We start from the raw sequence: 56785 nt of genomic DNA on the forward strand, positions 1-56785 counted from the left end.
GACCTGGAAGAGGTGAAAGATGAATTCGAGGACGCCTTCGCGCGTATCTGGTTCGGCGAGGCGGAGAGCGATTCCTTCAACCGGCTGTTGATCGGCACGCGCCTGAACTGGCGCGAGATCGCGCTGCTGCGCGCCTATGCCCGCTACCTGCGGCAGCTGAATTTCCCCTACAGTGTCGAGTACATCGCCGAGACCACCGCGGATCACCTGGAGATTACCGCGCAGGTGGTGGAGCTGTTCCTCACCCGCTTCTCGCCGGTATTCGACGGCGACGACGAGTGGCGCGCGCAGCGTGAGGCGGCGGTGGAAGAGACTATCCTGGCCTCGCTGGAACAGGTCGAGAACCTCGGCCAGGACCGCATCATTCGCCAGTACGTGAGGTTGATCAAGGCGACCCTGCGCACCAACTTCTTCCAGCAGCAGGCCGATGGCGGTCTGAAGCCCTACCTGTCGCTGAAGCTGCGCCCCGCGGATATTCCCGAGGTGCCGCGGCCGGTGCCCATGTACGAGATCTTTGTCTATTCGCCGCGGGTCGAGGGCGTGCACCTGCGCGGCGGCAAGGTGGCGCGCGGCGGCCTGCGCTGGTCGGACCGCCTCGAGGACTTCCGCACCGAGGTGCTGGGCCTGGTCAAAGCCCAGCAGGTGAAGAATGCCGTGATCGTGCCGGTCGGCGCCAAGGGCGGTTTTGTCGCGCGCCTGCTGCGCGCCGACATGAGCCGCGACGAGGTGCAGGCGGAGGGCATCGAGTGCTACAAGCTGTTCATCCGCGGCCTGCTCGACCTCACCGACAACCGCGGCGACGTGGCCATCGTGCGCCCGCCCTACGTGGTGGCCAAGGACGACGACGACCCCTACCTGGTAGTGGCGGCGGACAAGGGCACGGCGAGTTTTTCCGATATCGCCAACGGCATCTCCGCGGAGTATGACTTCTGGCTCGGCGACGCCTTTGCCTCCGGCGGCAGTGCCGGCTACGACCACAAGAAAATGGGCATTACCGCGCGCGGCGCCTGGGTCTCCGTGCAGCGCCACTTCCGCGAGATGGACTTCGACGTACAGAGCACGGACTTCAGCGTGGTCGGCATCGGCGATATGTCCGGCGACGTGTTCGGCAACGGCATGCTGATGTCCCCTCACATCCGCCTGCTGGCGGCGTTCAACCACCTGCATATTTTTATAGACCCGGAGCCCGATCCCATCGCCAGCTATGCCGAGCGCCAGCGACTGTTCGACCTGCCGCGCTCGAGCTGGACCGACTACGATCGCGAACTGATCTCCACCGGCGGCGGTGTGTTCGCGCGCAGCGCGAAGTCGATCACCATCACCCCGGAGATGGCGAGCCGCTTTGGCATCAGCGCGGCGCAGCTCACCCCCAACGAGCTGATCAGCCACCTGCTGCGGGCCGAGGTCGACCTGCTGTGGAACGGCGGTATCGGCACCTATGTGAAGGGCTCCGGCGAAAGCCATCTCGCGGTCGGCGACAAGACCAACGACGCCCTGCGCGTGGATGGCCGTGACCTGCGCTGCAAGGTGGTGGGGGAGGGCGGCAACCTCGGCCTCACCCAGCTCGGTCGCGTGGAGTACGCGCTGGCCGGCGGTCGCATCAATACCGACTTCATCGACAACGCCGGCGGTGTGGACTGCTCGGACCACGAGGTGAACATCAAGATCCTGCTCAACGCGGTGGTGGCGCGCGGTGATCTCACCCAGAAGCAGCGCAACCAGTTGCTCGAGGAGATGACCGACGCGGTGTCGGCGCTGGTGCTGCACAACAACTACCGCCAGGCCCAGGCGATCAGCCTGGTGGAGATGCAGGCGGAGGACCGCTTCGGCGAGTATCGCCGCTTCGTCGACCTGATGGAGCAGCACGGCCGCATCGACCGCGCGCTGGAGTTTCTGCCCAGCGACGAGGAACTCGGCGAGCGCCGCAATCACGGGCAGACCTTCACCCGGCCGGAGCTCTCCACCCTGGTGTCCTACAGCAAGGGCATCCTCAAGGAGCGGCTGATGGACTCCGACCTGGACAGCGACCCGCACCTCGCCGACCTGGTCAAGACGGCGTTTCCGGAGCGCCTGGTACGCGAGTACGGCGACGAGGTGCGCAGCCACCGCCTGCACCGCGAGATCATGGCGACCCAGCTGGCCAACGATATCGTCAACCGCATGGGTCTCAATTTCGTGGTGCGCCAGTCACGTGCCACCGGGGCCTCCCACGCCGACGTGGCGCGCGCCTACATTGCCGTGCTGGAAGCCTACAACCTGCGCGAGCTGTGGGACTGGATCGAACTGCTCGACCTCAAGGTCAGTACCGCCGTGCAGATGGACATGATGCTCAGCCTGTTGCGCCTGGTGCGCCGGGCGACACGCTGGATCCTGCGCAACCGCCGTCACGAGTTGCAGCCCACCGCGCTGGTGACGGAGTTCCGGTCCGGCCTGGCGCAACTCGCGGACGCGTTTCCGCGGATGCTGCGCGGTCGCGCCGCAGCCCAGTACGAGGAGATCCTGGCCCGCTATCTGGAGGCCGGCGTCGGCCAGGAACTGGCCCAACGGGTGGCCGGTACCCACCAGGCCTACACCGCCCTTGGCATTATCCAGGCGGCCGTCGAGCACGATGCGCAGTTGGAGGACATGGCGCGACTGTATTTCTATATCGGCGAGTACCTGGAACTGGACTGGTTCAGCACCCAGATCCTGGCCAGCGTTGTGGATAACGAGTGGCAGGCCCTGGCCAGGGATACGTACCTGGAGGACCTGGAGTGGCAACAGCGCAGTCTCGCTGTCAGTGCGTTGCGCTACCTCGAGCCGGATGGCGATATCGAGCGCTGCATCGAGAACTGGTCGGCGCAGCAGGAAGTGCTTCTGGAACGCTGGCGGGGCATGCTGGCGGAGTTACACGCCAACGATACCCCGGATTTCAGTATGTTCGCAGTGGCAAACCGGGAACTGCTCGATCTCGCACAGAGTGGCAACCGGCTCGCGGCGCTTCAGTCATAGGTGGGAATCAGAGGGTACGCAACTTGTGTACCCCGGACACGCCGGTCAGGCCATCCCACTGGTCGGCGCGTCCCTCGCGCCAGCCGCAGAGCCAGCTCTGTCGGTGGGCGGAGTTTTCATGTGGACAGAAGTCCACACTGCGGCCGGTAACGCCTGCCTGGTAGCCTTTGTCGAATGCCCGGGAGTTCATGTCGCGCTTCTGTCTTTTCATATAACAGCCTCCGTGTCGGCGAGGACACCGCGCGGGGGCCGCGGTTAGCGCGCGTCCACCGTTGCGGTGGTCGTCAGGATGGGTTGTTGCTTTTCTCTGCGTTTCAATGCGGAGTAATACAACGTGATGTGCCCAGGGGCACATAGCCCAATGAAAACAAACCACCCGGCGCTGCGCCAACAACGAATTGTTCTGAGCGCCGAATTTTTATATAACAGAATTGTTACAGAGGGGCTTTCTGGAGAAAAGCCCGTGTTTGTGTAGAGCGTCACAAATTCCCCTGCTAGGATGAGCAGCCCGGAATGAGTAAGGTGAGCATCCCGATGTTTGAACGCAATAAGAACCGGCAGGGGGCACAGCCACCGGAACCCGAGCGGAGCGCACCCAGCGCCCCGCCGGCCACCCCCGCGGCCAGCCAGAAACCGGCAACCACCACCAGCAGGAGTACCGCCATGATTGGACCCAGCATCGAGATTAAAGGCAGTGTCAGCGGGGCCGAGGACCTGCTTATCCAGGGCAGGGTCGAAGGCACGGTAGACCTGGGCGACCACGAGGTCACGGTGGGCGAGTCCGGCAAGGTCAACGCCGATATCACCGCGCGCACCGTGCGCATCGATGGCGAGGTGGCCGGGGATATCCGCGGCACCGAGAAAGTGGTGATTTCCAAGACCGGCAACGTCAAGGGCAATATCATCGCCCCGCGTATGACCCTGGAGGACGGCGCAATCTTCAAGGGCTCCATCGACATGGACCCGGGCGACGCCCCGGCCAAGGTCGCCCTGGCGCCGAAGTCGCCCGCGCCGGCCGCGGCAGCCGGCGACAAGGGCCCGGACCTCGACCTGAAGCAGGGCTGAACAGGACCTCACACCGCCTATGAGCGAGCAGCAGAGCTCCCAGCTGCTGCCCGGTCTGTTCGAAGCGATAGCCGAGGACCAGCGGGTCAACGTCCTGCATATCGGGCCCGCGCTGCCGGAAACGGTGGCGTTCTTCTCCGACGCGGGGTTTCGCTGCAAGCTGTTTTTCCTCGACCTGTTTGCCGAGCTGCCCCTGGTGTTCCAACCCGGGGACGAACTCACCGTGCAGCAGCGCATGAGCCAGTTGATGGATTTCCCGCAGGACACGCGCTTCGACCTGTGCCTGTTCTGGGACATTTTCAATTACCTCGACGAAACCGCCATCGAGGCGCTGGTGGATTGCCTGCGCCCGCAGCTCGCCATCGGTGCGCGGGCCCACGCCTTCGCCGTCCACAATACCCGCAGCCCGCAGCTGCCCCAGCGTTTCGGCATTCTCGCCGGCGACCTGCTGAACCTGCGCCCGCGTCCCGCGCCGCTGCCCGGTTATGCACCACACCCGCAGGCGCGCCTGCAGGCCCTGCTGCAGGGACTGACCATCAAGCGCTCGGTGCTGCTGGCGCAGAGCCGCCTGGAGCTGTTGCTGCACGCGGCGGCCTAGCCTGTCGGGCGCAATGGGCTTATCGTTGACGGTTGACGAACGAGGAGCCCACTCCCCATGAGAACCGAGCTGCAGCAATACGTGCGCGTTTACCCCAATGCGCTGGACCGGGAATTCTGCGAGAACATGATCGCCGCTTTCGAGGGGCACCCGGAGCGGCTGCAAACCAACGGCAAGAGCGAGTCCTCGGGCCTGGCGCAGAGCAGTTGGGTGGAACTGGACGTGGGCAAGCACCTGCCGCAGCCGGTGGCCAAGCACTTTATCGACAACGCGCTGCGCCACAAGCGCCTGTATGAACGCGAATGCCAGATCGAGCCGCCGCTGCCGGAGACCGGCCGCTACGCCCAGCTGATCATGAAACGCTATGCCGCCGCCGGGGGGGACGGCTTCCAGCCGCACTACGACTCACTCGGGCCGGTGAGCAACCGCTTCCTGGTTTTCCTGTGGTATCTCAACGACGTGGAACGCGGTGGAGAGACCGACTTCATGGACCTCGGCGTCAAGGTGCCGCCGCGCCAGGGCACCATGGTGATCTTCCCGCCCTACTGGATGTACCGCCATCGCGGCTGCGTCCCCGAGTCGGGCGACAAGTACATTCTCAGCACTTATGCGCTGTGGTGAAGGGTACGGTGGTGAAAGGTATTGTGGTGAGGCCCTGAGTTGAGGGTGCCCGCTCAGTCGCCGCTGGCGGCCGCCTCGCCGGAGCGGTAGAGCTGCATGCCGCGCGCCTGGTAGTTGGCCAGCGCATTGGGGTGATCCAGGGTGCAGGTGTGCACCCACACCCGTTGCGGTGCATCCCAGCCCCAGGCCGCCTCGATGGCGCTGGTCAGCAGCGCTCCGCCATACCCCTGGCCGATGAATGCAGGGGCCAGGCCGAAATACTTGATCTCAACCTCGTCGCCCTCGCGCTCCAGGTCGAAGTAGCCCGCCGGGGAGCCGTCCACCCAGGCCACCCAGGTGCGCAGGTTTTCGGCTTCCACGTAGGCGCGCCACTGGGCATCGCTCCAGCTGAGTTTGTCGCGCCAGGCCCAGGGACCGCCGATGTGTTCATAGAGAAAGCGATTGAAGGCGAACTGGGGGACGCGGGCCTCGGCCAGGCTGAGGCCGGCGGGGAGCGGCTTGCCGCGCAACTGGCCCGGGGAGGTCATCTCCAGGTAGTAGACCGTGACCCCCGCCATTGTCAGTCCTGCCAGATCACCCGCTTGCCGGCGGCGTACCAGCTGTCCAGGAACGGCTCGTAGGTGGATTCGATCACGTCCCGCTTAATCTTCAGGGTGGGGGTGAGGAAGCCGTTTTCCGGGGTCCAGGGTTCGCGCGCCAGGGCGACGAACTTCAGGTGCTCAAACTCCTCGATGCGCGCGTTGACCCGCTCGACAAGTTCCGCCAGTTCAGTTTCCACCTCGCGGCGCAGGGCGGGGTCGTCGTAGCGCGCCTGGGCGCTGTCGGTGAGCTGGATCATCGCAAAACAGGCGGGCCGGCCGGCGCCGCAGACACAGCTGAGCTCGACGAAGTGGTGGGCGTTGAGCAGGTTCTCGATGGGTGCCGGGGCGATGTACTTGCCCTTGCTGGTCTTGAACAGTTCCTTGACCCGGCCGGTGATGCGCAGCAGGCCGTCCTCGTCATAGGTGCCGCGATCGCCGGTCTTGAAGAAGCCGTCCTCGGTCATCACCTCGGCGGTCAGGTCCGGCGACTTGTAGTAGCCCATCATCAGACCCGGCGACTTGAGTTCGATCTCGCCGCTTTCCGAGATGCGCGAGATCACCCCGGTCAACGGCTTGCCCACGTAGCCGGGTTTGCGGCTACCGGGCAGGGACAGGTGCGAGTAGGCGAAATCCTCGGTCATGCCGTAGCCTTCCATGATGGCCAGGCCCAGCTTGTCGTACCAGCGGATGAGGTCCGGCGGCAGCGGGGCGGAGCCGGACAGCGCAACCCGCACCTCGCCCAGGCCGAGCCCGTCCAGCACTTTCTTGCTGATCATGCGCCCGATCAGCGGGATCTTGAGCAGGCGCGCGAGCTTCTTCTCCGGGAATTTCTGGAACACCCCGGACTGGAACTTCTGCCACAGGCGCGGGACGCTGAGGAACAGGGTGGGGCGGGCGCGCAGCATGTCGCGCATGAAACTGTCCAGGCTGTCGGCGAAGAAGATATGCACGCCCTGGTAGATCGAGCCGGCTTCCACTACCGCGCGTTCGAAGACGTGGGCCAGCGGCAGGTAGGACAGCACCCGGTCGCCCTCGGTGATGCCGAACAGGTCGCCCTGCAGGTAGGCCGGGGCGGAGATGGAATCGAAGGAGTGCATCACGCCCTTGGGCCGGCCGGTGCTGCCGGAGGTGTAGCAGATCAGGGCGCGGCGATCGCCCGGCCACACCGGGTCGTCGGTGATCGGCTCGACGCTGGCGATGACCTCGTCCCAGGGCTGGTAGTCGTCTTCCGGCGCCAGCGAGAAGCCGATTTTGGGCATGTCCGCGGGTACTCCGGGGCGCATCAGCTCCCAGTCGTCGAGCTTGCCGACGAACAGCAGCCGCGCCTCGGAGTGCTCCAGGATGTAGCTGACGGTGTCCGCGGTGAGGGTCGGGTACAGCGCCACGGTACAGTGCCCCGCCAGCCAGATGGCGAGCTCGGTGATCACGAAATGGGCGCAGTTCTTGGACACCATCGCGATGTTGCTGTTGTCCGGCAGGTCGAGGGAGCGCAGGTAGGCCGCCATGCGGCGGGCCTCGTCCATGGTGCGGGCCCAGTCGTACTCGACCACAGTGTCACCCACCGGCTGGGTCATGAACGGGAGGTGCGGCTTGTGCTTCTCCCGTTCGATGGCTGCCTGCAGGACCAGTTTCTCGACCTTATAGCTCATGTTATTGAATCCCTGGCGATGTCAGTAACTTTAATAGCGTATTCCCGCGCGGCGGACAAATTCACCCTGTACCGAGTTGTTGTTCCAGGCCGCGGGCGGCGGCGCGCATGTGCTCGCGCAGTGTTTCATCATCGACGTTCCTGAGCAGCGGGTGCCGTACGCCGCAGCCGATTGCCGTGAGCAGCATGCCCAGGGCGACCTTCGCGCCGTCGCTGTAGTCACCGTCGAGCATGATCGCGTTGAGGCGACGGAACATCTGGTGGAGCGTCTCGTCCTCTTCCAGCAGCCGCACGATCACCGGGTCGCGCTGGATAAAGGCGGCGATGCGCCGGTGGCTCGCCGCCAGGTCGATCAGGTCCTCGATCATCACCGCGCGCGCCCCCGCCGCTGTGGGCTGGGCATCCGCGTGGTCGATGATGCTGGATATAGTATCGAATATCAGCTGGCCGGTGGCCTGCAGGATGTCGTCCTTGGCGGGGAACTGGTGGTAGATGGCGGCTTTGGTCACGCCGACGGCTTCGGCGATCATCTGCAGGGAAGTGCCGGCGACACCGTGATCGCAGAACAGGTCCAGAGCGGCGTTGAGTATTCGGGTCTTGGTCGGGCTCAGGAATACGCTGCTGGGCAAATCTGAGGTCACGGGGGTACAAGTCTCCGGTCAAAGAGCGGGCAGGTTATGCGATGGGTTTTGGGATGTCTATAACTAAAGCGTCCACTTACAGGTGCACGACCACCCGGCGCTCGCCGCGGTAGTGGCGGTGTTCCCACAGGAAGATTCCCTGCCAGGTGCCCAGCAGCAACTCGCCGTGTTCAAAGGGGATACTCAACTGGCAGGCGGTGAGGGCGGCCTTGATATGCGCGGGCATGTCGTCGGCCCCTTCCAGCGTGTGGGTGTACAGGGGGTCGTTCTCCGGCACCAGCCGGTTCAGCCAGTGCTCCAGGTCGCGGCGCGCGCTGGGGTCGTAGTTTTCCTGCACCAGCAGGCTGGCCGAGGTATGGCGGATGAACAGGGTGCACAGCCCCTCGTCCCTGCCGCTGGCCGCGACCACGCCCTGCACCGCGGGTGTGAAGGCGTGCAGTCCCTGGCCATCGACGCGGATATTCAGATGTTCGATCAACGCTTGCCCCCCTCCCGGCCAGTGTACCGGATTCCGGAGGGCGTGTGGCGCAGGCGCGGGATTGGCGGGGAAGCGGTGGGATGAGCAACCGGGATGTCTCCCCCGCCGTGGCGGGGGACGAAAAAAATCTAGCAGGCGTTGAGGCGCAGGAAGGGATTGGCGGCGCGGAAGCGCCAGTCGGTGAAGCGCACCGGGGCATCCAGCACCCCGACGCAGATGCAGTCGCGGTCGCGGGTGGCGGTGGGTGTGTGCTGGTTGTGCCCGTCGCGCATCAGGAAGTCGCCGGCCTCGTAGTGGCCCGACTCATCCGAGAAACTGCCCTCGAGGACCAGGGTCAGCTCCGTGCCGCGATGGGTGTGGCGCGGAATCCGGCCACCGGCGCGGATGTGATAGAGGGCGAACTCGTTGTCCTGGTCGCCGGTGCGCAGGTGGCAGATGCGTACCTGCGAGCCGATCTTGCGCCAGTCCAGGTCCTGGTAATCGCGCTGCATGAGGCGCTGCACCAGCGGCGGGCAGCCCTCTGCGGCAGCCGTCGCGCGGTAGCTCAGCGGCTCCGGCTCGTGGTCGAGGCGCGCCATCACCGCGTCCATGAGGTTCTCGCTCACGGCCTGCGGGGGCAGCCGGTCGAACAGGCCGGCGCCGAGATCGCGCAACTGGCGGTGGGCGCGGCGGCACTGCTCGCAGTAATTCAGGTGCAGGGTGACACACACAGAAGGTGCCAGGTCGAGAGCGCCGGCGGCGTGCTCGTTGAGCAGGCGAGTGTCGGGATGATGGCTAACCATGGTGTTACTTTTCAACCATTAATTGCAGTTTGTTCATGGCCAGGCGCACACGCGACTTGACCGTACCCAGCGGAAGATCCAGTTCTTCCGCCACCTCACTATGGGATTTGCCCTCCATGTACACCTTGGCCAGAATCTGCGCCTGTTCGTGCGGCAGTTCGCCGAGCAGGCCGCGCACACGGCTGGCGTCGCGGTTGGACTGGACCGCGGCGAACAGGTCGCCGGTGTCCATGTCCGGCCAGATATCGTCGGCACTGATCGGCGTATCGAACTTTTGCAGTCGCCGGTACAGGTCGGTGCGGCAGTTTCGCGCAATCGTGTAGATCCAGGTGCTGGCCGAGGCCTTGCGGGCGTCGAAGGCCGAAGCCTTCTGCCAGACCTTGATCATGACTTCCTGTACCAGTTCCTCCGAGTGGGATGCCGCCAGCGGCGAACCGCCCAGGGCGAAAGCCTTCACCAGAGGGGCAAAGTGCGTGAACAGGCGTGCAAACGCCGCCCTGTCCCGCGCCCGGCCGATGAGTTCCAGGCACTGGCTCCACTCGTCGTCGCGCTTGCCGCCGGGATTGTCCGCCGCAGTGCCGCTCACTGTCCTGATTGCTCCTTTCATGCCTGCTGGTGCCACCGGAGTCTACCATTGTGTCGTGGGTACGCGGGGCATCGCCGGGTGGATCACCGCATTGCCTTGAAATGCACGCCTCGCTGGTCTATCCCTAAATAGCCCCGCACTTACTCCGGAAAATAACAGGGACGTTCCTCTGAATGGACACACTCGACGTATTCATCGGGCTGATATCGGTCTATCTCACGCTCGCCCTGGTAGTCACCGCGCTGGGCCAGGGTGCTTCCAACTGGCTCAACCTCAAGGGGCGCAATGCCCGCGCGATTGTCGTCGCCCTGCTCGGGCGTCCTTTACAGCTCAAGCTGTTCCAGCACCCGGATATCGTCAAGTTGTCCAAGTCGCCGGGGGTGTTCCGGCGCAACTTCCGCAAGTATTTCCCCGGGCTGGCAACGAAACAAGGTGAACCCGAGTGCTTCTGGAAGGTCGAGCCGCTGCGGCGTCCTTCCTATATTCCCCCGGAGGTATTCGCCGATGCCTTGCTCGACTGCCTGCAAAAAGAGTTTACCGAAACCCATATCCGCGCTGCGGTACCCACCCCCGGTGCCCTGCAGGCGGTCATCGAGGCGTATGCTGCGCTTCCCGCTCCCAGCGGGGTCGATAGCGCGGACGGGGACAGTGCGAAGACCGCGGCCAGTGCAGAGATCGAGGGCAAGGGCCGCCTCGGCCGCAGCCTGCGCCCCCTCTGGATCAAGGCCAATTTCAACGTGGAGACCTTCCGCGCAGAGTTGGTGACCTGGTTCGAGGTGACCGCGGACCGTTCCTACGGTTGGCACAAGCGGCAGTTGGGCGGTGTATTGTTCCTGGTCGGGTTGGTCGTCGCCGTGGTGATGAACGCCGATACGGTACAGATGTACAAACGCCTGAGCCAGGACCAGGACCTGCGCGCGGCGCTGGTCGAGCGGGCGTTGCAACTTAACGAGAAGCAGGCCCTGGGAGAGACCTGCGAGTTTTTCGGCATGCCGTCGGGGTGCAGCACGGGAGACATCGTGCGCACCGGCGCTGCTGACCTGCTGCCGGTGGTCGGAGGGCGATCGGTGCTGGAGGAGTGGCGCTTGTTCGAGTGTGCCAACGGCACAGCCGATGAACCGGAGGAGTGCCCGGGCTTCAGGGAAGGCGACGAATCCGCGGATGTGGCCAGCAATCCGGAGGCCGAGGCGGGCGAAGCACCCGCGGCCGATCCCGCACCAGGCGTGTCTGGCCAGGCTGCCCCGCCGGCGGTCGCCGCTGCAGGGGAAACTGGCGACGGTGGTGAGGGCAGTGGCGAGGGCGAAGTAGACCCGCAGGAAGAAGACCCACAGGAAGTAGTTCAAACGGGCGGGGATACGGCCGGGAAACCTGTCGGGGAAACCGCCAGCACCGGAAAAGCCGCCAAACCCGAAAAGGATGCCGATGCTCGGCTGTGGTGGCTGGCGAAGTTCAGCGGTCTGTTCCTGACCGCCGCGGCGATCTCCCTCGGCGCGCCGTTCTGGTTCGACCTGCTGAACAAGGTTATCCAGGTGCGTGGCGCCATTCGCGGCCACAGTGAGGCGGGTACCGCGCAGGCGGCGGCAGTGCCGGCCGCGTCAGCCGATGAGCCGGCCCCGATGGCGCTGGCGTCGCTGGTTGCGCGCACGGTGGACAGCAGTCGCCTCGATACCCTGAGCGGCTTCGCCGTGGATGACCCCGGATTCTCCCGGCTCAACATGTTCTGGTGTGCGCGCCTCTCTGCAGCTGCCTACTTCGATGATGCCGCCGATCGCTGTGACGACTTCGGGGCGCAAGCGGCTCTGCTGCGGCATGCCCCCACATCCAGCGAATGCCTGGTGGTGAATGGCGGCAACTTCGTGATTCTCGCCTTCCGCGGGACAGAGAAGAAACTGGCGGACCTGGAAACCGACCTCAAGTACGAGCCCGGCACTGTCGCGACCTGGGATCACTTGCCGCCCGGCTGCGAGGTTCACGGCGGCTTCAGTCGCTCGCTACACGCCCTGTGGCATGCAGAATCCGAGGCCGCGCCCGAGGCGGGGAAGGTGCATTGGGTGGAGGAGAGTGGGTCGGCGCCGGGGGAAACCCTGTTGCAACGGCTGGACACCCTGGGTGTGTTCGAGCGCAACCTGCCGGTGTGGATCACCGGCCACAGTCTCGGCGGCGCCCTCGCGGTGCTGGCTGCGGTCGAACTGGACCGGGAAATCGCGGCGCGCAAGTCGGGCGCCGCCATTGCCGCTGTCTTCACCTTCGGCCAGCCGCGGGTCGGCAACTCCGCTTTCGCCCGCTGGATGGACCAGCGCTTCTCGCAACGTTATTTCCGCAGCGTGAACCAGCGCGATGCGGTGCCGCGGCTGCCGCTGACGGTCATGCCCAATATCCACGGCGAGGAACCCGCCACCTGGTCCTTCGCCCACGCCGGGCGGGTGGTCTACTTCAACGACCTCGGCCGCGCCATCATGGATCCGCCCCTGTGGTATCGGAAACTGGATGCGGTGCCAGTGGCGCAGTGGGACCAGATTGGCGATGCTCTGCGTCAGGGTGCTGGCGACCACGGCATCGCCGGTTATGTGGAGCTGCAGCGCAAGCTGCTGGAGAGCGCCGAGATCGCCTCCGATACCTGATGCCGGAGTAGCCTGGGCGTAGCGCGCAATCGACGGTACGGGGTGCGTAAATAGCTGCGACCTGCTCGACGCTCGAGGATTGCCCGGGACTGAGGTTTGTCCGGGTCGTATCGGCCGGTTCGCGGTCGGTCCGGTATTGATCCAAGCCCATCGCGCCGGCGTATGTTCAGCAGTGTGACTGAGAGCGCAGGACTGCGGTGGGGCGAACATGAAAGTAGCAATTATTGGTTCAGGTATTGCGGGTTTGTCCTGCGCCCGCTTTCTCAGTGCCCACCACGAGGTGCACGTACTTGAGCGCGAAGGGCGCATAGGCGGGCACACGGCGACGGTGGACGTCGCGGTGGGCGGGCGCAAGTTCGCCGTGGATACCGGCTTTATTGTCTACAACGACTGGACCTACCCCGAGTTCATCGCGCTGCTGGCGGAACTCGGCCTGCAGGGCAAGCCGACGCAGATGAGCTTCAGCCTCAGCGATCACGCCAGCGGCCTGGAGTATGCCGGCTCCAATCTCAATACCCTGTTCGCCCAGCGCAGCAACCTGGTCTCGCCGCGCTTCCTCGGCATGTTGCGCGACATCCTCCGCTTCAACCGCGAGGCGGTGCACGACCTCGACGCGGGCGCCGTACCCGGCGATATGACATTGGGCGAATACCTCGAGCGCGGCGGCTACGGTCGCGCCTTCGTGGACTATTACCTGGTGCCGATGGGGGCCGCCATCTGGTCCGCGGACATTCCCGTGATACGCGACTTCCCGCTGGCCTTCTTCCTGCGCTTTTTCAAGAACCACGGGCTGCTGAATGTGCGTGACCGCCCGCAGTGGCGGGTGATCGAGGGCGGCTCGCGGGAGTACCTGCGCCCGCTGTGCGACCCCTTCGCCAGCCGTATCCGTACCGGCGTCACGATTGCCGGAGTGCGTCGCGAAGCGGGGCGGGCGCAACTGCGCCTGGCCAGTGGTGCGGTGGAAACCTACGACGCGGTGGTGTTCGCCTGTCACAGCGACCAGGCGCTGGCCCTGCTCGATGACGCGACGGCCAGCGAGCGCGAGGTGCTCGGCGCCATTCCCTACCAGGCCAGTTCCGTGGTCCTGCACACCGATACCCGCCTGCTGCCGCACTCGCGCCGCGCCTGGTCGAGCTGGAACTACCAGCGGCGTCCCGGCGTTGAGCGGCCCACGCTCACCTACAACATGAACATCCTGCAGGGCATCCAGGCGCCGGAAACCTTCTGCGTGACGCTGAACGACCGCGAGGCCATCAACCCGCACAAGATCCTCGGGGAGTTCGAGTATTCGCACCCGGTGTTCACTCTCTCCGGTATGTCTGCGCAGGCGCGCTGGGACGAGATTAATGGCGGCCCGACCTGGTTTTGTGGAGCCTACTGGCGCAATGGCTTCCACGAGGACGGGGTGGTCTCCGCGGGGCGGGTGGCAGATGCCATTGCCAGCGAGGCGCAGCGCGACGAACTGGGTAGCGCCGCGTGAGCAGCGCCATCTACAGCGGCACCGTCGAGCACCGCCGGCTGAGTCCGCGCTCGCATCGCTTTCGGTATCGCGTGTTCATGCCGCTGCTCGACCTCGACGAAATGCCGCAGTGGCTCGAGCGCTGCCCCGGCTGGTCCGCAAAGCGCCCCGCCCTGGCCAGGTTCCGGCGCAGCGATTTTTTCGGTGATCCCGGCGTGCCGCTCAAGGAGGCGGTTCTGGACCGGGTGGAGCAGGCGCTCGGAGAGCGGCCGGACGGTCGTGTCATGATGCTGGGCAACCTGCGCTATTTCGGTTTCCTGATCAACCCGATCTGCTGTTACTACTGCTATGACAGCGCCGGCATACTGCGCGCCGTGCTGGCGGAAGTCACCAACACTCCCTGGCGGGAAAAACACGTCTATGTGCTGGCCGCGGGCGAGGACGGCCAGTACCTGCAGGCGGACTTCGACAAGGCGATGCATGTCTCGCCCTTCATGCCCATGGGCATGCGCTACCACTGGCGCAGCGATACGCCCGGCGAGCGGCTCAACCTGCGCCTGGCCAACTCCGTGTCCGGCGAGATGCAGTTCGACGCCAACCTGTGCCTGAAGCGGCGTGGCGACTCGCCCTGGACATTCACCCGCTACCTGGCCCTGTACCCTTTTATGACCCTGCGCGTGGCCGCGGGCATCTACTGGCAAGCCCTGCGCCTGTGGCTGAAAGGCGTGCCTTTTATTCCCCATCCCGGAACAGTGAACAGCGAGAACCGACTATGAGCGAAGCAAGTGTCAGTGCCATCCGTCTACCCAGCATCCGCGGTTTCTGGCGCGGCGAGGATATGGCCCGGCGAATGGTGTACCGGTTGCTCGGGGGTCTCAGCGGCGGCTCCCTGGTCCTGCACGAAAGCGGTAGCAGTGTGCGCTTCGGCGCGGAAACCGCAGCCGGTATGCCGCATGTGGAAATCCGTGTGCGCGACCCGCGAGCCTTCCAGTACGTGCTCACCGGCGGCGTGGTCGGCGCCGGCGAGGCTTATATGCTGGGCTACTGGACGTCCCCCGACCTGGTCGCGGTAATCCGCCTGTTCTCCGCCAACATGGCGGCGATGGATGCCATGGACGCCAACAGCTCGCGTCTGCGCCAGCTGCTGATGTGGGGTTTCCACAAACTGAACGGCAACACCCGAAATGGCTCACGGCGCAATATCGGCGCGCACTACGATCTCGGCAACGACTTCTTCCGCCTGTTCCTCGACGAGCAGATGATGTACTCGGCCGCGGTCTACCCGAGCCCGGAGACTTCGCTGGAAGAGGCTTCGCTGCACAAGCTGGACCTGCTCTGCCAGCAGCTGGAGCTGCAGCCGGAGGATCACCTGCTGGAGATCGGCACCGGCTGGGGCGGGCTGGCGATACACGCCGCGCGCCACTACGGCTGCCGGGTGACCACAACCACCATCTCCCGCGAACAGTACAACCATGCCTGTGAGCGCGTGGCGCAGGCCGGCCTGGCCGACCGGGTGGAAGTGCTCTGCCAGGACTACCGTGAACTGGGCGGCCAGTACGACAAGCTGGTCTCGGTGGAGATGATCGAGGCGGTGGGCCACGAATTCTACAGCGAGTATTTCCGTCGCTGCAGCGCGCTGTTGCGGCCGGGCGGCAAGTTTGCCATCCAGGCCATCACCATGGCGGACCAGCGCTACGTCCAGGCGCGCGACTCCGTGGATTTCATCAAGCGCTATATCTTCCCAGGCGGTTGCCTGCCGTCGCTGGAGGTCATCGCGCGCCACGTGGCCCGCGACACCGACATGCAGATCGTCAACCTGCGCGACATCACCCTGGACTACGCGCGCACCCTGGAACACTGGCGCGAGCGCTTCCTGGCCGCGCGCGAGCAGGTGCGGGGCATGGGCTTCGACGAGGTATTCCTGCGTATGTGGGAGTTCTACCTGTGCTACTGCGAGGGTGGCTTCCGCGAGCGCATCATCTCCACCGTCCAGCTGACCATGGCCAAGCCGGGTTACCGCTTCGACGAGCCGGGTCACCGCTCCAAGTAGGTGCGCTATGCGCGAGAAACTGGCCAATGCCCTGATGTTCAACGTGTCCTGGCTGCTCATCGTGCTCAGCCAGGACGCCGCCCTGGCCTGGGGTGTGGCCGCGGTCCACTGTTTCGCCCACCTCGTGCTGTTCGGCCAGCGCGGCGAGCTGCGGGCGATAGCAGCCATCTCCCTGCTGGGCCTGGCGCTGGACCAGGTGCTGTTCGCCTCCGGCGTTCTGCAAAGCGCTGATGGCGGGCTGCCGGCCCCCCTGTGGATGTCGGCGCTGTGGCCGGTTTTCGCCTCCACAGCGCTGCACGCCTTCGCCGGCTTCCTGCGCCTGCGCTGGATCGCTGTCGTCGTCGGTGCCCTGGGCGGCTACGCAGCCTATCGCGCGGGAGCGTCCCTGTCCGCCGTGAGCTTTGGCTGGCCGCTGATCAGCGACCTGGTGCTCCTCGCGGTCTGGGCGGCGCTGTTCCCAGCCCTGTTGCTGCTGGCCCGGCAGATAAGCCAGGCCGGCCGGGGTGAAGGGCATGTCTAGCGCGTGGCAGTTGGCGCTATTTGCCGGTGCGCTGGCCGCAGCCCATCCGACTGCCGCAATGCAGGTGGTGGGCGAAGCCCGCGACCCGCAGCGCGACGCGCTGGTGTATCGAGAGACACATCGCTGCGATTCCGCACGTGCCACCTGCACGGTGCAGTATCACGATACCAACGGTGAGCTGATCGCCAGCAAATGGCTCGACTACAGCGGTCCGCCGGCGGCGCCGTCACTGCGCTTCGAGGACTACCGCCACGGCGAGCAGGTGCGGGTGGACAGCGACGCGGTGTCCGCCGACGTGGTGATCGACGCCGGCTTCGACAACTACGTCCGCGCGCGCTGGGGACAACTGGCGGCCGGGGAAACGGTGGCCTTCGAGTTCCTCGTCGCCGGGCGCGAGCAGCCGCTGGCGATGCAGGCGCGACGCGATGGCGACTGCCCGCCCTCCCAGCTGTGCCTGGCCATCGCGCCGCGCAACTGGCTGTTCGCCCTGGTTGGGGGTGACATCAAGCTGGTCTACGAGCGCGCCTCCCGGCGGCTGCTGCAGTTTCGCGGCCTGAGCAATATCCCGGACGAACGCGGCCGCAGCCAGCACCTGGTGATCGACTACAGCTACCCCGATTTGGCCGACGGCGCGGACGCTCAGTAGATGTCCGCGTCGCGCGACGAATACACCTCGCCGCTGTACAGGCGGCGGAATTCCTCCAGGATGGCCAGTGGGTCGTAGGGTGCGGAGTAATTCGACTCGTGGATGAGTACCAGTGTCTTCACCTTTGCCGCGCTGGCCAGGCGGGCCAGGTTGCTCGGCTTGAGGTGGTAGGACCACACCACGCGTTCGCGTTCCTCTGCGCTCATACCGCCCCAGGGTGAATTGCGCACGGTGGCCTCCGAACCGATTTCCGTGACCAGCAGGCCCGCGTCTTTCGCGGCCTCCTGGAAGGCCGGCCCGGCCTTGCCGTCACCGGCCCAGACCACCACGCGGTCGGCGCTGGTGAAGCGGTACCCGTAGGCGGGCAGCGTCCCGTGCTCGTGGGCGAAGGCCTCCACCTTGAGCCTCTCGTCCTGGAACACCACACCGCCGGACTCGAACTCGTGCACGTTGACCCGCCAGCCAGTGTCGTTGGCGCCTTCGGGCCCGTCGATGCGCTCGCGAATATCCGGCTGGTAGGCGGCGAGAATGCCGTCGACCAGTCGCTGCGTGCCCACCGGCCCATAGACCTCCAGCGGCGCGCTGCGGCCGAAGATCCACGGGTTTAGGATCAGGCTCGGCAAACCCACCGTGTGGTCCGAATGCAGGTGGGTGAGAAACAGGTGGGTCAGTTTGGGCGGCGCGAACACGTCCACCAGCGCCTTGTCGTGCGCCGTCGCGGTCTTGGCGATGGCGCGCAGCGCGCCCTCGCCGGCGTCGATCAGGTAGGCTTGGTTGTCGACGATCAGAGCACCGGCGGCGCCCAGCCGGTAGGGGTTGGGGCTGGGCGTGCTGGTGCCCATGGTGGCCACCAGGGTCCTGGCCTGCTGCGGTGCGCGCCAGCGCGGCGGACCGGGATCGACGGTGATTTCCTCGGTGTCGAAGCGGTTGCCGGCAAGCAGCGTCGGTGCTGGGAAGAGCGTGGCGCAGGCGAGCAAGGTCGCCGCCGCGGCCCGGTAAAGGCGCTTGGGTGTCATGGGGGCTCCTGCGAGGAAGGGCGGCGCGGCGCACCGCAGGCTTCCAGTATAGGGGAAGCCCGCGCCCGCGGGGAACCGGCTCAGCCGCTGATCACGCCGTAGGCCTGCAGGGCGGTCTCACGCGCCTCCTTGTGGTCGACCAGCGGTTCAGGATAGGTCTCGCCAAGTTCAACGCCGGCCTCGGCGAGGATCTTGGCGGGGGCTTCCCAGGGCGCGTGCAGGTACTTGTCGGGCAGGCTGGCGATCTCGGGCACCCACTGCCGCACGTACTCGCCGTCCGGGTCGAACTTGCGGCCCTGCAGGATGGGATTGAAGATGCGGAAGTAAGGTGCGGCGTCCGCGCCGCAGCCCGCCACCCACTGCCAGCCGCAACTGTTGTTGGCGAGGTCCGCATCCACCAGGGTGTCCCAGAACCACTGCTCGCCCCACTGCCAGGGCAGCAGAAGGTGCTTGGTAAGGAAGGACGCGACGATCATGCGCACCCGGTTGTGCATGAAGCCGGTCTGCCACAGCTCGCGCATACCGGCATCGACGATGGGGTAGCCGGTGCGCCCGCGCTGCCAGGCCTGCAGGTGCGTCTGGTCCGCCAGCCAGGGCATCTCGCCGAAGTCCGCCTTGAAGGGCTTTTCCGGGATTTCGGGATTGAAGTACAGCAACTGGTGGCAGAACTCGCGCCAGCCCACCTCGGCCAGGAACTTGGCCGCGGGTTTGTCCTGCCCCTCGGGCAGTGCCTGCACCGCGTGCCACACCTGCCGCGGGGAAATCTCGCCGAAGTGCAGGTGGGGCGACAGGCGCGAGGTGCTTCGCGCCGCGGGGAAGTCCCGCCCCTCCGCGTAGGAATCCAGTGCGTTGTCCAGGAAGTGCTGCAGCGCACGTCTTGCGCCGGTAGCGCCCGGGGACCACAGTTCATCCCAGCCCGCTGCCCAGTCGGGATTGCGCGGCAGCAATTGCCAGTCGTCGTGGGGCAGGCTGTCTAGGTCGTGCTCGACGAAGTGTTTCCCGCTCGCTGCCGACAGGGGCTCGGCCGGCGAGGGCTGCTGCAGGCAGGCGCGCCAGAACGGCGTGAATACGCGGTAGGGGTCTCCGGCCTGGGTGCACACGGTGCCGGGGTGGAACAGCAGGGCGCTTGGACGGGCCTCCAGTTGTACGCCGGTCTCCCACAGGGCGTCGGCTACCTGCGACTGCAATTCCCTGGCCCAGGGGTCTATCGCCTCGCTGCAGTACACGGCCTCCGCGCCGGTCTGCGCGGCAAGGTCGGCCAGCACGCGGGCCGTCTCCCCGCGGCGTACCACCAGCGGGCTGCCGCGTTTGGCCAGCTCCGTGTCCAGGGCGGCCAGGCTGTGGTGCAGCCACCAGCGGCTGGCGCCGCCCGGTGACCATTGCCCGGCGGCAGCGTCGTCGAAGACGTAGCAGGGAATCAGCTTGAGGCCGTTGTCGATGGCTGCCCGCATGGCCGGCAGATCCGCCAGCCGCAGGTCCTGACGGTACCAGTACAGCGCAGTGGTCACGATGCGCGCAACTCCTCGTTGATCGGGGCGCCATCTTCGCACGGGTCGAAGCGGCGCAGCCAGTCGAGCAGTGCCGCGCGGTCCGCGGCGCTCTCCTCGGTGGAACGTTTCAGGTGCAGCGGCTGTACCTGCCGGTCCAGGAACAGGTGGCCGCTCAGTTGGTCGGCCTCGGTGGCCGCCGCCAGCCACACCGCGGTGTCGGCCCCCTGCTCGGGGGTGCGCAGGGCGCAGCGGGTGAGCTTGTGAAAACCGGGCAGGCTCGTGGCCAGGCCGGGAGTGTCCACCCAGCCCGGGTGCATGGCGTTGACCACGATGCCCTGATCGTGCCACTGCCCGGCCCAGTGCCCGGTGACGATGCTCAGTGCGCGCTTGGCCTGCGCGTAGGCCACCGGGCCGGAGTAGTTGTCGTCGGACGTGTCCTGCAACTGCGCCAGTGACAGGCGCTGGGTGTACATGCCGCCGGAAACAACATTGACCACTCGCGCGCTGCCGGCGCTCGCCAGCAGCGGCTGCAGGCCCAGGGTCAGGCGGTAGGGGGAGAGCAGCAGCAGGGCGATGCTGCGCTCGAAGCCCTCGCTGGTCAGGGCGTGCTCTGGGAACAGCGCGCCGGCGTTGTTGACCAGGATGTGCAGCGGCTCGCCGCGGTCCGCCAGCCGCGCGGCCAGCGCGTCTACCTGCGCCAGTTCGGCGAGGTCCGCCAGTTCGACATGCACGTCCTTATTGCCGGTCTCGGCCACGATACGCCGCCGGCCGCGTTCGGCCTTGCGCGGGTCGCGCGCGACCAGCGTGAGCTTTGCGCCGCGGCGGGCCAGTTGCTCCGCAATCACCGCGCCGAGCCCCGAGGTCGCCCCGGTGACCAGGGCGTGCCGGCCGGCCAGGGAGGCGGACATGGGATGCCAGTCGCGCCGTGCGCGGGTGTAGCCGCGACGGGTGAACCCCGTCAGGCGCCGGGCCAGGGATATTGCCTCGGGCTCGGCGGGGGGCGGCGGGAAATCGTCGGCCAGCGCCCGGTGTAGTCCCTCGGCGGAGGCGCGACCCATGCGCGTCATGCCGGCGCGCATCGCAGGCGCGAAGGGGCGCAACAGCGCCGCGGGTTCGAAAGTGGCGCAGTAGTCCACGCGGAGCTGGCCTTGCTCTTCCTGCAGGGTGATAGCGTCGCGAATACGGAACAGGCGGCTGTGGCCATTGAGCACGAGCCGGGTCGGCGGAGCGAGGGATTCGATGCTGTAGTCGATGTCCAGGCTGCCCAGCGGCAGCGCGCAGTTCAGCGCGAAGCGGGTACCGGCGCCAACAGGGCCTTCGGTTAATTTTTGCGCCGTTTGCGCAGTGGCATCCCACTCCACCGTGTTGCGGAAATCCGCGATGTAGCGAAACGCCTCTTCGATGTCCCGGTCGACGCGAAATGTCTCGCGCAGTTCAATCATGCCCCTGTCCCGCGTTGGCAGCCTGCCATTGTTACGCGGGATGGGGCGGGTCGGCTCAGCTTAGCGCGGGGAAAATTCCAGCTCCAATTGGTACTGGCCGGCGGTGTAGCCGCGCACCATGACGTGTACCGCCTGGACGTCCATGGGCACTACCAGTTCGCAGCTTTCATTGGGCCCGGAGAGGAAGGGGCGGCAATCGAATGCCCCGGGGCTGGTTTGCGGCGGCGAGTCGAAGCGCACGTAGAGGTCCGGGTCGCCGGAGCCGGTCATGCTGGCGTTGAAAGCACTGCCGGGCTTGACCTGGAACGGCCCGAATCGCACCTCGGCGCCCTGGGCGATGCTGCCGGACTCGGTGCGGGTGATCGGCCCGCACTCGTCATCGGGTAGCGGCGCGGGTACCGGCGGGTCCAGGCACAGGCTCATGTCGCCGTTGAAACCCGGGCCGGCGCCGTACAGGCAGGCGATGCCGGCCTTGTCCTTGTCGGTGAGTGTCAGGCTCCAGTCGCCGCGGCCGTTGCACTGGGGGTAGTGCATGACGGAGAAGGCGTCGTAGCCGGTCAGCGGCTCCCAGTTCTCGTCCTCGAAACAGGTGCCGGCCTCGGGGCGAGTGTGTTCGTGGCGAAAGCCCAGGGTGTGGCCCAATTCGTGGCGCAGGATGCCCTCCAGGCTGAGGGCGTCGCCCGGATCGAGGTCGAAGGACGAGCTGTCAATGAGCACGTTGCGCCGCCCGCGCGGGTCGTCGGGGAAGAATGCGCGCGCCAGGTAGGACTGGTTGTTGACTGGGCGCACATCGAACACCACCTGGGGGTTGAACGCGTTGCAGTTGCCGTCCTGCTGCGCGTCGTGGATGAAGTTCACCGCGCCCTCGCGTTCCCAGGCGGTGGTGGCGGCGCTCATCGCGGCGACCACGCCGGCCTTGCGGCTGCCGAAGCTATCGCTGACACAGTAGGTAAGGTTGCCCTTCTGCGCCGCGCTCCAGGTCGCGCGCTGGCCGCCGCTCATGTGCACCGCGAGCCCAGCGCGCACCGGTACCGCCTGCTGTACCTTGGTGGTGTAGAACTCACGCAGGTGCTTGATATCGGCGATGACGATATCGCCGTTGACCACGTAGTAGCCGGTGCCTGCCTCGCGTGGGACCTGGCGTTCGAATTCCTCGAAACTGCGCCCGCGCCAGCGCTCGGCGATCGCCCGCTCGGCGCCGCTGAGCTGCGCGTAGGCCTGATTCACCGCGCCGGCGGTCGCTACCTGTTTGCTGGCCGCGGCGCGCGGTGTGCCGATGGGCAGGTCGGCACCGGCCTGCACCCCGTCGTCGGGCGGGGTGTCCGGTTTGCTGTCGTTACCGGCGCAGGCGCTGAGCAGGGTGGGTAGTACCAGGCCGGCGATCATGGCGGCCGGCAGGCCTCGGGACAACGTGTACATGCTTCACCTCCTTGGCAAGGCGTGTTTCAGGGCGCCGGCACTGCCCGACCGGGCTTGCAGGCAGTTGCCGCCGACTCGCCGGGCTCGAGTGCCCGGTGAGCGACGCGAATATAGTCGATACCTTCAATTGCTTGTTCGATCTGCGCCAGCAGCGCGGCCTGGTCAGCGGCGTCCACCACCACACACAGGCGCTGTTCGCCCTCGATGCCCCAGCGGGTCTCGGTGGGCGCCAGTCCCTGGGCCAGCATCTCCCGGCGCACCTGCAGCAGCGCTTCACGGGCGGCTGTGGGTACCCCGCGCCCGATGGACTGGGTGTACACCTCGATGAGCACCTCCGGTGCCGCCGGCGCGGATGCCGCGGCGCGCGGCGGGGTCTGGGCGGCGCAGCCATGCAGTACGAAAAGCAGGGAAAACAGCAAGCAGCGGACGAGGCGCGCGGCGGGTCTGGTGAGTCTGTCTGTGTCTGGCATGGGCGAGTCCGGTGGCTTCCGGCCTGGCTGCGGCGACGCCATGAAAAGTAGTCCACACCTCCGGCGGCGGCAATGACGCGGTATTACAGGCGAGTTTCCACCTTCGTCGTATTGCGGGTGACAGGCCGGCAGGGTAGTTTCGCGGGAACCACTGCGCACGGAAAAAACACAATGGATAATATTGAACGCTGGCGCCAGGCCGCCACGGACGTTTTCTGGTACCAGGCGCCCACTGAGGTGCTGGATGAATCCAAGCCGCCGTTCTACCGCTGGTATCCCGACGGGGTCACCAACGCCTGCTATAACGCGCTGGATATCCACGTGGACGAGGGCCGCGGCGAGCAGCTCGCGCTGATCTACGACAGCCCGGTCACCGGCGCCAAGCGCCAGTACACTTTCAATGAACTGCGAGACGAGGTGGCCCGCTTTGCCGGCGTCCTCGCCGGACTGGGTGTGCTCAAGGGCGACCGCGTCATCGTCTACATGCCGATGGTGCCCGAGGCGCTCATCGCCATGCTCGCCTGCGCGCGTATCGGCGCCGTGCACTCCGTGGTATTCGGCGGTTTTGCCGCGCACGAACTCGCGGTGCGTATCGACGACGCCGCGCCGCGGGTGATCGTATCCGCCAGCTGTGGTGTTGAGCCTTCCCACGTGGTGCGCTACAAACCCCTGCTGGATGAGGCCCTGGACCTCGCCCACCGCAAGCCCGAGCACTGCGTCATCCTGCAGCGGCCGATGGAACCGGCCAGCATGCACGCCGGTCGCGACCTGGACTGGGAGACCGAAATCGCCTCCGCCGTGGCGGTGGATTGCGTGCCGGTGAACGCCAACGACCCGCTGTATATCCTGTATACCTCGGGCACCACCGGCCAGCCCAAGGGCGTCGTGCGCGATACCGGCGGCAGTATCGTCGCGCTCAAGTGGAGCATGCGCCATGTGTACGACATGCATCCCGGTGAGGTCTACTGGGCCGCCTCTGACGTCGGCTGGGTGGTGGGACACTCCTACATCGTCTACGGCCCGCTGTTCAACGGCAACACCACGCTGATCTACGAGGGCAAACCGGTCGGTACACCCGACCCCGGTTCGTTCTGGCGGGTGATCTCGGACTACTCGGTGAAGGTGCTGTTTACCGCGCCGACGGCGTTTCGCGCCATTCGCAAGGAGGACCCCACCGGCTCGCATATCGAGCGCTACGACCTGTCCTCGCTGAAGGCGCTGTTCCTGGCTGGCGAGCGCTGCGACCCGAACACGCTGGAGTGGGCGCAGGACAAACTCGGCGTGCCGGTCATCGACCACTGGTGGCAGACCGAGACCGGCTGGTCGATCTGCGCCAATTGCCTGGGCGACGAACTCCTGCCCATCGTGCCCGGTTCCCCGGCGCGGGCGGTACCCGGCTACGACGTGCGCGTGCTCGACGAGCAGGGTGAGGAGGTGCCGGCGGGCACTATCGGCGCGCTGGTGGTGAAATGCCCGCTGCCGCCGGGCACGTTCATCAACCTGTGGAAGGCGCCGGAACGTTTCGAGAAAGCCTATTTCAGCCACTTCCCCGGCTACTACGAGACCGGCGACGCGGGCTATATCGACGACAACGGCTATATCTTCGTCATGGCGCGCACCGACGACGTGATCAACGTGGCGGGTCATCGCCTGTCCACCGGTGCAATGGAAGAAGTGCTGGCGGAGCACCCGGACGTGGCCGAGTGCGCGGTGATCGGCGTCGCCGACGCCCTGAAAGGGCAATTGCCGCTGGGCCTGCTGGTGCTGAACGCGGGGGTCGATCGCTCCGCGGAGCAGATCGCGAAGGAGAGCATCCAGTACGTGCGCGACCAGATTGGTCCGGTAGCGGCGTTCAAGCTCTGCGCCGTGGTCAATCGCCTGCCCAAGACCCGCTCGGGCAAGATCCTGCGCGGCACCATGCGCAGCATCGCCGATGGCGAGACCTGGAAGATGCCTGCCACCATCGATGACCCGGCGACCCTCGACGAGATCGCCGAGGTGCTCAAGGGGCTGGGGTATCCGCCTCAGTGAAACTGTCGCTGCGGTAGCGCGAGAAGCGCAACCGCGGCGACCAGTAATCCTCCGGCAGGCCCGCCTTTTGCAGCAGCCTGCCGAGGAAGTCCTCCGCCACCGGCAGTTGCTCCCAGACCTGGGGCAGGAAGGTGGCGCGGTGGCGACCTTCCTCAATCACCAGGCCGTCGACCCCCGGCTCCAGCTGCCGCAGCAGGTCCGCGCGGCTGGCCACCGTCATGGGCCGCGGCGGCTGCAGCAGTGAAACGCCGATCTCTAGCGCGGGCAGCTCTGCGCTGCTCACGGCGGGAAAGCGCGGGTCGCGGCAGGCCGCCGCCACCGCGTACTCACACAGCGCCTCGCCCAGGCTTCCCGCATTCTCGATGATGCCGATACAGCCGCGCAGCGCGCCGTTTTTCTCCAGGGTAACGAACAGGCCGCTGGTCTGCAGTGACTGCAGTTCAGCCGGTACCGATGGGGGTGGTGCGCCCGCAAGGTGGGCGGTGATCGCCGCGCGGGCCAGCTGCAATGCCGCGCGGCGCTGTACTGCGGAAAGCTCAGTGCAGGCTGAATGCGCCATAGCCGACCACGCGGTTGCGGTCGCCCGCCGTGTCGCCGGAGTTGCAGTAGCCCAGCCATTCGCGCGCCAGCCGGCTGCCGTGCTCGCTGCACAGCAGGCCGTTGATGGGGCCGGCGCCACAGGCGTCCTTGCCGTCCAGGTTGGTCTCGCCGGCGAGGATTTTGCGGCAGGATTCCAGGTCGTGATGGCGCGCGCTGTCGTAGTCCTCGAAATGCGACAGGTCCGAGCTGATCACGATCAGTGTTTCATCGCCGCCCCACAGCGCGTCGATCACCGCACCCACCCGCTGCGGCGCGCACTCGCCGACCAGCAGGGGAACCAGCGCGAACTGCGGCAGCGCCACCTGCAGGAACGGCAGTTGAACCTCGATACAGTGCTCCAGCGCGTGCGCCTCGTCGCTTACCGTCACCTGCGGCTGGCCCAGCGCCAACTCGATGCCCTGCTCATCCAGCGGCACTTCCCCCAGTGGGGTACGGAAGGCCGTGGTGGAGGGCGCGGCGATGCCGCGGACGTAGGCGCGATGCGCGGGACCGAGAACCACCACGCGGCGGATGCGCTCGGCCACTGGCAGCAACAGGCGGTAGGCGCGGGCGGCCAGCGGGCCAGAATAGATGTGCCCGGCGTGGGGCACGATCAGCGCCTTGGGACTGCTGTGCTCGCCGCTGGCGGCGACCTTCAGCATATGGGCGATGTATTCGCGCAGGACTGCGGCGTTATCCTGGTAGAAACTGCCGGCAACGGCGGCGGGTCTGGTGGGCATGTCTGAGACCTCACGTGGTCGAACTGATTGGCTACCGCATACTTGAAATATGGACCGAATTACCCAATTTACAAGCCATGAATGACTCCATCGTGACAACCCGCTACTGGCACCGGCTCGAGGATGGCCGCCTGCAGTGCGACCTCTGCCCCCGGCACTGCCACTTGCAGGAGGGACAGCGCGGTCTTTGCTACGTGCGCCAGCGCCTGGACGATGAAATCAAGCTGGTCAGCTATGGCCGCTCCAGCGGCTTTTGCATCGATCCTATCGAGAAAAAACCGCTGAATCATTTCCTGCCCGGCAGCAGCGTGCTGTCCTTCGGTACCGCCGGTTGCAACCTTGCCTGCAAGTTCTGCCAGAACTGGGACATGAGCAAGTCGCGCGAGATGGACACCCTCGCCGACGCCGCGTCGCCGGAGCAGCTTGCCCTCACCGCTGTGCAAATGAATTGCGCGAGTATTGCGTTCACCTATAACGATCCCGTGATTTTCCTCGAGTACGCACTGGACGTGGCCGCTGCCTGCCGCGAGCAGGGCGTGCGCAGCGTCGCCGTCACGGCGGGCTATATTGACCCTGAACCGCGCGCGGAGTTCTTCGCCGGCGTGGATGCCGCCAACGTCGACCTCAAGGCCTTTACCGACAGCTTCTACTACAAGCTGTGTGGCGCCCACCTGCAACCGGTGCTGGAGACCCTCGAGTACATCCGCCACGAGACCGATACCTGGCTGGAACTGACCACCTTGCTGATTCCGGGGGAGAACGACTCCGAGGCTGAGTTGCAGGCGATGACCCAGTGGGTGGTCGAACACCTCGGTCCGGATGTGCCGATGCACTTCACCGCCTTCCATCCGGACTGGAAAATGCTGGAGCATCGCGCCACCCCGCGTGAGACCCTGGCCAGGGCGCGGCGCATCGCCATGGCCAACGGCGTGAACTACGCCTACACCGGCAACGTGCGCGATGCGCACGGCGGCAGTACCTGGTGTCCCGGCTGTGGCGACCGCCTGATCGAGCGCGACGGCTACCGGATAGGGGAGTGGGGCCTGGACGCGGCGGGTGCCTGCCGCACCTGCCGGACGCCGCTGCCCGGGCGCTTCGATGCGGCGCCGGGTTCGGCGCCCCTGTGGCCGCAGCGCGTGCGTATCTGCAGTTGACGCTGTCTCGGTAGCTGAGCCGCCCTTTGTAGTTGACCCTCTCTTTGTAGTTGACCGCGGCGGCCGGTGCGGCCTATGTTCAGTCGCATGCAGGTCATCCGCTTTGCACGACGCTCTCCTCGCAACCGACGCGCCGCCCGCGTCTGGCCGTTGCTCCTGCTGGTTTGCCTCGCCGGCTGCGCCAGCGCGCCGCAGCCCCTGGAACTGCCCGCCGAGTACGCCCTGCCCACTTCCTCGTCTGTCTTCTGGCGTCACGTCGACAGCGCCAACCGGGACGACTGGTTCCACCTGCTGAATACCCCCGGCGAGGCACTCGCCTGGCGCCTGCGCATGATCGACAGCGCCCACGACAGCATCGACATGGAAACCTTCCTGTGGAAGCTGGATGCCGGCGGCATGCGCGTGCTGGCCCATCTGCTCGCCGCCGCGGACCGCGGCGTGCGCGTGCGCATCCTGCTCGATGACGCCTTCACCCAGGACAATGAACTGGCCCTGGAGGAGATCGACCAGCATCCGAACGTCGCCGTGCGCATTTACAACCCCTACAACTACCGTGTCCGCAGCGTCGCCGGCCGCGCGGTGTTCAACCTCGCGGACTTCCAGCGCGTCAATCACCGCCTGCATAACAAGAGCCTGTCTGTGGACGGCTGGGCGGTGAGCGTGGGTGGGCGCAATCTTGCCAGCGAGTATTTCGGCCTCAGCGAAGCCTACAATTTTCGCGATATGGAAGTGCTGACGCTGGGCGCCAGCGTGCTCGCTGTGGAGCGCCACTTCGACAAGTTCTGGAACAGCGGCTGGGCGGTACCCGTCGCCCGCCTGGCCTCGGCACCGCTGGCTGCGGATGGCCTCGAGCAGCTGCGCAATGCTATCCGCGACGCCCTCGGCGAGACGGTGGTGCATAGTGACGCCGAACTCGAGGCCGCCTGGAAGGCACTGGCCGGCCAGGCCGTGCACGGCAGCGCACTGTTCGTCTCCGACGACCCCGCCCGCGAAGACCCCGCCGCGGACAGCGACGAACCCGGCCAGCTCGCGCGCTACCTGATGTCCGAGATCGGCGGCAGCCGCGAGGAAGTGACCCTGGTGACCGCCTACCTCGTACCCACGCCGGAGCTACTGGAAACCCTGCGGGAGCTGCTGCAGCGCGGGGTACGGGTGCGCATCCTCACCAATTCCCTGAGCTCCAACAACCACCTGTCCGCCCACGCCGCCTACCAGCATTACGTGCGCGGCCTGCTCGAAGCCGGGGTGGAACTCTACGAGCTGCGCGCCGATGCGCAGGATCGCAACCTGTACATGCAGGACCCGGTGGAGGGCAAGGTACTCGGCTTGCACGCCAAGTTCATGCTGCTCGACGACGACCGGGTGTTTATCGGCAGCAGCAACCTCGACCCGCGATCGCTGAAGCTCAATACGGAACTCGGGCTGATGATCGACAGCGCCGCCCTCAACGGGAAACTGCGCGATGCCATCGCCGTGGACTTCCTGCCGCGCAACAGCTGGTCCGTGCAATTGCGCGAGGACGGCCTGGCCTGGGTGGCGGGGGAGACGGTACTGCGCGAGCCGCCATCGGCCACGCTGTTCCAGCGCCTGGAGGACTGGTTTATCGGCCTGCTGCCGATCGATGAGCAGATGTAACCGGGGTGGGTTGCGCGGGGCGCTGTTGGAAACGCCGCTCCCGGGGGCCGGGAGCGGGCAGTGCTTTCCTTAGGTGGTCTGGCCTGGTGTGGTTCGCCAGCGCCTAGCCGAAGCGGCGCCGGGAGATAAAGCCACCGACCAGCAGCATCAGTGCGGCGAGCGCGCCGAGGGCCGCCTGCGGCAATACCGGAACCGGCTCGACCTCGGCGGCGACCAGTACCGGGGCGCTGCTGCAGTCACCCGGGTTGAAGGTCAGGCTGAACGCTGCCGGTTGCGGGCGTGCGGCGATATCGTCGTACTGCGACTGGAAATTGCTGCCAAAGGGCGGGGACGGTGCTACCGAATCGAAGATCTCGATGGTGATGTTCTTGTTCGGCACGATCTCGTTGATGCCAGCGGTGTTGCCCAGAGAAGTGTCGCGAGTGGACGTCTCGCCGGGATCACTCCCGGTCCAGTCGCTCGCCAGGGGTAGCCCATCTTCGTCAGTTGCGAGCATGGTAACAAGGTCATAACTCAGCGGCGCATCAACCGTGTCATTGGTCCACGAGGTCTGGATGTTGTAGGACGAAGTGTTGCAGTCACCAGTGAGCGTTAACGGTGTAAATGTGATGTCGAATGAATTCGCAGCCTGTGTGGATGCGCAGGCCATTCCGAGTGCAACAGCCAGTGCGGCGCGTGAGAAAGTCCCCATGGTGCCTATCCCCTGTGAATTTTTGCTGCAAATAATACAGTCTAGTTTTCTTTTGTAAAGTGGGAACTGCACTGAAACGCAGGCAGCGAACGGTCTGCAAGAGGTTCTGCGGCTGGCCCGCTTTGCCGCTGGCAACAGCCTCCCTGCGTCAAATGACGTAACCCCCTGCGTCGCCTGACGCATGGTGGCACTTACCCACCCCCGCCATTATCCCTTCACCGGTTCTCAGATGACTGGAGCGTGTCGGGCGATTACGCCCGCCGCGGCAACTCAATGATCAGGTGGGGGGTTTACATGAAGAAAACCGTATTCAAGGCGGCAGGCGCGGCGCTGATGACCGCGGCGTCGCTGCCGGCCCTGGCGGGGGCCAAAATCGAGATTGGCGACGAGTCCTGGGTGAGCGTGGGCGCGGGCCTGCGCACCGCTTTCACCGCGGTGGAGGACGGCGCACCCAGCGGCGACGACTGGAGCACCGACTTCGATGTACAGAGCATTCGCCTGTACTTCACCGGGCAGATCACCGACAAGATCGGGATCACCTTCAACACGGAAGAAATATACGGCGACGGCCCAGTGGATACCCTGGACGTGATCGCCCGTTTCGAGTTCAGCAAGGCCTTCAACGTGTGGATGGGCCGTATGCTCACCCCCGCCGACCGCATCGAGATGAACGGCCCGTACTATGGCGTGAGCTGGAACCAGTACACCCAGCCCCTGTATCCCTCCGACCAGGACGGCACCGCAGGCACCTACGGCCGCGACGACGGCCTCACCGTATGGGGCAGCCTGGGCAAGTTCCAGTACGCGGTGGGCGCCTTCGAGGGCGTTGACGGCAAGAGCAACCAGGAGGACAACCTGCTGTACGCCGCGCGCGTCGCTTTCCACCTGCTGGCCATGGAGAACAGCCCGGCCTACTACACCAGCAGCACCTACTTCGGTTCGCTGGGCAACATCCTCACCTTCGCCGCGTCTGCGCAGACCCAGGACGGCGGCACCGGCAGCGAACTCGAGTCCGGTGATTTCACCGGCTTCACCCTGGAAGTGTTCTCCGAGACCGCCTTCGGTGGTGGCGCGGTGCTCAACATCGAGGCCGAGTACAAGGAATTCGAAGCCGACTACTCCATCGGTTCACCGGCCGCCGGCGACTGCTTCTGCCTGTTCGACGGCGAGTCCTGGTTCGGCACCGCCGCCTTCCTGCTGCCCGGCAAGATCGGTCCCGGCCAGTTGCAGCCCTACCTGCGCTATGTCGAGAACTCGCCCTCGGACGGCGACGACTCCGACCTCACCGAGATCGGCCTGAACTACTGGATATCCGGCTACAACGCGCGGGTGAACGTCAACTACGGCAGCGGCGACGCCAACATCAGCGGCTACAAGGGCGCGGATGTGGACGCCTTCTCCGTCGGTGTACAGCTGCAGATCTGATCGCCCAACAGAACAAGAGGAAACGAGATATGAACTGGAAAAAAGTTGCATCCAAGGCGGCGCTCGCCGCCGGTACTGCAGTACTCAGCGCGAGCCTGTACGCCGCGGACACGATCAAGGTGGGTGTGCTGCACTCGCTCTCCGGCACCATGGCGATCAGCGAGACCACGCTGAAAGACACCGTGTTGATGATGGTCGAGGAGCAGAACAAGAAAGGCGGGGTGATGGGCAAGCAGCTGGAGGCGGTGGTCGTCGACCCGGCATCCAACTGGCCGCTGTTCGCCGAGAAGGCGCGCGAGTTGCTCACCCAGGACAAGGTGGATGTCATCTTCGGTTGCTGGACGTCGGTGTCGCGCAAGTCCGTGCTGCCGGTGATCGAGGAACTCAACGGTCTGCTGTTCTACCCGGTGCAGTACGAGGGTGAAGAGTCGTCCAAGAACGTGTTCTACACCGGCGCCGCGCCCAACCAGCAGGCGATTCCCGCGGTGGACTACCTGATGGAGGACTTCGGCGTGAAGCGCTGGGTGCTGGCGGGCACGGACTACGTCTATCCGCGCACCACCAACAAGATCCTCGAAGCCTACCTGAAGTCCAAGGGCGTGGCTGACGAAGACATCATGATCAACTACACGCCCTTCGGCCACTCCGACTGGCAGAGCATCGTCGCCGACATCAAGAAGTTCGGTTCCGAGGGCAAGCAGACCGCGGTGGTGTCCACCATCAACGGTGACGCCAACGTGCCCTTCTACAAGGAACTGGGTAACCAGGGTATCTCCGCCGAGGACATCCCGGTGGTGGCGTTCTCCGTCGGTGAAGAGGAACTGTCCGGTATCGACACCGCGCCGCTGGTCGGCCACCTCGCCGCCTGGAACTATTTCCAGAGCGTGGAGAACGACGCCAACACCGCGTTTATCAAGCAGTGGAAGGCGTTTATCGGTGACGACAAGCGCGTTACCAACGACCCGATGGAAGCCACCTATATCGGCTTCAACATGTGGGTGAAAGCGGTCGAGAAGGCCGGTACCACCGACGTGGATGCCGTCGAGGACGCGATGATCGGCATGACCACGCCGAACCTCACCGGCGGTGTCGCCACCATGGGCAAGAACCACCACCTGTCCAAGCCGGTGCTGATCGGCGAGATCCAGGAAGACGGCCAGTTCCTGGTGGTGTCCGAGACCGAGGACCTGGTGCCGGGCGACGCCTGGTCCGACTTCCTGCCGGGCTCCAAGGACATCATCGCCGACTGGACCAAGCCGGTGGAATGCGGCAACTACAACACGGTCACCAAGACCTGTTCTGGACAGAACTACTGAGGTGATGCTTGGTGTGAGACGTTGAGAGGTCGCAAGACCTCTCCTTTTTTCGTTCTGGAGTTCAACGGAAGTGAAACGCTGGCGCAGCGATAGTTCGACGATATTTTAGCGTTGGCGCAACGATTCCCGGAGAGTGGTGGTGAAAGCGTACTGGTATGGAATAGCGGCGTTGTGCCTGGCCCTGTGGTGGCCGGCCGCCGTGGCACAGGGAGAGACCGCGGCGGATGTCCGCGCGATCGCCGCTGAACTGTCCGGCGCCTCGTTGCCGAAGATGCCGGGCATCCTGGAACGGCTCGAAGCCGCCGGCGGCGAGCAGGTCGTGCCGCTGGCGCGGGCCCTGCTGGAGGGTGACCTCTACGTGCTCGAGGCGTCCGATGCGCTGGTGATCGGTCGTTCCACCGGTGGCGATGGCTTTGCGCTGGAGGATCCGCTCGACGGCACAGCGCTCGGCGAGTACACGAAAGCCGACCTGAAAAAACTGCGCGTGAACAACCGCGTGCGCGTGCAGTTGCGCGGCATGCTCGCGCGCCTGACCCTGCTGGCGAAGGACCCCGCAGTGCGCGAACGGGCCGTGCGCAACATGCTCGAGCGGCCGGATGCCGACAGCGTGCAACTGCTGCGCGACGCCGTGGTCAACGAGTCCAACGCGGGGGTCGCCGAGCTGCAGTGGCTGGTGATCGCCCTGTATGACATCGAGCACAGCGAGGATCCGTCGGTGCGCCTGCAGGCACTGGGCCACCTCGACGGCCGCGTCGAGCCCGAGGTGCGCAACGCGCTGCAGGCCTTGCTGGCCGAGGGCGCGGATACGCCGCCGCAACTGCGCCGCCAGGCGCAGACCATGCTCTCCGCGCTGGAATCGAAGATCGCCTTCTACGAATTCCTGGAAACCCTGTTCTTCGGCCTCAGCCTGGGTTCGGTGCTGTTGCTGATCGCCACCGGGCTGGCCATTACCTTCGGCGTCATGGGAGTGATCAACATGGCGCACGGCGAGTTGATCATGCTCGGCGCCTACACGACCTATGTCGTGCAACTGCTGATGCCCGACCATATCGGGCTGTCGATCCTGGTGGCCATTCCGGCCGCGTTTATCGTCTCCGCGCTGGTGGGCGTGCTCATCGAGCGCGGTGTGATCCGCTTCCTCCACGGCCGGCCGCTGGAGACCCTGCTGGCGACCTTCGGCATCAGCCTGGTGCTGCAGCAGGCGGTGCGGACGATCTTCTCGCCGCTCAACCGGCAGGTTTCCACCCCGGACTGGATGTCCGGTTCGCTGGAGTTCAACGCGGTGTTCTCCCTCACCTACAACCGGCTCTACGTGCTGCTGTTCGCCATCGCTGTTTTCGTCGTGCTGCAGCTGATCCTGAAGAAAACACCGCTGGGCCTGCAGGTGCGCGCGGTATCGCAAAACCGCAGCATGGCGCGCTCGCTGGGCATCCGCACCGAGTGGGTGGATGCGATGACCTTCGGCCTGGGCTCGGGCATTGCGGGCCTCGCGGGCGTGGCGCTCAGCCAGCTGACCAACGTCGGCCCCAACCTCGGCCAGGCCTACATCATCGACTCCTTCATGGTGGTGGTGTTCGGCGGTGTGGGTAACTTGTGGGGCACCCTGGTGGGCGGCTTCACCCTGGGCGTCGCCAACAAGTTCCTGGAACCGGCCACCGGCGCGGTGCTGGCGAAAATCCTGGTGCTGGTGTTCATCATCCTGTTTATCCAGAAATGGCCGCGCGGGCTGTTTCCGCAAAAGGGGAGGGCCGCGGAATGAGCAATCTTTACGGCCAGTTTTCAGCCCTCCACCAGCTGCGGGAAAAAGCGCCGGTATTCGTCGCCGTGCTGTTCGCGATCACTGCCTGGGCCTCCGCCTGCAACCTGCTGCTGCCGGAGGACTCGTTCTTCCACGTCAGCACCTTCACCATCACCCTGCTCGGCAAGTACCTGTGTTATGCGCTGCTGGCGATGGCGGTGGACGTGGTCTGGGGCTATTGCGGCATCCTCAGCCTCGGCCACGGCGCCTTCTTCGCCCTCGGCGGTTACGCCATGGGTATGTACCTGATGCGCCAGATCGGCGATCGCGGTGTCTATGGCAATCCGTTGCTGCCCGACTTCATGGTGTTCCTCAACTGGGAGGCGCTGCCGTGGTACTGGCAGGGTTTCGACCAGTTCTGGTTCGCCATGCTGATGGTCCTGCTGGTGCCCGGCCTGCTGGCCTTCGCCTTTGGCTGGCTGGCTTTCCGCTCGCGGGTGGCGGGGGTCTACCTGTCCATCATCACCCAGGCTTTGACCTACGCCCTGATGCTCGCCTTCTTCCGCAACGAGATGGGTTTCGGCGGCAACAACGGCCTCACGGACTTCAAGGATATCCTCGGCTTTGACCTGCAGGCCGACGGCACCCGGGTCGCCCTGTTCGTCGCCACGGCGCTGGTGCTGGCGGCGGCCTACTGTGCCAGCCAGCTGATCCTCGGGTCCAAGTTTGGCCGCGTCATCCTCGCGGTGCGTGACGCCGAGGCGCGGGCGCGCTTCGTCGGCTATCGCACCGAAACCTACAAGGTGTGGCTGTTCGTCTACTCGGCGGTGCTGGCGGGTATCGCCGGCGCGCTGTACGTGCCGCAGGTGGGCATCATCAACCCGGGCGAGTTCTCGCCGCTCAACTCCATCGAGATCGTGGTCTGGGTGGCGGTCGGCGGCCGCGGCACGCTGTACGGTGCCGTGGTCGGCGCACTGCTGGTGAACTATGCCAAGACGCGCTTCACCGGCATCATGCCCGAGGCCTGGCTGTTTGCCCTCGGCGCACTGTTCGTCGCCGTCACCCTGTTCCTGCCCCGCGGTCTCACCGGCCTGGTGATGGAGCGCCTGCCCCGTCGTGAAAAACTGAAGGAGGTCGCCGCATGAGCGTGCGCGGTGCATTCGGCGAACTGGCCAATCGCGATCAACTGTGGCCCTTCCTCATGCCTGCGCGCGGTGCACGGGTGGATGTTTCCAAGCAGGTGCTGCTGTATATCGAGGACCTCTCTGTGTCTTTCGATGGCTTCAAGGCGATCAACAACCTGAACCTGTACATCAATGACGGCGAACTGCGCTGCCTGATCGGCGCCAACGGCGCGGGCAAGACCACGCTCATGGACATCATCACCGGCAAGACCCACCCGGACACCGGCGCGGTGTACTTCGGCCAGAACATCGACCTGCTCGGCCGCAGCGAGGCCGAGATCGCGGAACTGGGTATCGGGCGCAAGTTCCAGAAGCCCACGGTGTTCGAGGCACAGACGGTGTACGCCAACCTGGAACTCTCCATGCGCGCGGAGAAGGGGATCATGGCATCCCTCGGTTCGCGCCTGACCGGCGAGAAACGCGACCGTATCGACCAGGTGCTGGCGACGATCGGCCTGTCCGACGAGCGCGCGCTGGCGGCGGGCGCCCTGTCCCACGGCCAGAAGCAGTGGCTGGAGATCGGCATGCTGCTGATCGCCGACCCGCGGCTGCTGCTGGTGGACGAGCCGGTGGCCGGCATGACCGCGCAGGAGACCGAGCGCACCGCCGAGCTGCTCACCTCGCTGGCCGGCGAGCGCACGGTGGTGGTGGTGGAACACGACATGGAGTTCGTACGCAGCATCGCGCGTACGGTGACCGTGCTGCACCAGGGCTCGGTCCTTGCCGAAGGCACCATGGAGCAGGTGCAGAACGACCCCAAAGTGATCGAGGTTTACCTGGGAGACGAGCATTGATCAGCCTGCAGAAAGTGAACCAGCTCTACGGGGGTACGCAGATTCTCTGGGACCTCGACCTCGAGATCGCCCGCGGCTCCGTGACCTGCATCATGGGCCGTAACGGCGTGGGCAAGACCACGCTGCTCAAGTGCCTGATGGGCCTGCTGTCCATCGCCTCTGGCTCCCTCACCATCAACGGCGAGGATTTCAGCCGCCGCAGCGCGGAGTCGCGGCCGCGCGCCGGTATCGGCTACGTGCCCCAGGGCCGGGATATTTTCCCGCTGCTCACGGTGGAGGAGAACCTGCGCACGGCCCTGGCCGCTGGCCGCAGCCCCGGCGGGGTGATCCCGGAAAAGATCTACGACCTGTTCCCGGTGCTCAAGGACATGCTGCAGCGGCGCGGCGGCGACCTCTCTGGCGGGCAGCAACAGCAGCTGGCCATCGGCCGGGCGCTGGTGCTGCAGCCGGAAGTGCTGATCCTGGACGAGCCCAACGAGGGCATCCAGCCCAACATCGTCAAGCAGATCGGCGATGTCATCACCCAGCTCAACCAGGAAGAGGGCATGACCGTGGTGCTGGTGGAGCAGAAGCTCGGCTTCGCGCGCCGCGTGGGCCGGGAATTCCGGCTCATGGAAAAGGGGCGGGTGGTCGCCTCGGGACCGATGACCGACCTGTCCGATGACCTTATCGCCAGACACCTTGCGGTCTGATGCGGCCACAGACTCAACAGCAACGGAGTATCGCCATGCGCACAACAACCGTCCTCGGCTCCTTCCTCCTTACCGCCAGCGCCCAGGTATTCGCGCACAGCGGCGACCACGGCGGCTCCGCCGTCGCTTCGCTGGCTCACCTGTGGACGCACCCCGATCACTGGCTGGTCGGCCTCGGTGTGCTCGCGGTGGTGGCGGTCGCTGTGCTCAGCCTGCAGCGCGTTTGCCGTCCGGTGTCCCGGGGCAAGCGCGAGCAGTGACCAGCCTGGTCGCACCAGCGGCGGTTGCCGCCGGCACCTGGCCGGCGAGCCTCGAGCTGCGGCTTGCAGCGCGCGAGGGCGCCACGCGCCTGGTGCGCTGCCGCCACCGCGGCCCACTCTACGTGCAGCGGGCGTTTTACCCCGAGGGCGAGGAGCACGCCCACCTGTACCTGCTGCACCCGCCCGGCGGGGTGGTGTCCGGCGATGCCCTGTCGGTCAGCGTGCACTGCGAGCACGGCACCGGCGCACTGCTGACCACCCCCGGCGCAGGCCGCGTGTATCGCGCCCGCGACACGCTGCCGGAGCAGCGCCAGCACACCCGCCTGCAGGTGGCCAGCGGGGCCGCGCTGGAGTGGTTCCCGCTGGAGACCATTGTCTACGACGGCGCCTGCGTGGACCTGCTCACCGAGGTGGAACTGGAGGAGGGTGCCCGCTTCATCGCCTGGGATGTCGCCTGCCTGGGCTTGCCCGGTTCCGCCGCCCCGTTCACGCACGGCAGTTTCTGCCAGCGCTATCGCGTAGTGCGCGACGGCATCCCGCTGTTCGTGGACGCGTTGCAGATCGACGAGAGCAACCGCCGGGAACTGCTGGACGGCCCCGCCGCCCTGCGCGGCAACCCGGTATGCGGCCTGTTTCTCGCCGGACCCTTCGCAGCGCCGGCAGAGGATTCCCTGTGGGATGAACTGCGCGCGCTGGCCGAGCCCGGGCAGGCGGCGATCTCCCGCGTCGGCGATCTCGCCGTGGGCCGCTACCTCGGCGCCAGTGCAGAGCGCGCGCGGCGACAATTTTCCGCCTGGTGGCAGCGCCTGCGGCCGCTGCTGCTGGGCCGCGAGGCGTGCGCGCCGCGCATCTGGCTGACCTGACTGAGGAGCGAGCATGGAACTGTTACCCCGCGAAAAGGACAAGCTGCTGGTGGTGACCGCGGCGCTGCTGGCCGAGCGCAGGCTGGCCCGTGGGTTGAAGCTGAACTACCCGGAGGCGGTGGCCCTGCTCACCCTGGAGATCATGGAGGGCGCCCGCGATGGCCGCAGCGTGGCCGAGCTGATGAGCTACGGCCGCGAGATCCTCGGCGCCGACCAGGTCATGCCCGGCGTCGCCGAGCTGATCCACGAGGTCCAGGTCGAGGCCACCTTCCCCGACGGGACCAAGCTGGTCACCGTCCACAGTCCCATCCAGTGAACAGCGAGGAGCGCGTGTGAAACCCGGAGAACTGTTCCCCGCCGAGGGGGAGATCGAACTCAATGCGGGCCGGCCGACGCTGGTGGTGTCCGTGACCAACAGTGGCGACCGCCCGGTGCAGGTCGGCTCCCACTACCACTTTTACGAGGTCAACCCGGCGCTGCTGTTCGACCGCGCCGCCACTCGCGGTTATCGCCTGAACATCGCCTCCGGCACCGCCGTTCGCTTCGAGCCGGGGCAGGACCGCGAGGTGGAACTGGTGGCCTACGCCGGCGCCCGGCGGGTGTACGGCTTCCGCGGCGAGGTGATGGGCGAACTGGACGCGAAGGCGTCCGGCTGAACCGGCAACAGGAGAGACTCCGCATGAGCAGGATCGACAGAAGGGCCTACGCGGCGATGTTCGGCCCGACCACCGGCGACCGTGTGCGCCTGGGTGATACCGCGCTGGTCATCGAAGTGGAGAAGGATTACACCGTCTATGGCGACGAGGTGAAGTTCGGCGGCGGCAAGGTGATCCGCGACGGCATGGGCCAGGGGCAGTTGCCCGCGGCGGAAGTGGCCGACACCGTGATTACCAACGCGCTGATCCTCGACCACTGGGGCATCGTCAAGGCAGATGTGGGTATCAAGCACGGCCGCATCAGCGGTATCGGCAAGGCCGGCAACGCGGATATCCAGGATGCGGTCACCATCCACATCGGGCCCGGCACCGAGGTGATTGCCGGCGAGGGACAGATTCTCACCGCCGGTGGTATCGACGCCCACATTCATTTCATCTGCCCGCAGCAGGTGGAAGAGGCGCTGATGTCCGGCGTCACCACCATGATCGGCGGTGGCACCGGGCCGGCCACCGGCACCAACGCCACCACCTGTACCCCCGGCCCGTGGAACATCGCGAAGATGCTGCAGGCGACCGACGACCTGCCGATGAATTTCGGCTTTCTCGGCAAGGGCAACGCCAGCCTGCCGGTGCCGCTGGAGGAGCAACTGGCAGCGGGCGCCTGCGGCCTCAAGCTGCACGAGGACTGGGGTACCACGCCGGCGGCGATCGACAACTGCCTGGCGGTCGCCGAAGCCTACGACGTGCAGGTGGCGATCCACACGGATACCCTGAACGAGTCGGGGTTCGTCGACGATACCCTGGCTGCCTTTCGCGGTCGCGCCATCCACACCTACCACACGGAGGGGGCGGGCGGCGGCCACGCGCCGGATATCATCCGCGCCTGCGCAGAGTCCAACGTGCTGCCGTCCTCGACCAACCCGACGCGCCCCTACACGCGCAACACGGTGGACGAGCACCTCGACATGCTCATGGTCTGCCACCACCTGGATCCGTCCATTCCCGAGGATGTCGCCTTCGCCGACTCGCGCATCCGCAAGGAAACCATCGCCGCCGAGGACATCTTCCACGACCTCGGCGCCTTCAGCATGATCGCCTCGGACTCCCAGGCCATGGGCCGGGTCGGCGAGGTGGTCACCCGCACCTGGCAGACTGCGCACAAGATGAAACTGCAGCGCGGTCCGCTGGCCGGCGACAACGAGCGCATGGACAACTTCCGCGCGCGCCGCTACATCGCCAAGTACACCATCAACCCGGCCATCACCCACGGCATCGACGGCGAAGTCGGTTCGGTGGAAGTCGGCAAGCTGGCCGACCTGGTGTTGTGGAAACCCGCGTTCTTCGGCGCCAAGCCGGCCATGATCATCAAGGGCGGGTTTATTGCCGCGGCGCCGATGGGCGACCCCAACGCCTCGATCCCCACGCCGCAGCCGGTGCACTACCGGCCGATGTTCGGTGCGCTTCCCGGCGCGGCGCGGCGCACCGCTGTCACCTTTGTCGCCGGCGCTGCGGTGGAGGCGGGTGTGGCCAGCCGGCTCGGGCTGGGGCGCACCCTGATCGCCTGTCGCAACACCCGTGCCATCCGCAAGTCCGACATGATTCACAACAGCTGGCAACCGGTGGTCACCGTCGACCCGCAGACCTACGAGGTGCGCGCCGACGGCGAGTTGCTGATCTGCGAGCCCGCCGACGTGCTGCCGCTGGCGCAACTGTATAACCTGTTCTGAGGGGGCAACGAGCGTGTTCGAAGTCTACGAGCGATTGGCCGCGGCGCCCTGTGAGGCGGTGCACGACACCCTGTTGCTGGATCACCTGCAACGCGAGCGCGGCCGCTTCCGGGCGGTGTCCGCCAGCGGCGCCGAGGTACGTGTGTTCCTGGAGCGCGGCCAGACCCTGCGCGTCGGCGAACTGCTACGCACCCGCTGCGGCAAGTGCCTGGTAGTCACCGGCGCCGAGGAGGACGTCATGCGGGCTGCGACGGATGACTGGTCCCTGTTCGCCCGAGCCTGTTACCACCTCGGCAACCGCCACACCAAGGTCCAGGTCGGCAAGCGCTGGCTGCGCATCAGCCACGACCATGTGCTGGGCGAAATGCTTGTCGAACTCGGCCTGCAGGTGGTGGAGGAGCGCGCGGTGTTCGTGCCGGAGTCCGGCGCTTACGCCGGCCGGGGGCACGGCCATAGCCATCACCATAGCCATGATCATAGCCATGAGCATGCGCAGGACGAGCAGCGCGAGAGCCATGGCCACCACCCTCACTGATACTGCCCTGCTGCGCCTGCTGCAGCTGACCAGCCCGGCGCTGCCGGTGGGCGGCTACGCCTTTTCCCAGGGCCTGGAGATGGCGGTGGAGTGTGGCTGGGTTACCGATGCCGCACAGACGCGGCAGTGGCTGGAACAGCAGTTGCGCTGTTCCCTCGCGCGGGTGGACGTGCCGCTGTTGTTGCGACTGCACCGGGCGGCGCGTGAGGGCGACCTGGTCCAGTTGCGCTATTTCAACGCCTACCTGCTGGCCTGCCGGGAGAGCGCCGAACTGCGGCGGACGGAGACCGCCATGGGCGAAGCCCTGTGCCGTCTCATGCCCGAGCTGGGACTGGCGCTGCCGGCAGTGGGCGAGCCGCTCGGCTTCACCACGGCCTTTGGCTGGGTCGCCGCGCACTGGGGCATCGACGAGGACACGGCGGCGCACGGCTACCTGTGGTCCTGGCTGGAGAACCAGGTGGCGGCAGCGACCAAGCTGGTGCCCCTGGGGCAAAGTGCAGCGCAGCGCCTGCTGGGCGAGTTGCTCCCGGTCCTGGTGGCGGCGCGCAGTGTTGGCGCGCGCCTGCCGGAGGCCGAGATCGGTGCCTCGCTGCCGGCGCTGGCGCTGGCCAGCAGCTGGCACGAAAACCAGTACACACGTTTGTTCCGGTCCTGACGGAGGAAGAGCATGAACATGAAACAAACCCTGCGCGTGGGCGTTGGCGGCCCGGTCGGTTCGGGCAAGACGGCCCTGCTGCGCGCCCTGTGCGCAGCACTGCGCGAGACCTACAACATCGCCGTGGTCACTAACGATATCTACACCCGTGAGGACGCCAATTTCCTCACCCGGCACGAGGCGCTGCCGGCGGACCGCATTTTGGGTGTCGAGACCGGCGGCTGCCCGCACACTGCGATTCGCGAGGACGCCTCGATGAACCTCGCCGCCATCGACGAGCTGCAGCGCCGCCACCCGGGGCTGGACGTGGTGTTTGTCGAAAGTGGCGGCGACAACCTCTCCGCCACTTTCAGTCCCGAGTTGTCCGACCTGACGCTGTACGTGATCGACGTCTCCGCGGGCGACAAGATTCCGCGCAAGGGCGGCCCCGGCATTACCCGCTCCGACCTGTTGATCATCAATAAGACCGATCTCGCCCCGCTGGTGGGCGCCTCGCTCGAGGTGATGGACCGCGATGCCCGCACCATGCGCAAGGAGAGGCCCTTCGTGTTCTCCAACCTGAAGTCCGGCGAGGGGCTGGAATCGATCATCGATTTCATCGTCAGCGAGGGCATGCTGCCGGAGCGCGAAATCGCCGCGCTGGGCTGAGTTGCGAAACGCGCCTGGCCCGCGGCGCGGCCTGCCGCCCGGTACGGAAGGTGGAAATGAGCGCCTTTTCACAAAAGTACAATGTGGTGTAGGGGCAGGGGCTGGCTATGGTTTACACTCGGCGCTGGTAAGGCCACGAGGAGTTCGAGCCGAACATGGGCTGGTCTCCCGCAGACATTTCACTACTCGCCGTCGAGGTGCTGGCAGCGCTGGCACTGCTCGTGCTCTGGCTGGGCGACCGCCAGCGCTCGTACACCCTGTGGTGGGCGATCTCGCACCTGACGCTGCCGGTGCCGGCACTGCTTATTGCCCTCGCCAGCGGCCAGGACAATCCGTCCCTGCCGGTGGCCTTCGCCCTCTGCGTGGTACTGGCGACGCAGTCGGCGAGCCTTATGGCAGGTGTGATCAGCTACCGTACCGGGCGTTTCCGGCTGCGTCCCCATCATGTCTTGCTGGCCATTGCCGGGCTTTCGGCCTTCTTCTTCTCGGCCTACCTGTTTGCCGGCAACATCGGCGCCAGGCTGGTGATGGTCGGGGCCATGGCGCTGGCGTTGATGGCCTCCGCCGCCCTGATGTGGTCACTGGGGCCGTTCGAGCGCATTGCGGCGGGATGTTTCGCCCTGCGCGGTTCGCTGGAAATCGGCCTACTGGCCATGACCGTGCTGGGCCAGCACCATTCCACCTGGTTCACCCACTTCCTCGGCTTCAACGGCCTCATTGCCATTTCCACGATTCTGGCGCTGCTGATCGCCGCCTACCAGCGTTCCCTGCAGCGCCTGCGCGCCCAGTACCGATTCCTGGAGCTGTCGCAGGAGATGGCCGGGCAACTCCAGGGGCTCTCCGATGAGAGCAGCCTCGCCGAGCGCGCCCTGAATGTAATTGTCACCCGGCTCGACTGGCAGCACGGCCTGTTCTTCCGCCCTGTCGATGCCTCGATGAGCGAGTTGGTTCCCCTCGCACAGCTGGGCCATTCCATGCAGCGCCAGGCGCGTATCGGCCATCCCATGCGCCCCCCGCAGGACGGCCTGATCAGTCTCGCGCTGCACTCGCGCAAGGTCTGCCACAGCGCGGCATTGCGCGATGACCCGCGCGCCTCGCCGAGCTACAAGACCCACCCACTGGTGGAGATCAACCCGAGCATGGTGGTGATTCCGGTCACCCATGACGACCAGGTGCTGGGCGTGATCCTGCTGCGTGACAACCGCTACCGGGAACTGCCCGCGGAGGAATTGCGCACCCTGGAGAGCCTCGGCCAGGTCATTGGCGTCAACGTCGCCAACGCGCGCAACCTCAACGAACTGGCGCACCGGGCCAACCACGATACGCTGACCGGGCTGGGCAACCGCGCCGCCCTGCACGACTACCTGGGCGCAGGCACCCACCTCAGCTGCGCCGTGATGCTGTTCGACCTCGACCGCTTCAAGCAGGTTAACGACGCCCTCGGGCACGCGGTGGGGGACAAACTGCTGCGCGCCATGGCCGACCGCCTCGGCAACTACCTGGTCAGTTTCCCGGCCCGGTTGTTCCGCCTCGGCGGGGACGAGTTCGTGATCATCCACGCCCTGGAGAAGGAGGCAAGCCAGGAGGATGCATTGCAGCTCGCGCGTGACTTGGCGGAGGTGATCTCGCAACCGATCGAGGTCGGGGAACTGAGCCTGCGCATGTCCGCCTCCATCGGTGTCGCGCTGGCGCCGGCGCATGGCGACAACAGCCACGAGCTGCTGCGCTGCGCCGACGTGGCGATGTACTACGCCAAGCAGCGCGGCACCGGGGTCGCGCTCTACCGGCGCGACATCGACGCCTACAAGCTCGAGGACCTCACCCTGCTGGCGGCAGTCAGTGAGGGGCTCGAACAGGACCAGTTCGTGCTCTTTTACCAGCCGATCATCGCCATCGACAGCGGCGACATCGTCGCCTGCGAGGCGCTGATCCGCTGGTACCATCCGGTGCGCGGGCTGATCGAGGCCAAGGACTTCCTGCCGCTGATCGAGACCACCGACCTTATTCGCGAGCTGACCCACCGCGTGGTGGAAACGGCCATGGCCGACATGCAGCGGCTGCGTGCCCGCGGTATCGATTTCCGCGTCTCGCTGAATCTCTCCGCGCGCAATATTCTCGACCCGGCATTGCCGGCGTTCGTGGCGGAGACCGCGCAGCGCTTTGGTATCGATCCGTCCACGGTGCAGCTGGAAATCACCGAGACCATTCTCATCAAGGACCCGAGCTCCGCCGGCAAGGTGCTCTCTGCCCTCGCCGAGGCCGGCTTCACCCTCGCCCTCGACGATTTCGGTACCGGGTATTCGTCGATGGCTTACCTGGCGCGCTTCCCCATTCACATGCTGAAGATCGACCGCTCCTTCGTGCACGCGATGCTGCACCACGCGCAGAGCCGCGCCATCGTCGAGACCACCATCGCCCTGGCCCGCGGCCTGGGCCTGGAAGTCACTGCAGAGGGTGTTGAGCACGACGGGGAGGCGGATCTGCTGCGCAACCTCGGCTGTGATTACGCCCAGGGCTACCTGATTGGCCGGCCGATGCCGGAGTCGGAGTTGCTCTCGCGCTGGTGGCCGCAGGATCGCGCCAGCACCCGCTAGGGTTCACCGTCCTCGCAGCGCGCCGGCCTCCCTGGTCAGCGCACCGCGCATTCCCCGAGGTCCGCCAGACTGCGTTCAGCCTTCGTCCAGCAGGTAGCGCAAGGCGATGGCCGCGGCGGAAGTGCGGTTGTCGACCTCGAGCTTGCGAAAAATCTGCTCGAGGTGCTTGTTCACCGTGCGCGGGCTGGTATCGAGAATCTGCCCGATCTCCCGGTTGGTCTTGCCGTTGCCGATCCAGAACAGCACCTCGGACTCTCGCTCGGTGACCGGCAGGTGCAGGCGCAGACGCTCTGCACCGGAGGGGGCGCGACCGTCAATCAGCTTGAGCATGATCTCGCCGCTGCCGGATCGCCGCACCATCTTGACCTGCAGGGGATACTCCGGCGTCTCCAGCGGCAGGCCGTGTCCATCCTGGGGGTCGAAGCCCAGCCAGCGGCGCAGTTGCGCGGAGAACTCGTCACGCAGCCAGGCGTCGTCCAGGCCGGCGCGCCGGAACAGGTCGTGGGTCTGCGGTGTGGCCCAGAGCAGGGCGCCGTCGCCGTTGATGCTGAACAGGTGCTGGCCGGTGGAGTCCAGCGCCAGTTGCGCGCTGTGCTTGAGCTTGGCGTTGGCCAGGTGGACGCGCATGCGCGCCACCAGTTCGTCGATGCTCACCGGTTTGGTCAGGTAGTCGACGCCGCCGGCCTCCAGGCCGCGCACGATGCTTTCGGTGTCCGCCAGCCCGGTCATGAAGATCACCGGAATTTCGGCCAGCGAGGGGTCGAGCTTGAGCTGGCGGCAGGTGTCGAACCCGTCCATGGCGGGCATGATCGCATCGAGCAGGATGATGTCGGGCCGGATCTTGCCCGCGATCGCCAGTGCCTGGCGGCCCTCCAGCGCGATCAGCACGGTGTAGCCCTGTTGCTCCAGGGCGTCGTTCAGCATACTGAGGCTGTCCGGGGAATCGTCCACGACCAGTACCACGCCCTGCGATTGCTCCACTGTGCTTTCCCTCTCATCCACCATCGCCAGCATCAAGCCTCACTCCCTGTAAGCAATTTCACGATCTCTGAATAGCGCATCTGGCGCGCGAGTTGCGCCAGGTGCTCCAGTGCCTGCGGTGGCAGTACGCCACCCTGTTGCAGTTGTTCCAGTTCTTCACTCACCCCGCGGGAATAGCCGATTTCGGCGAAGGCGCGCAGGCGCGAGGCGCCCGCCGCAGCGGTCGGGGAAATGGCTTCCACGCTGGTGCTGGCGGGCACCGGCGGCTCGGCGGCCGCATAGGTCCAGGTCAGCTCCAGCAGCCTGGACAGCTTGTCGGTCAGGTCGGACAGGCGAATCGGCTTGACCATGTAGGCGTCGTGGGCCGCCTGCGGATCGCCGGTCGCACGGCGCTCCTGGGCGTCGGCGGAGACCATGATGATGGGCGCGGTGACGCCGCGCTGGCGCAACGCGTGCGCCAGTGACAGCCCATCCATGCCGGGCATGGTGACATCCAGCAGGAATGCGTCGGCCTGCGCTGTCGCCAGCAGCGCCAGACAGGCCTGGCCGTCTTCCGCCTCGAGGATGTCGAAGCCGAGCGGTCCGAGGTAGTCGAGCAGCAGCGCGCGATGCGTGGCCTCGTCATCGACGACCACCAGCGTGCGCCGCCGGCCGAGGAAGCCGGTGATGGTCTGGCTGCCCGCCGCCTGCGCCAGTTCGCCGTCGAAGCTGTTGAGCATCAGGCTCAGCGTGAAAGTGCTGCCTTTGCCGACCTGGCTGAGCACCTCGAGATCACCGCCCATGATTTCCGAGAGCAGTTTGACGATGGTCAGGCCCAGGCCCGTACCCGCAACCTCCGGGCTGCCGCTGTTGTGGGCGCGCTCGAAGGGACGGAAGATGCGCGGCAGGTCGGCTTCGCTGATGCCCACACCGGTATCCGTTACCGAGATCTTGGCCACCTGGCTGCGATAGCTGATGCGCAGCAGCACTTCGCCGCTGTGGGTGAACTTCACCGCATTGGACAGCAGGTTGATGAGTATCTGGCGCAGGCGCTTGCCGTCGGTGTGCACGTAGCGGGGCAGGTGATTGTCCGCAAGGTAGCGAAACTGTATGCCCTTGCCCGCCGCCTGCAGGCTGAACATGTTGACCAGTTCGTTGAGCATCGACTGCAGGTCGACCTTGTCGCGGTGGATTTCCAGCTTGCCCGCTTCGATACGAGAGATATCCAGCAGGCCCTCGATCAGGTCGGCGAGATATTCGCCGGAACGCCTGACGATGGCGATGGAATCCCGGCGGTCCGCGGGTATGCGTTCGTCCCGGGCGAGGATCTGGGCGTAGCCGAGAATCGACTGCAGCGGCGTACGCAGTTCGTGGCTGATACCGCTGAGGTAGCGGCTCTTGGCGTCGTTGGCCGCCTCTGCCAGCTCCTTGGCGGTCTGCAACTCGCGGTCCGTCTGGCGGTGCGCCTCGATCTCCTCGAGCAGCAGTCGCGTCTGGCGCGCGGTTTCCTCGTGGGCCACGGCGCGGCTTTCATGGGCGAGCAGGAACAACCAGGCGATCACCCCGAACACAATCAGTAGCAGGAAAAACAGCGTGTTCAGCAGGCGTTCCAGGGTCGCCGCGATGACCGGGTCCTGGGGGTCGATGTGGTAGTAGGCGAGCGACAGCATGCCCGCGTTGGCCAGCGAGATCAGCGCGAGTATGCCGAGAAACCGACCGAGGCGGCTGTCGATGGAGCGCAGCGCCTGCTGCGGTAGCAGCTTGCCGAGGAACTGCATCACCTGGGTGGAAAAACGCGCGTCGCTCTTGCAGCTGTCGTAGCAGCGGGAATCCAGGGTGCAGCACAGTGAGCAGATGGGGCCCTGGTAGGCCGGGCACTGGCTCATGTCCTCGGTTTCGAAGTGGTTCTCGCAGATCACACATTCGTGCTCGCTGCGTGCCAGGAGGTTTTCGTCCTGGCTGCGCGCGATGTAGTAGCGCCCCCGCGTCAGCAGTGCGATCAGGGGGGCGGTGACAAAGGTGCAACCCAGCGTGATGAAGTGAGTGAGTGCCGCGGGGGTGGGGCCGAAGGCGCCCAGCAGGCAGAGCATGCCGGCCAGCGTGGCCAGCAGCATGGAGCCCACGCCCACCGGATTGATGTCATACAGGTGCGCGCGCTTGAACTCGATGAAAGGCGGGCTGAGGCCGAGCTTCTTGTTGATCATCAGGTCCGCGCTGAGGGTGCCGAGCCAGCTCACGGCGATGATGGCGAAGGCGGAGAGGATGTTTTCCAGCGCGCGGTAGATACCCAGTTCCATCAGCAGCAGGGCGATGGTGACGTTGAATACCAGCCACACCACACGTCCCGGGTGGTTGTGGGTCAAGCGGGAGAAAAAGTTGGACCAGGCGATGGAGCCGGCGTAGGCGTTGGTCACGTTGATCTTGAGCTGCGAGATGATCACCATGACGCCGGCGAGCACCAGCGCCACGGTAGGCGAGTTGGTCAGGTAGCCGTAGGCGACCATGTACATGTGCGTGGGGTCGGCGGCCAGTTCGCCGTCCAGGCCCTGGCTGACAGCCAGCCAGGCGAGGAAGGAGCCGAGCAGCATCTTCGGGATACCGATAAAGATCCAGCCCGGTCCGGCTGCGATCACCGACAGCCACCACCGTGTCTTGCCGGTCTGTTCCTGCGGCGGCAGAAAGCGCAGGTAGTCGACCTGTTCACCGATCTGCGCCATCAGCGCGAACAACACGGCCGCTGCACCGCCGAACAACAGGATGTCGAACTGCCCGCCGCGCGCGGCAGCCGGGCCGCTGCCGGGGAACTCCACCCAGCTGCCGATATCCGCCGCCTCGCTGCCGACGATGGCAACCAGCGCCAGCACCTGTAGGCCAACCCACAGATACTGGGTCCCCACCTGGAAGCGGGAAATGAAAGTAATGCCGTGGGTGACGATGGGGATCACCGCCACGGCACACAGGATGTAGCCGATCGACGGGGGGATACCGAACAGTGCCTTGAGGGCCATGGCGAGTATCGCCGCCTCGATGGCGAAGAACAGGAAGGTGAAGGAGGCGTAGATCAGAGAGGTCAGGGTGGAACCTAGGTAGCCGAAGCCCGCGCCGCGGGTCAGCAGGTCGATGTCCACGCCGTACTTCGCCGCGTGGTAGGTGATCGGCAGGCCGGTCACGAAAATCACCAGGCCGACGGTGAGCATCGCCCACAGCGCGTTGGTAAAACCGTAGCTGAGGGTGATGGCGCCGCCGATGGCCTCGAGGGCCAGGAAGGCCGCCGCGCCGCCCAGCGCCGTGGTCGCCACCACCCAGGGACTGAAACGCCGCGCGCGCTTGGCGGTAAAGCGCAGGGCGTAGTCCTCCAGCGTCTGGTTCGCCACCCACTGGTTGTACTGGCGGCGGGTGCGGAAAATTTGCTGCGTTGGGCGCATGTCCGGGTCAGTGTGTCCGCTCGAGCTGCCGTGATCGGTAGGGGCCTGTGACGGCTAACGTGCAGCAATTAGTATGCCAGTGGCGCGCGTATCACAGACTATCGCCGGCAGTATCCCAACCTGCGCGGGCGAGCGCCAATACGTCATTTACCCCCTGAGGCGGCAGCGCCCTGTGCGCGGTGATACTTTCGCATTCCTTTCGTGATAAACACAAAACCCTTTCGTGAGGACTCTCGGGCTGTCCGGTGAAAAGCTGTAGGTGTGTGACCGGGGCCGTCCCGGCCCACCTTCCGCAGTCGTTTTTTAACTACCTACTTCACTGGTCGAGGGAAATATCATGAGTCGAATAATCCGAGTTATCTGCCTGCTCCTGGCGTTGCCGCTGGGTGCCCAGGCTGTCCAGGCCGCCCCCGGTGGGGCGGCGACCGCCCGTGTGTTCAGCATGACCAACGCGCCGGCGGGCAACGAGATCCTGATGCTCTCCTATACGCCGGGCAGCGGGCTGGTCATGAACGGCAGCGTCGCCAGCGGCGGTGCGGGCACCGGCGCCGGCCTCGGCAACCAGGGCGGCGTCGTGCTCAGCGACGACAATCGCTGGCTGTTCGCCGTGAATGCCGGCAGTGACAGCGTCTCCGTGTTCCGCGTGCTGGACACTGGCCTGCTGCTGGTCGATACGGTGGCTTCGGGCGGCAGCCAGCCGGTCAGCGTTACCACCTTCGGCGACCTGCTCTACGTGCTCAACGCCGGCAGCGACTCTATCGCCGGTTTTCACATCGGGGTGACCGGCCAACTGACGGCCCTGCCCAACTCGGTGCGCTACCTCAGCGGTGCGGGCACCGGTCCTGCCCAGATCAGCTTCAGCCCCTGGGGTGACGCGCTGGTGGTTACCGAGAAGGCGACCAACCTGATCACCACCTTCGTCGTCGCGGGCGGCCTGCCCGGGAACGCGATCATCAACGCCTCGGTCGGCGCCACGCCGTTCGGCTTTGGTTTCGATCGCTTCGGCCACCTGCTGGTCACCGAAGCGGCCGGCGGTGCGACGGATGCCAGTTCCGTGTCCTCCTACGAGTTGAGCGCCGATGGCAGCCTCGCAGTGCTCGACGCCGCGGTGCCCACCACCGAGAGCGCGGCCTGCTGGTTGCTGACCTCGAAGAATGGCCGGGTGGCGTTCACCACCAACACTGCATCGCAAAGTATTTCCGCGCTGCGTGTCGGTCGTTCCGGTGAACTTACCCTGACCACCGAGGACGGGGTCGCCGCTTCCACCGGTGCCGGCAGCTCGCCGATCGACCTGGCCATTACCGGCAGCGGCCGGTTGATGTTCGCCCTGAGTGCCGTGGACGGTTCCATCTCCGCCTACGGTGTGCGGGCCAACGGCACCTTGTCGCCGCTGACCGGCGCCACCGGCCTGCCCACCGGCATGAACGGACTGGCGGCTTTCTGATCCACCGCGTAAGCTGGTTCTCCAGCGCCTGCTGCCTCGACGGCGGCAGGCGTTTTTCCATTGCGGGAGGAGCTGGCATGAACAACACAACAAAAGCTGCACGCGCCGCTGCGCGGTTTTCCGGCGTTCCGGCCCTTTTATTGCTGGCCTTTTCTTTGCTGGTTCCGGTCGCCCGGGCGGAAGTGCTGGGCGTCAATGTCGCCGGATTTGCGCTGCGGGTCGAGGCGGTAGCTCCGGTGCCGCTGGAGCAGGCCTGGACGCAACTGGTACATCCCGAGCGTTGGTGGAACCCGGCGCACACCTGGAGCGGCGACCACGCCAACCTGTCACTTGCGCTCACCGCCGGCGGTTGCTTCTGCGAGCGGGCCGAAGGGCTGGACGTGCAGCACATGGTCGTCAGCCAGGTGCGCCCGCAGCAGAGCCTGGTCATGCTGGGCGGGCTGGGGCCCCTGCAGGCCATGGGCTTGAGCGGCGCCGCCAGTTTCGTACTGAGCGCCACGGATGACGGCGGAACCCGACTGGTCCACGAGTACCGGGTGAGCGGCTATGCCGCAGAGGGGTTTGCCCAACTGGCACCGATTGTCGATGCGGTGCAGCAGGGGCAGGTGGACCACTGGGCGGCGAGCCTGACACCCTGATCGCAACTCAGGGGAAGTAAATGCGGACCTGCGCGCCGCCGAGTGCCGCTTCGCCGATCTCCAGTTTTCCGCCGTAGCTTTCGACGATATCCGCGGCGACCGCGAGACCCAGGCCCTGTCCCGGGGAGCGCTGGTCGAGTCGTGTACCGCGTTGCACGATGGCCTCGCGCGCCGCGCCGGGAATGCCCGTGCCGTCATCTTCGACGACCAGTTCCAGCGCGCCGGAAGTGTCACCGCAGGCGCTCACCCTGACCCTGGTCCGGGCGTGTTTGCAGGCATTGTCGAGCACGTTCCCCGCGACCTCGAGGAAGTCCCGTTCGTCGCCGCGGAAGTCCCGCTCGTCGTCACAGACCAGTTCGAGCTGCAGTTCGCGATCTGCATAGACTTTCGCCAGGGTGTCGCGCAGGCGAATCAGCAGGGGCTGTACCGGAATACGCTGCAGCAGTTTGTGGCTGCCGCCGCTGGCTCGCTGCAACTGGTAGCTGACAATCTGCTGCATGCGCTCGACCTGTTCCTCCACCAGTTGCGGGTAGTCATCGGCCTGTTTATCCGCGCCACGCACGACCGCCAGCGGCGTCTTCAGGCTGTGGGCGAGGTCGGCGAGGGTGTTGCGCACGCGTTCGCGGCGCTGGCGTTCTCCGCGCAGCAGGGTGTTCAGGTTGTCGGTGAGCGCCTGGATCTCCCGCGGGTAGTTGCCCTCCAGGTGTTCTGCCCCTCCGGTCTCGATGGCGGCGATGCGCGAGGCCAGTGAGCGCAGCGGGCGCAGGCCCCAGGCGAGGATCGCCGCCTGCAGTACCACCAGCAGCGCGGCCGAACCGCCCAGCCACAACGCGAGGGCGCGGCGATACACAGCTATCTCGGCATCCAGCGCCTCGGCCGACTCCATCACGGTGAATTGCAGCGGTACGGCGGAGTTCGAATCGGTCTCCCACAGCACCTGCCAGGACAGCGTGTAGAGATCGCCGCGGCGCTGGAAAACATGCTCCCCGGGCTGCAGTCCGGGCGTGGTGTTCCGGCCGCTGTCATCGGGCAGGGTAGCCGCGGAGGGCGATTGCCACAGGGGCGTACCATCGGCCGCCGTGATCACGGCGTAGAGGCCGGAGTTCGAGCGGCCGTAGCGCGCCTCGATCAGGCGTTGCGGCAGGGTGATAGCGCCATCGTATTCCGCCTGCGCCAGCAGGGTCATCACATGCAGTTGCAGGCGCTGTTCCTCGGCGGCCTCCAGGCTGCGCCGGTGGCTGCCGCCCAGGAACAGGCTGCTGGTGCCGAGGAACAGTGGAAACAGCAGGAGACTAGCCAGGACTAGCCTGCCGTTCAGGGAACGCGGGAGCGCGCTCATTGCGCCTCGCGCTGCAGGGCGAATCGATAGCCCGCGCCGCGCACGGTTTCGATCGGTTGCAGTTCCTGTTGCGGGTCCAGCTTGCGTCGCAGTCGCCCGATAAACACCTCGATGACGTTGCTGTCGCGCTCGTGGTCCTGCGCGTAGAGGTGTTCGGTGAGCTCCGCCTTGGAGATGACCTGCCCGGGATGGTGGGCGAGGTACTCGAGTGTGTTGTACTCGTAGCTGGTAAGGTCCAGGGCCTGGCCCTCCCTTAGTACCCGGCGCGCCTGGAAGTCGATCTGGATCGGCCCGTAGTCGGCAACGTTGCTGGCGCGGCCGGAAGCGCGGCGCAGCAGTGCGGCGACCCTGGCGCTGATCTCCTCCGGGTGGAACGGTTTGGTGACGTAGTCATCGGCGCCGGCCTCCAGGCCGAGGACCTTGTCCTGCCAGTCGCTGCGCGCGGTAAGGATGAGAATAGGAAACGCCAGCCCGGCGCCGCGCCAGTTGCGTACCAGTTCCAGTCCGCTGATATCGGGTAAGCCGAGGTCGACGATGGCGAGGTCGCAACTGAACTCCTCGCCGTAGTAGCGGCCCTCGCTGCCGTTGGCGGCGAGGTCCACCGTCCACCCCGCGGCGCGAAACTGTGCGGCGAGTTGTTCGCCCAGGCGGGGGTCGTCCTCGACGATGACCATGCGCACGCTTTCAGTCCCCGACGCTGACCGTCAGGACACGGCCGTCGTCGCGCAGCAGTCGCACCCGGTAGCCTTTGCCATCGGCGGTTACCTTGAGCACCCGGCCACCGTAGCGGGACCGGGCGATTTCCGCTGCCTCGCGCGGCGACAGGTGCTGGCGTTGGTCACTGCCTTGAGAGTTGGAAGACGGGCGCGCCTGCTCTTTGCCCTGGGCGGCATTGTGACGTTCGTCGCGGCCCTGTGAACCTTTGCCGGGCGCCGGGAAAGCCCCGATGGAAAGGCAGGTGCACAGGGTACCCACGGCGATAACGACGGCTGGCCTGATTCGCGACATTCAGTTCCTTGCTCGACCTATGGCAGCGGACTGACATCGACCCTCAGGCGAATGGTGTTTCCTGGGGGAGTGGTCGTCCGCGTGTAGTAGACGTCGTCCATATAGCGGTAGCCGACACGATACCCCACGACCCGCTCACTGTCTTGCAGTTCGTATTCCACGCCACAATAGCGCTCGTTCACGTAGTAGCTGCCGGTGTTCTGGCGGTGCGCGATGTCGGTACCGATGGAAGCGCCGAGCAGGGCGCCGGCGCCGGCGATAACCGGTTGGTAGCGGCTGTCATGTCCCGCTGCACCGCCAATCACGCCGCCGATGACCGCCCCGAGCAGGCCCGGGGTGGCCGAATGGCTGCGACTGGTGTTGACGACTCGCACCTGCTCGTCGCGACAGATTTCGTGGGGCACCTTGCGGGTCACCAGTTCCACGATCGGTTCGACGTTGACCACGGGTGCTTCTACATAGCGGCTCTGCGCCAGTGTAGGTGTGGCCAACAGGAGGCAAGCCAGTGCCATCAGTCGTTTCATGTGTGTTCTCCCTTGTCGCGTTGATCCCGATGCCCAGTGTGTCTCGTGCATGCTGAACGAGGGCTGAACGCTGCCTGAACAAAGCCGGCCGGATCATTCAGGCCCGGTTCAGCTTGGGCTGGGTAAGCTGCAGGGGTGGATCGATAACCACCTGAGGAGAAATGCCATGCAAAGACTGACAGCGATAGCCCTGGCGCTGGTACTGGCCAGCGCGAGCGGGACCGCACTCGCGGATCGCGGCAAACATGACAAGCACGGAAAACACGGTGGTGATCGCCACGCTTACAGCCACCACCATTCCAAGCACCACGGCGGCCCCAAATACAAGGTCTACGTGGGCTACGCACCGCGACACCATCATCACTACGGGCACCGGTACTACCGTCCCAGCTACTATCCGCTGGGCGCGGCGCTGGTGGGCGCTGCGGTCAGTTACAGCGTCTACCATACCCATAACGGTGTGCGCTGCTACGACGACCACAGCTATCGCAGTTCCACTCCGGTCTCCAGCTCGCAGGTGGTCGGATGCTACCGCATCGAGCGCTTCCCGGATGGCAGCGAGCGACGCGTGGACCTGCCGATGTCCGAGTGCTATTGAGGGAGGATGGCGTAGCGCTTAGCGCGGCGGATCGATGCGACCGCCGATGGAAGTATTGACCCGAAACCAGCCCGCGATCGAGTAGCGGTCGCGGGCTGCCGGCAGTACCTCGTGAGGGAAATCCTCGCTCAGGAATACCACCACCGAGCCCAGAGCGGGCACCACGCGAATACCTTCCTGATCTTCCCCGTCCCGATACAGCACGAGTTCACCTTTTTCATCCGGCTGCCAGCCGGGATTCAGGTAGGCGACCAGTGATAGCACGCGGTTGGTTTCACCGCGAAACGCATCGTAGTGCCGCCGGTAGAAATCTCCCGGGGCGTAGTGCGCGAAGTGACTTTCGAAGGAGAACAGGCCCAGCAACAACTCGCGGTTGAGGTAGACCCGCAGTCGCTCCGCCCAGTCCAGCCACTCGCGCCCGGCGAGTGCCGCCCCGGTAATCCAGCAGATTTCGTCGCGACGCACGAAGGCGTTCCTGCTGCGCTCCAGTTGGCGGCCGGTGGCGGCCGGCGCGAACAGGTCCGGGTGCATGTCCCGCACGTGTTCACCCAGGGCCTGGGCCAGCGTCGGCGGTAGTGCCATCGTGTTGATGCTGTAGCCGTGCTGACGGACGTCACTCGCGATGCTCGCGAACAGGAGGTCATCGGCAGGGGTTGCGGTGCTGGGGTCAAGCCTGGTGACGGGGTTCATCAATGTTGCGGCCAAACGGGGGAGGGGACTCCGCCATGGATGGGCGCAAGCGGGCGCGGGGAGCGCCGCTTGCGGTCTGGGCCGGAAATTACCAGAAAACCGCTCCCGCGGGAGGCGCGGGAGTGGTGACTAAATGCCGGTAAAAAGGCCTATTTGCGGGCGGGCCTTTCCACTACCCGGCGCTTTCCCCGGGCGCAGTCGGACAGTTCGCGAATCCCGTCGGGGTCGAAGGCGTCCACGCGGATGACATCGTACAGCGCGGTCAATGCCTCCAGCAGCAGGTCGCTTTCGCTTTCGGTGATAATCTTCTCGCTGACCGCCCAGTCGACCAGTTCCTTGCGCTGGTGACCCATGAGCAGGGCGATGGCGTCCACCTGGTCCTCGTCGCGCTTGCGGATGACGCGGTGCAGCCGGTCGCGCAACTCGCGGGTGTCCTGGGCGAGCCGGTAGGCGTTGAGCACGCGGCCGAGTGCATCCTCCGGCGAGTCCTTGCGGTAACAGCTTTGCGCCAGGTGTTCACGCAGCGGCGTATCCTCGACGATGCAAGCCGCCACCGCGCTGCCCAGCTTGTCATCGGGACGGCGCAGGCGGGTGTGCAGGGGCGGGAATACCAGCAGGCGCAGCGGCCAGCGCAACGCGCGTACCGGGAAGTTGTCGATCGCCGCGGCCAGTGCTTCCTGGGCGCCGACCAGGCTGGTCTGCAGGCTCCACTCCACCAGCGGGCGCTGGTCTTCCGGCCGGTCCTGGTCCATCCAGTACTTGATCACGGCGCTGCCGTAGTAGAGGTGGACCAGGCAGTCTGCCATGCGCCCCGACAGCCGCTGCCGCGCCTTGAGCCCGCCGCCCACGCTGAGCAGGGTGACGTCGGTGAGCAGGGCGAAGGCGGCAGAGAAGCGTGCCAGTTGCCGGTAGTAGGGCTGCAACTGGCCGACGCGCGGCACGTCTTCCATCGCTCCCCCGGCCCAGGCCAGGCCGCAGGCGCGCAGGGCGTTGCGCGAGGTGTGGCCGAGGTGGCGATAGAACACGGCGTCGAAGGCGCGCGTACCGGCCACGCTATCCGGGTTCTCGGCGGCGGCGATCTCGTCGGTGATATAGGGGTGGCAGCGTATGGCGCCCTG

Annotated in this window: 54 protein-coding genes (2 of these 54 running past the window's edge); 31 read left to right on the forward strand and 23 right to left on the reverse strand. The window is 66.0% G+C overall.

Translation table 11 applies throughout. The features are described from left to right. Positions 1–2991 carry the 3' portion of an NAD-glutamate dehydrogenase gene (locus E4634_RS06200; protein ID WP_135441883.1) on the forward strand. It extends 1869 nt beyond the left edge of the window, so the window shows 2991 of its 4860 coding nt (coding positions 1870–4860); its start codon lies beyond the left edge, outside the window; it ends in the stop codon at positions 2989–2991. A 7-nt stretch (positions 2992–2998) separates the two neighbouring features. Here the strand turns inward: E4634_RS06200 and rmf are convergent, their stop codons facing one another. Beyond that, the gene (gene rmf / locus E4634_RS06205) at positions 2999–3202 is read right to left on the reverse strand and encodes a ribosome modulation factor (RefSeq protein ID WP_135441885.1); all 204 of its coding nucleotides are present in this window, start codon (positions 3200–3202) and stop codon (positions 2999–3001) included. 452 nt (positions 3203–3654) lie between these two features. On the opposite strand from rmf, the gene E4634_RS06210 reads away from it, so the two are divergent. Genes E4634_RS06210 through E4634_RS06220 form a run of 3 tightly spaced genes read left to right on the forward strand, consistent with a single transcriptional unit; the run spans position 3655 to position 5275 of the window. Continuing rightward, positions 3655–4056 (forward strand): bactofilin family protein, encoded by a 402-nt coding sequence (locus tag E4634_RS06210; protein ID WP_167854793.1) that lies wholly within the window; start codon positions 3655–3657, stop codon positions 4054–4056. A 19-nt stretch (positions 4057–4075) separates the two neighbouring features. After that, the gene (locus tag E4634_RS06215; protein WP_135441889.1) at positions 4076–4654 is read left to right on the forward strand and encodes a hypothetical protein; all 579 of its coding nucleotides are present in this window, start codon (positions 4076–4078) and stop codon (positions 4652–4654) included. A gap of 57 nt (positions 4655–4711) precedes the next feature. Next, positions 4712–5275, forward strand: a complete 564-nt coding sequence (locus E4634_RS06220; protein WP_135441890.1) for a 2OG-Fe(II) oxygenase — start codon at positions 4712–4714, stop codon at positions 5273–5275. Positions 5276–5328: 53 nt separating this feature from the next. Here E4634_RS06220 and E4634_RS06225 read toward each other — a convergent pair whose 3' ends face one another. The 6 genes from E4634_RS06225 to E4634_RS06250 all read right to left on the reverse strand — a co-directional run bounded on the left by E4634_RS06225 (position 5329) and on the right by E4634_RS06250 (position 10012). After that, positions 5329–5832 carry a GNAT family N-acetyltransferase gene (locus E4634_RS06225; RefSeq protein WP_135441892.1) on the reverse strand — a complete coding sequence of 168 codons (504 nt, stop codon included), beginning with the start codon at positions 5830–5832 and terminating at the stop codon, positions 5329–5331. Positions 5833–5834: 2 nt separating this feature from the next. Then, positions 5835–7505, reverse strand: coding sequence for an AMP-binding protein (locus E4634_RS06230; protein WP_135441894.1), 1671 nt, complete (start codon positions 7503–7505; stop codon positions 5835–5837). Between the two features lie 61 nt (positions 7506–7566). Continuing rightward, positions 7567–8145, reverse strand: coding sequence for a TetR/AcrR family transcriptional regulator (locus E4634_RS06235; protein ID WP_135441896.1), 579 nt, complete (start codon positions 8143–8145; stop codon positions 7567–7569). Positions 8146–8221: 76 nt separating this feature from the next. Next, complete coding sequence (locus tag E4634_RS06240) at positions 8222–8623, reverse strand: secondary thiamine-phosphate synthase enzyme YjbQ (protein WP_135441898.1); 402 nt, start codon at positions 8621–8623, stop codon at positions 8222–8224. Between the two features lie 128 nt (positions 8624–8751). Further along, entirely contained in the window at positions 8752–9405 is a 654-nt protein-coding gene (locus tag E4634_RS06245; RefSeq protein WP_135441900.1) for a ChrR family anti-sigma-E factor, read from the reverse strand. Between the two features lie 4 nt (positions 9406–9409). Beyond that, positions 9410–10012, reverse strand: a complete 603-nt coding sequence (locus E4634_RS06250; protein ID WP_135441901.1) for a sigma-70 family RNA polymerase sigma factor — start codon at positions 10010–10012, stop codon at positions 9410–9412. A gap of 152 nt (positions 10013–10164) precedes the next feature. Between E4634_RS06250 and E4634_RS06255 the strand changes: the two genes are divergently transcribed. The 6 genes from E4634_RS06255 to E4634_RS06280 all read left to right on the forward strand — a co-directional run bounded on the left by E4634_RS06255 (position 10165) and on the right by E4634_RS06280 (position 17287). Then, positions 10165–12612, forward strand: a complete 2448-nt coding sequence (locus E4634_RS06255; protein WP_135441903.1) for a lipase family protein — start codon at positions 10165–10167, stop codon at positions 12610–12612. A 208-nt stretch (positions 12613–12820) separates the two neighbouring features. Continuing rightward, positions 12821–14092, forward strand: a complete 1272-nt coding sequence (locus E4634_RS06260) for an NAD(P)/FAD-dependent oxidoreductase (RefSeq protein WP_135441905.1) — start codon at positions 12821–12823, stop codon at positions 14090–14092. Then, positions 14089–14847, forward strand: coding sequence for a DUF1365 domain-containing protein (locus tag E4634_RS06265; RefSeq protein WP_135441907.1), 759 nt, complete (start codon positions 14089–14091; stop codon positions 14845–14847). The genes E4634_RS06260 and E4634_RS06265 overlap by 4 nt, the downstream gene beginning before the upstream one ends. Beyond that, positions 14844–16121, forward strand: a complete 1278-nt coding sequence (locus E4634_RS06270) for an SAM-dependent methyltransferase (RefSeq protein ID WP_135441909.1) — start codon at positions 14844–14846, stop codon at positions 16119–16121. The genes E4634_RS06265 and E4634_RS06270 overlap by 4 nt, the downstream gene beginning before the upstream one ends. A 7-nt stretch (positions 16122–16128) precedes the next feature. After that, positions 16129–16641 carry a DUF2878 domain-containing protein gene (locus E4634_RS06275; RefSeq protein ID WP_135441911.1) on the forward strand — a complete coding sequence of 171 codons (513 nt, stop codon included), beginning with the start codon at positions 16129–16131 and terminating at the stop codon, positions 16639–16641. After that, on the forward strand, positions 16634–17287 hold the full coding sequence (locus E4634_RS06280) for a hypothetical protein (protein ID WP_135441913.1): 654 nt from the start codon (positions 16634–16636) through the stop codon (positions 17285–17287). Before E4634_RS06275 ends, E4634_RS06280 begins: the two co-directional genes overlap by 8 nt. On the opposite strand, the gene E4634_RS06285 is transcribed toward E4634_RS06280, so the two are convergent. The 5 genes from E4634_RS06285 to E4634_RS06305 form a co-directional block, all read right to left on the reverse strand. Beyond that, positions 17281–18303, reverse strand: a complete 1023-nt coding sequence (locus E4634_RS06285) for an MBL fold metallo-hydrolase (RefSeq protein ID WP_135441915.1) — start codon at positions 18301–18303, stop codon at positions 17281–17283. The two genes, E4634_RS06280 and E4634_RS06285, sit on opposite strands and share 7 nt — an antisense overlap. 80 nt (positions 18304–18383) lie before the next feature. Continuing rightward, positions 18384–19811 carry a cryptochrome/photolyase family protein gene (locus E4634_RS06290; RefSeq protein ID WP_346763330.1) on the reverse strand — a complete coding sequence of 476 codons (1428 nt, stop codon included), beginning with the start codon at positions 19809–19811 and terminating at the stop codon, positions 18384–18386. Further along, positions 19808–21235 (reverse strand): SDR family NAD(P)-dependent oxidoreductase, encoded by a 1428-nt coding sequence (locus E4634_RS06295; protein ID WP_135441917.1) that lies wholly within the window; start codon positions 21233–21235, stop codon positions 19808–19810. Before E4634_RS06295 ends, E4634_RS06290 begins: the two co-directional genes overlap by 4 nt. 60 nt (positions 21236–21295) lie before the next feature. After that, positions 21296–22654 (reverse strand): matrixin family metalloprotease, encoded by a 1359-nt coding sequence (locus E4634_RS06300; protein WP_206046813.1) that lies wholly within the window; start codon positions 22652–22654, stop codon positions 21296–21298. A gap of 26 nt (positions 22655–22680) precedes the next feature. After that, complete coding sequence (locus E4634_RS06305) at positions 22681–23124, reverse strand: hypothetical protein (protein WP_135441919.1); 444 nt, start codon at positions 23122–23124, stop codon at positions 22681–22683. A 171-nt stretch (positions 23125–23295) separates the two neighbouring features. Between E4634_RS06305 and E4634_RS06310 the strand changes: the two genes are divergently transcribed. After that, positions 23296–25155 (forward strand): propionyl-CoA synthetase, encoded by a 1860-nt coding sequence (locus tag E4634_RS06310; protein WP_135441921.1) that lies wholly within the window; start codon positions 23296–23298, stop codon positions 25153–25155. Here the strand turns inward: E4634_RS06310 and amrA are convergent. Beyond that, on the reverse strand, positions 25127–25714 hold the full coding sequence (gene amrA / locus E4634_RS06315; RefSeq protein ID WP_135441923.1) for an AmmeMemoRadiSam system protein A: 588 nt from the start codon (positions 25712–25714) through the stop codon (positions 25127–25129). The genes E4634_RS06310 and amrA overlap by 29 nt on opposite strands. Continuing rightward, entirely contained in the window at positions 25692–26474 is a 783-nt protein-coding gene (gene amrB, locus E4634_RS06320; protein ID WP_135441925.1) for an AmmeMemoRadiSam system protein B, read from the reverse strand. Before amrB ends, amrA begins: the two co-directional genes overlap by 23 nt. A 77-nt stretch (positions 26475–26551) precedes the next feature. Here amrB and amrS point away from each other — a divergent pair, with 77 nt between their 5' ends. Then, complete coding sequence (amrS, locus tag E4634_RS06325) at positions 26552–27628, forward strand: AmmeMemoRadiSam system radical SAM enzyme (RefSeq protein WP_135441927.1); 1077 nt, start codon at positions 26552–26554, stop codon at positions 27626–27628. Positions 27629–27703: 75 nt separating this feature from the next. Then, positions 27704–29263 carry a phospholipase D family protein gene (locus tag E4634_RS06330; RefSeq protein ID WP_135441929.1) on the forward strand — a complete coding sequence of 520 codons (1560 nt, stop codon included), beginning with the start codon at positions 27704–27706 and terminating at the stop codon, positions 29261–29263. A gap of 103 nt (positions 29264–29366) precedes the next feature. On the opposite strand, the gene E4634_RS06335 is transcribed toward E4634_RS06330, so the two are convergent. Next, the gene (locus tag E4634_RS06335) at positions 29367–29759 is read right to left on the reverse strand and encodes a hypothetical protein (protein ID WP_135441931.1); all 393 of its coding nucleotides are present in this window, start codon (positions 29757–29759) and stop codon (positions 29367–29369) included. Positions 29760–30248: 489 nt separating this feature from the next. Here E4634_RS06335 and E4634_RS06340 point away from each other — a divergent pair, with 489 nt between their 5' ends. The 15 genes from E4634_RS06340 to E4634_RS06410 all read left to right on the forward strand — a co-directional run bounded on the left by E4634_RS06340 (position 30249) and on the right by E4634_RS06410 (position 45041). After that, positions 30249–31379 carry a porin family protein gene (locus tag E4634_RS06340; RefSeq protein WP_135441933.1) on the forward strand — a complete coding sequence of 377 codons (1131 nt, stop codon included), beginning with the start codon at positions 30249–30251 and terminating at the stop codon, positions 31377–31379. Positions 31380–31408: 29 nt separating this feature from the next. Continuing rightward, entirely contained in the window at positions 31409–32695 is a 1287-nt protein-coding gene (gene urtA / locus E4634_RS06345; protein WP_135441935.1) for an urea ABC transporter substrate-binding protein, read from the forward strand. 139 nt (positions 32696–32834) lie between these two features. Further along, positions 32835–34454, forward strand: a complete 1620-nt coding sequence (gene urtB, locus E4634_RS06350; RefSeq protein ID WP_240725107.1) for an urea ABC transporter permease subunit UrtB — start codon at positions 32835–32837, stop codon at positions 34452–34454. Next, entirely contained in the window at positions 34451–35578 is a 1128-nt protein-coding gene (gene urtC / locus E4634_RS06355; RefSeq protein ID WP_135441937.1) for an urea ABC transporter permease subunit UrtC, read from the forward strand. Before urtB ends, urtC begins: the two co-directional genes overlap by 4 nt. A 56-nt stretch (positions 35579–35634) precedes the next feature. Then, positions 35635–36411, forward strand: coding sequence for an urea ABC transporter ATP-binding protein UrtD (urtD, locus tag E4634_RS06360; RefSeq protein ID WP_206046818.1), 777 nt, complete (start codon positions 35635–35637; stop codon positions 36409–36411). Continuing rightward, a complete protein-coding gene (gene urtE / locus E4634_RS06365; RefSeq protein WP_135441941.1) occupies positions 36408–37103 on the forward strand; it encodes an urea ABC transporter ATP-binding subunit UrtE in 696 nt (231 codons plus the stop codon). Before urtD ends, urtE begins: the two co-directional genes overlap by 4 nt. A gap of 35 nt (positions 37104–37138) precedes the next feature. Then, a complete protein-coding gene (locus E4634_RS06370) occupies positions 37139–37363 on the forward strand; it encodes a hypothetical protein (RefSeq protein ID WP_135441943.1) in 225 nt (74 codons plus the stop codon). Beyond that, positions 37360–38226, forward strand: a complete 867-nt coding sequence (locus tag E4634_RS06375; RefSeq protein ID WP_206046814.1) for an urease accessory protein UreD — start codon at positions 37360–37362, stop codon at positions 38224–38226. Before E4634_RS06370 ends, E4634_RS06375 begins: the two co-directional genes overlap by 4 nt. Before the next feature lie 13 nt (positions 38227–38239). Beyond that, the gene (locus E4634_RS06380; protein ID WP_135441945.1) at positions 38240–38542 is read left to right on the forward strand and encodes an urease subunit gamma; all 303 of its coding nucleotides are present in this window, start codon (positions 38240–38242) and stop codon (positions 38540–38542) included. A 16-nt stretch (positions 38543–38558) separates the two neighbouring features. Then, complete coding sequence (locus E4634_RS06385) at positions 38559–38882, forward strand: urease subunit beta (RefSeq protein ID WP_135441947.1); 324 nt, start codon at positions 38559–38561, stop codon at positions 38880–38882. Positions 38883–38905: 23 nt separating this feature from the next. Continuing rightward, complete coding sequence (gene ureC, locus E4634_RS06390; protein WP_135441948.1) at positions 38906–40609, forward strand: urease subunit alpha; 1704 nt, start codon at positions 38906–38908, stop codon at positions 40607–40609. Between the two features lie 13 nt (positions 40610–40622). Then, positions 40623–41144 (forward strand): urease accessory protein UreE, encoded by a 522-nt coding sequence (ureE, locus tag E4634_RS06395; RefSeq protein ID WP_135441949.1) that lies wholly within the window; start codon positions 40623–40625, stop codon positions 41142–41144. Beyond that, positions 41125–41799, forward strand: coding sequence for an urease accessory protein UreF (locus E4634_RS06400; RefSeq protein WP_135441950.1), 675 nt, complete (start codon positions 41125–41127; stop codon positions 41797–41799). Before ureE ends, E4634_RS06400 begins: the two co-directional genes overlap by 20 nt. A 12-nt stretch (positions 41800–41811) precedes the next feature. After that, complete coding sequence (ureG, locus tag E4634_RS06405) at positions 41812–42447, forward strand: urease accessory protein UreG (protein ID WP_135441951.1); 636 nt, start codon at positions 41812–41814, stop codon at positions 42445–42447. A 155-nt stretch (positions 42448–42602) separates the two neighbouring features. After that, complete coding sequence (locus tag E4634_RS06410) at positions 42603–45041, forward strand: putative bifunctional diguanylate cyclase/phosphodiesterase (RefSeq protein ID WP_135441952.1); 2439 nt, start codon at positions 42603–42605, stop codon at positions 45039–45041. 75 nt (positions 45042–45116) lie between these two features. Here E4634_RS06410 and E4634_RS06415 read toward each other — a convergent pair whose 3' ends face one another. Both E4634_RS06415 and E4634_RS06420 read right to left on the reverse strand, forming a co-directional pair. Continuing rightward, positions 45117–46046: a response regulator transcription factor gene (locus E4634_RS06415; protein ID WP_135442142.1), complete on the reverse strand. Its 930-nt coding sequence runs from the start codon at positions 46044–46046 to the stop codon at positions 45117–45119. Positions 46047–46054: 8 nt separating this feature from the next. Next, a complete protein-coding gene (locus E4634_RS06420) occupies positions 46055–49426 on the reverse strand; it encodes a hybrid sensor histidine kinase/response regulator (protein WP_135441953.1) in 3372 nt (1123 codons plus the stop codon). A 337-nt stretch (positions 49427–49763) separates the two neighbouring features. Here E4634_RS06420 and E4634_RS06425 point away from each other — a divergent pair, with 337 nt between their 5' ends. Together E4634_RS06425 and E4634_RS06430 are read left to right on the forward strand one after the other, a co-directional pair. Further along, a complete protein-coding gene (locus tag E4634_RS06425) occupies positions 49764–50870 on the forward strand; it encodes a lactonase family protein (RefSeq protein ID WP_135441954.1) in 1107 nt (368 codons plus the stop codon). A gap of 77 nt (positions 50871–50947) precedes the next feature. Next, positions 50948–51508 carry an SRPBCC family protein gene (locus tag E4634_RS06430; protein ID WP_135441956.1) on the forward strand — a complete coding sequence of 187 codons (561 nt, stop codon included), beginning with the start codon at positions 50948–50950 and terminating at the stop codon, positions 51506–51508. Positions 51509–51515: 7 nt separating this feature from the next. Here E4634_RS06430 and E4634_RS06435 read toward each other — a convergent pair whose 3' ends face one another. The 4 genes from E4634_RS06435 to E4634_RS06450 are packed head-to-tail and all read right to left on the reverse strand — an operon-like array spanning position 51516 to position 54379. Further along, entirely contained in the window at positions 51516–52847 is a 1332-nt protein-coding gene (locus E4634_RS06435) for an ATP-binding protein (protein ID WP_135441958.1), read from the reverse strand. Beyond that, the gene (locus E4634_RS06440) at positions 52844–53527 is read right to left on the reverse strand and encodes a response regulator transcription factor (protein ID WP_135441960.1); all 684 of its coding nucleotides are present in this window, start codon (positions 53525–53527) and stop codon (positions 52844–52846) included. The genes E4634_RS06435 and E4634_RS06440 overlap by 4 nt, the downstream gene beginning before the upstream one ends. A 4-nt stretch (positions 53528–53531) precedes the next feature. Beyond that, positions 53532–53855, reverse strand: coding sequence for a PepSY domain-containing protein (locus E4634_RS06445; RefSeq protein WP_135441962.1), 324 nt, complete (start codon positions 53853–53855; stop codon positions 53532–53534). 17 nt (positions 53856–53872) lie between these two features. After that, complete coding sequence (locus E4634_RS06450) at positions 53873–54379, reverse strand: glycine zipper 2TM domain-containing protein (protein ID WP_135441964.1); 507 nt, start codon at positions 54377–54379, stop codon at positions 53873–53875. A 166-nt stretch (positions 54380–54545) separates the two neighbouring features. On the opposite strand from E4634_RS06450, the gene E4634_RS21675 reads away from it, so the two are divergent. Then, positions 54546–54977, forward strand: coding sequence for a hypothetical protein (locus tag E4634_RS21675; RefSeq protein ID WP_206046815.1), 432 nt, complete (start codon positions 54546–54548; stop codon positions 54975–54977). An 18-nt stretch (positions 54978–54995) separates the two neighbouring features. Here E4634_RS21675 and E4634_RS06460 read toward each other — a convergent pair whose 3' ends face one another. Both E4634_RS06460 and E4634_RS06465 read right to left on the reverse strand, forming a co-directional pair. Then, positions 54996–55667: a 2OG-Fe(II) oxygenase gene (locus tag E4634_RS06460; protein WP_135441966.1), complete on the reverse strand. Its 672-nt coding sequence runs from the start codon at positions 55665–55667 to the stop codon at positions 54996–54998. A gap of 149 nt (positions 55668–55816) precedes the next feature. Continuing rightward, on the reverse strand, positions 55817–56785 hold the final stretch of the coding sequence (locus E4634_RS06465) for an acyl-CoA dehydrogenase (protein WP_135441967.1). Its footprint extends 1533 nt past the window's final position; the window shows 969 of its 2502 coding nt (coding positions 1534–2502); its start codon lies off the right edge, out of view; it ends in the stop codon at positions 55817–55819.

The organism is Mangrovimicrobium sediminis (assembly GCF_004745945.1).
GTDB lineage: Bacteria > Pseudomonadota > Gammaproteobacteria > Pseudomonadales > Halieaceae > Mangrovimicrobium > Mangrovimicrobium sediminis.

Coding starts and splice junctions, on each gene's coding strand:
- rmf (WP_135441885.1), bottom strand. CDS start 3,202: ATGAAAAGACAGAAGCGCGACATGAACTCCCGGGCATTCGACAAAGGC.
- E4634_RS06210 (WP_167854793.1), top strand. CDS start 3,655: ATGATTGGACCCAGCATCGAGATTAAAGGCAGTGTCAGCGGGGCCGAG.
- E4634_RS06215 (WP_135441889.1), top strand. CDS start 4,076: ATGAGCGAGCAGCAGAGCTCCCAGCTGCTGCCCGGTCTGTTCGAAGCG.
- E4634_RS06220 (WP_135441890.1), top strand. CDS start 4,712: ATGAGAACCGAGCTGCAGCAATACGTGCGCGTTTACCCCAATGCGCTG.
- E4634_RS06225 (WP_135441892.1), bottom strand. CDS start 5,832: ATGGCGGGGGTCACGGTCTACTACCTGGAGATGACCTCCCCGGGCCAG.
- E4634_RS06230 (WP_135441894.1), bottom strand. CDS start 7,505: ATGAGCTATAAGGTCGAGAAACTGGTCCTGCAGGCAGCCATCGAACGG.
- E4634_RS06245 (WP_135441900.1), bottom strand. CDS start 9,405: ATGGTTAGCCATCATCCCGACACTCGCCTGCTCAACGAGCACGCCGCC.
- E4634_RS06250 (WP_135441901.1), bottom strand. CDS start 10,012: ATGAAAGGAGCAATCAGGACAGTGAGCGGCACTGCGGCGGACAATCCC.
- E4634_RS06255 (WP_135441903.1), top strand. CDS start 10,165: ATGGACACACTCGACGTATTCATCGGGCTGATATCGGTCTATCTCACG.
- E4634_RS06260 (WP_135441905.1), top strand. CDS start 12,821: ATGAAAGTAGCAATTATTGGTTCAGGTATTGCGGGTTTGTCCTGCGCC.
- E4634_RS06270 (WP_135441909.1), top strand. CDS start 14,844: ATGAGCGAAGCAAGTGTCAGTGCCATCCGTCTACCCAGCATCCGCGGT.
- E4634_RS06275 (WP_135441911.1), top strand. CDS start 16,129: ATGCGCGAGAAACTGGCCAATGCCCTGATGTTCAACGTGTCCTGGCTG.
- E4634_RS06280 (WP_135441913.1), top strand. CDS start 16,634: ATGTCTAGCGCGTGGCAGTTGGCGCTATTTGCCGGTGCGCTGGCCGCA.
- E4634_RS06285 (WP_135441915.1), bottom strand. CDS start 18,303: ATGACACCCAAGCGCCTTTACCGGGCCGCGGCGGCGACCTTGCTCGCC.
- E4634_RS06295 (WP_135441917.1), bottom strand. CDS start 21,235: ATGATTGAACTGCGCGAGACATTTCGCGTCGACCGGGACATCGAAGAG.
- E4634_RS06300 (WP_206046813.1), bottom strand. CDS start 22,654: ATGTACACGTTGTCCCGAGGCCTGCCGGCCGCCATGATCGCCGGCCTG.
- E4634_RS06305 (WP_135441919.1), bottom strand. CDS start 23,124: ATGCCAGACACAGACAGACTCACCAGACCCGCCGCGCGCCTCGTCCGC.
- E4634_RS06310 (WP_135441921.1), top strand. CDS start 23,296: ATGGATAATATTGAACGCTGGCGCCAGGCCGCCACGGACGTTTTCTGG.
- amrA (WP_135441923.1), bottom strand. CDS start 25,714: ATGGCGCATTCAGCCTGCACTGAGCTTTCCGCAGTACAGCGCCGCGCG.
- amrB (WP_135441925.1), bottom strand. CDS start 26,474: ATGCCCACCAGACCCGCCGCCGTTGCCGGCAGTTTCTACCAGGATAAC.
- amrS (WP_135441927.1), top strand. CDS start 26,552: ATGAATGACTCCATCGTGACAACCCGCTACTGGCACCGGCTCGAGGAT.
- E4634_RS06330 (WP_135441929.1), top strand. CDS start 27,704: ATGTTCAGTCGCATGCAGGTCATCCGCTTTGCACGACGCTCTCCTCGC.
- E4634_RS06335 (WP_135441931.1), bottom strand. CDS start 29,759: ATGCTCGCAACTGACGAAGATGGGCTACCCCTGGCGAGCGACTGGACC.
- E4634_RS06340 (WP_135441933.1), top strand. CDS start 30,249: ATGAAGAAAACCGTATTCAAGGCGGCAGGCGCGGCGCTGATGACCGCG.
- urtA (WP_135441935.1), top strand. CDS start 31,409: ATGAACTGGAAAAAAGTTGCATCCAAGGCGGCGCTCGCCGCCGGTACT.
- urtC (WP_135441937.1), top strand. CDS start 34,451: ATGAGCAATCTTTACGGCCAGTTTTCAGCCCTCCACCAGCTGCGGGAA.
- urtD (WP_206046818.1), top strand. CDS start 35,635: ATGCCTGCGCGCGGTGCACGGGTGGATGTTTCCAAGCAGGTGCTGCTG.
- E4634_RS06370 (WP_135441943.1), top strand. CDS start 37,139: ATGCGCACAACAACCGTCCTCGGCTCCTTCCTCCTTACCGCCAGCGCC.
- E4634_RS06380 (WP_135441945.1), top strand. CDS start 38,240: ATGGAACTGTTACCCCGCGAAAAGGACAAGCTGCTGGTGGTGACCGCG.
- ureC (WP_135441948.1), top strand. CDS start 38,906: ATGAGCAGGATCGACAGAAGGGCCTACGCGGCGATGTTCGGCCCGACC.
- E4634_RS06400 (WP_135441950.1), top strand. CDS start 41,125: ATGGCCACCACCCTCACTGATACTGCCCTGCTGCGCCTGCTGCAGCTG.
- ureG (WP_135441951.1), top strand. CDS start 41,812: ATGAACATGAAACAAACCCTGCGCGTGGGCGTTGGCGGCCCGGTCGGT.
- E4634_RS06410 (WP_135441952.1), top strand. CDS start 42,603: ATGGGCTGGTCTCCCGCAGACATTTCACTACTCGCCGTCGAGGTGCTG.
- E4634_RS06415 (WP_135442142.1), bottom strand. CDS start 46,046: ATGGTGGATGAGAGGGAAAGCACAGTGGAGCAATCGCAGGGCGTGGTA.
- E4634_RS06420 (WP_135441953.1), bottom strand. CDS start 49,426: ATGCGCCCAACGCAGCAAATTTTCCGCACCCGCCGCCAGTACAACCAG.
- E4634_RS06425 (WP_135441954.1), top strand. CDS start 49,764: ATGAGTCGAATAATCCGAGTTATCTGCCTGCTCCTGGCGTTGCCGCTG.
- E4634_RS06430 (WP_135441956.1), top strand. CDS start 50,948: ATGAACAACACAACAAAAGCTGCACGCGCCGCTGCGCGGTTTTCCGGC.
- E4634_RS06435 (WP_135441958.1), bottom strand. CDS start 52,847: ATGAGCGCGCTCCCGCGTTCCCTGAACGGCAGGCTAGTCCTGGCTAGT.
- E4634_RS06445 (WP_135441962.1), bottom strand. CDS start 53,855: ATGTCGCGAATCAGGCCAGCCGTCGTTATCGCCGTGGGTACCCTGTGC.
- E4634_RS06450 (WP_135441964.1), bottom strand. CDS start 54,379: ATGAAACGACTGATGGCACTGGCTTGCCTCCTGTTGGCCACACCTACA.
- E4634_RS21675 (WP_206046815.1), top strand. CDS start 54,546: ATGCAAAGACTGACAGCGATAGCCCTGGCGCTGGTACTGGCCAGCGCG.
- E4634_RS06460 (WP_135441966.1), bottom strand. CDS start 55,667: ATGAACCCCGTCACCAGGCTTGACCCCAGCACCGCAACCCCTGCCGAT.